The sequence below is a fragment of the Citrobacter sp. genome (genome assembly GCF_050252275.1).
In the GTDB taxonomy this organism is placed as follows: Bacteria; Pseudomonadota; Gammaproteobacteria; order Enterobacterales; family Enterobacteriaceae; genus Citrobacter_A; species Citrobacter_A amalonaticus.
Genome location: NZ_JBFWLF010000004.1, coordinates 1 through 40,371 on the forward strand (window position 1 = coordinate 1; position 40,371 = coordinate 40,371).

The 40,371-nt window shown below is 54.3% G+C and carries 36 protein-coding genes; 13 read left to right on the forward strand and 23 right to left on the reverse strand.

Annotated features, from left to right (window positions below; genetic code table 11):
• The 3 genes from AB7E14_RS00675 to cecR all read right to left on the reverse strand — a co-directional run.
• On the reverse strand, nucleotides 1–570 hold a 570-nt coding region (locus AB7E14_RS00675; RefSeq protein WP_428169283.1), incomplete at its 3' end, for an ABC transporter ATP-binding protein.
• Nucleotides 563–1,558 (reverse strand): secretion protein HlyD, encoded by a 996-nt coding sequence (hlyD, locus tag AB7E14_RS00680; protein ID WP_316962002.1) that lies wholly within the window; start codon nucleotides 1,556–1,558, stop codon nucleotides 563–565. The genes AB7E14_RS00675 and hlyD, both read right to left, overlap by 8 nt.
• Nucleotides 1,558–2,232, reverse strand: a complete 675-nt coding sequence (gene cecR, locus AB7E14_RS00685; RefSeq protein WP_054176175.1) for a transcriptional regulator CecR — start codon at nucleotides 2,230–2,232, stop codon at nucleotides 1,558–1,560. Before cecR ends, hlyD begins: the two co-directional genes overlap by 1 nt.
• Nucleotides 2,233–2,463: 231 nt before the next feature.
• Here cecR and rhlE point away from each other — a divergent pair, with 231 nt between their 5' ends.
• The gene (gene rhlE, locus AB7E14_RS00690) at nucleotides 2,464–3,825 is read left to right on the forward strand and encodes an ATP-dependent RNA helicase RhlE (protein WP_200050166.1); all 1,362 of its coding nucleotides are present in this window, start codon (nucleotides 2,464–2,466) and stop codon (nucleotides 3,823–3,825) included.
• Nucleotides 3,826–4,493: 668 nt separating this feature from the next.
• Here the strand turns inward: rhlE and AB7E14_RS00695 are convergent.
• Nucleotides 4,494–5,228 carry a GntR family transcriptional regulator gene (locus AB7E14_RS00695; RefSeq protein ID WP_044267982.1) on the reverse strand — a complete coding sequence of 245 codons (735 nt, stop codon included), beginning with the start codon at nucleotides 5,226–5,228 and terminating at the stop codon, nucleotides 4,494–4,496.
• Between the two features lie 202 nt (nucleotides 5,229–5,430).
• On the opposite strand from AB7E14_RS00695, the gene pcaB reads away from it, so the two are divergent.
• The 4 genes from pcaB (at nucleotide 5,431) to ybiB (ending at nucleotide 11,592) form a co-directional block, all read left to right on the forward strand.
• Nucleotides 5,431–6,783 (forward strand): 3-carboxy-cis,cis-muconate cycloisomerase, encoded by a 1,353-nt coding sequence (gene pcaB, locus AB7E14_RS00700; RefSeq protein ID WP_058587833.1) that lies wholly within the window; start codon nucleotides 5,431–5,433, stop codon nucleotides 6,781–6,783.
• Between the two features lie 33 nt (nucleotides 6,784–6,816).
• Nucleotides 6,817–8,238, forward strand: coding sequence for a DASS family sodium-coupled anion symporter (locus AB7E14_RS00705; RefSeq protein ID WP_316961870.1), 1,422 nt, complete (start codon nucleotides 6,817–6,819; stop codon nucleotides 8,236–8,238).
• A gap of 208 nt (nucleotides 8,239–8,446) precedes the next feature.
• Complete coding sequence (gene dinG / locus AB7E14_RS00710) at nucleotides 8,447–10,597, forward strand: ATP-dependent DNA helicase DinG (RefSeq protein ID WP_316961869.1); 2,151 nt, start codon at nucleotides 8,447–8,449, stop codon at nucleotides 10,595–10,597.
• Nucleotides 10,598–10,623: 26 nt separating this feature from the next.
• Nucleotides 10,624–11,592 (forward strand): DNA-binding protein YbiB, encoded by a 969-nt coding sequence (gene ybiB, locus AB7E14_RS00715; protein WP_058587834.1) that lies wholly within the window; start codon nucleotides 10,624–10,626, stop codon nucleotides 11,590–11,592.
• A gap of 108 nt (nucleotides 11,593–11,700) precedes the next feature.
• Here the strand turns inward: ybiB and ybiJ are convergent, their stop codons facing one another.
• The 3 genes from ybiJ to mcbA form a co-directional block, all read right to left on the reverse strand.
• Nucleotides 11,701–11,961, reverse strand: a complete 261-nt coding sequence (gene ybiJ / locus AB7E14_RS00720) for a DUF1471 family protein YbiJ (RefSeq protein WP_043001280.1) — start codon at nucleotides 11,959–11,961, stop codon at nucleotides 11,701–11,703.
• 284 nt (nucleotides 11,962–12,245) lie between these two features.
• Complete coding sequence (locus AB7E14_RS00725) at nucleotides 12,246–12,512, reverse strand: DksA/TraR family C4-type zinc finger protein (protein ID WP_316961868.1); 267 nt, start codon at nucleotides 12,510–12,512, stop codon at nucleotides 12,246–12,248.
• Nucleotides 12,513–12,633: 121 nt separating this feature from the next.
• Nucleotides 12,634–12,894, reverse strand: coding sequence for a DUF1471 family periplasmic protein McbA (gene mcbA / locus AB7E14_RS00730; RefSeq protein ID WP_043001278.1), 261 nt, complete (start codon nucleotides 12,892–12,894; stop codon nucleotides 12,634–12,636).
• A gap of 286 nt (nucleotides 12,895–13,180) precedes the next feature.
• On the opposite strand from mcbA, the gene rlmF reads away from it, so the two are divergent.
• The gene (rlmF, locus tag AB7E14_RS00735; protein WP_316961867.1) at nucleotides 13,181–14,107 is read left to right on the forward strand and encodes a 23S rRNA (adenine(1618)-N(6))-methyltransferase RlmF; all 927 of its coding nucleotides are present in this window, start codon (nucleotides 13,181–13,183) and stop codon (nucleotides 14,105–14,107) included.
• Here the strand turns inward: rlmF and ybiO are convergent.
• From ybiO to rhtA, 6 genes are all read right to left on the reverse strand, one after another.
• Nucleotides 14,104–16,344, reverse strand: coding sequence for a mechanosensitive channel protein (gene ybiO / locus AB7E14_RS00740; protein WP_043001276.1), 2,241 nt, complete (start codon nucleotides 16,342–16,344; stop codon nucleotides 14,104–14,106). The two genes, rlmF and ybiO, sit on opposite strands and share 4 nt — an antisense overlap.
• Before the next feature lie 117 nt (nucleotides 16,345–16,461).
• The gene (glnQ, locus tag AB7E14_RS00745; protein WP_043001275.1) at nucleotides 16,462–17,184 is read right to left on the reverse strand and encodes a glutamine ABC transporter ATP-binding protein GlnQ; all 723 of its coding nucleotides are present in this window, start codon (nucleotides 17,182–17,184) and stop codon (nucleotides 16,462–16,464) included.
• Nucleotides 17,181–17,840 carry a glutamine ABC transporter permease GlnP gene (glnP, locus tag AB7E14_RS00750; protein ID WP_043001274.1) on the reverse strand — a complete coding sequence of 220 codons (660 nt, stop codon included), beginning with the start codon at nucleotides 17,838–17,840 and terminating at the stop codon, nucleotides 17,181–17,183. The genes glnQ and glnP overlap by 4 nt, the downstream gene beginning before the upstream one ends.
• An 85-nt stretch (nucleotides 17,841–17,925) precedes the next feature.
• Nucleotides 17,926–18,672: a glutamine ABC transporter substrate-binding protein GlnH gene (gene glnH, locus AB7E14_RS00755; RefSeq protein ID WP_043001273.1), complete on the reverse strand. Its 747-nt coding sequence runs from the start codon at nucleotides 18,670–18,672 to the stop codon at nucleotides 17,926–17,928.
• Nucleotides 18,673–19,036: 364 nt separating this feature from the next.
• Complete coding sequence (gene dps, locus AB7E14_RS00760) at nucleotides 19,037–19,540, reverse strand: DNA starvation/stationary phase protection protein Dps (protein WP_042320427.1); 504 nt, start codon at nucleotides 19,538–19,540, stop codon at nucleotides 19,037–19,039.
• 309 nt (nucleotides 19,541–19,849) lie between these two features.
• Entirely contained in the window at nucleotides 19,850–20,737 is an 888-nt protein-coding gene (rhtA, locus tag AB7E14_RS00765) for a threonine/homoserine exporter RhtA (protein ID WP_043001272.1), read from the reverse strand.
• A 270-nt stretch (nucleotides 20,738–21,007) separates the two neighbouring features.
• Between rhtA and AB7E14_RS00770 the strand changes: the two genes are divergently transcribed.
• Together AB7E14_RS00770 and ompX are read left to right on the forward strand one after the other, a co-directional pair.
• Entirely contained in the window at nucleotides 21,008–21,052 is a 45-nt protein-coding gene (locus tag AB7E14_RS00770) for a hypothetical protein (RefSeq protein WP_125340082.1), read from the forward strand.
• A gap of 73 nt (nucleotides 21,053–21,125) precedes the next feature.
• The gene (gene ompX, locus AB7E14_RS00775; RefSeq protein ID WP_043001271.1) at nucleotides 21,126–21,641 is read left to right on the forward strand and encodes an outer membrane protein OmpX; all 516 of its coding nucleotides are present in this window, start codon (nucleotides 21,126–21,128) and stop codon (nucleotides 21,639–21,641) included.
• Between the two features lie 64 nt (nucleotides 21,642–21,705).
• Here the strand turns inward: ompX and AB7E14_RS00780 are convergent, their stop codons facing one another.
• A complete protein-coding gene (locus AB7E14_RS00780) occupies nucleotides 21,706–23,292 on the reverse strand; it encodes a phosphoethanolamine transferase (protein ID WP_316961865.1) in 1,587 nt (528 codons plus the stop codon).
• Nucleotides 23,293–23,568: 276 nt separating this feature from the next.
• Nucleotides 23,569–23,697 carry a manganase accumulation protein MntS gene (gene mntS / locus AB7E14_RS00785; protein ID WP_316961864.1) on the reverse strand — a complete coding sequence of 43 codons (129 nt, stop codon included), beginning with the start codon at nucleotides 23,695–23,697 and terminating at the stop codon, nucleotides 23,569–23,571.
• 185 nt (nucleotides 23,698–23,882) lie between these two features.
• On the opposite strand from mntS, the gene mntR reads away from it, so the two are divergent.
• Nucleotides 23,883–24,356 carry a manganese-binding transcriptional regulator MntR gene (gene mntR, locus AB7E14_RS00790; protein WP_043001268.1) on the forward strand — a complete coding sequence of 158 codons (474 nt, stop codon included), beginning with the start codon at nucleotides 23,883–23,885 and terminating at the stop codon, nucleotides 24,354–24,356.
• The gene (locus tag AB7E14_RS00795) at nucleotides 24,353–25,462 is read left to right on the forward strand and encodes an anion transporter (protein WP_428169284.1); all 1,110 of its coding nucleotides are present in this window, start codon (nucleotides 24,353–24,355) and stop codon (nucleotides 25,460–25,462) included. Before mntR ends, AB7E14_RS00795 begins: the two co-directional genes overlap by 4 nt.
• Before the next feature lie 65 nt (nucleotides 25,463–25,527).
• On the opposite strand, the gene ldtB is transcribed toward AB7E14_RS00795, so the two are convergent.
• A complete protein-coding gene (ldtB, locus tag AB7E14_RS00800; protein WP_046401463.1) occupies nucleotides 25,528–26,448 on the reverse strand; it encodes a L,D-transpeptidase in 921 nt (306 codons plus the stop codon).
• 217 nt (nucleotides 26,449–26,665) lie between these two features.
• Between ldtB and AB7E14_RS00805 the strand changes: the two genes are divergently transcribed.
• Entirely contained in the window at nucleotides 26,666–28,261 is a 1,596-nt protein-coding gene (locus AB7E14_RS00805; protein WP_044256415.1) for an ABC-F family ATPase, read from the forward strand.
• Nucleotides 28,262–28,442: 181 nt separating this feature from the next.
• On the opposite strand, the gene AB7E14_RS00810 is transcribed toward AB7E14_RS00805, so the two are convergent.
• A complete protein-coding gene (locus AB7E14_RS00810) occupies nucleotides 28,443–30,806 on the reverse strand; it encodes a glycoside hydrolase family 31 protein (protein WP_316961863.1) in 2,364 nt (787 codons plus the stop codon).
• Nucleotides 30,807–30,823: 17 nt separating this feature from the next.
• Nucleotides 30,824–32,125 carry an MFS transporter gene (locus tag AB7E14_RS00815; RefSeq protein ID WP_187251554.1) on the reverse strand — a complete coding sequence of 434 codons (1,302 nt, stop codon included), beginning with the start codon at nucleotides 32,123–32,125 and terminating at the stop codon, nucleotides 30,824–30,826.
• 285 nt (nucleotides 32,126–32,410) lie between these two features.
• On the opposite strand from AB7E14_RS00815, the gene AB7E14_RS00820 reads away from it, so the two are divergent.
• Nucleotides 32,411–33,484, forward strand: coding sequence for a LacI family DNA-binding transcriptional regulator (locus tag AB7E14_RS00820; RefSeq protein WP_044328497.1), 1,074 nt, complete (start codon nucleotides 32,411–32,413; stop codon nucleotides 33,482–33,484).
• Here the strand turns inward: AB7E14_RS00820 and AB7E14_RS00825 are convergent.
• The 4 genes from AB7E14_RS00825 to AB7E14_RS00840 all read right to left on the reverse strand — a co-directional run bounded on the left by AB7E14_RS00825 (nucleotide 33,481) and on the right by AB7E14_RS00840 (nucleotide 39,190).
• The gene (locus AB7E14_RS00825) at nucleotides 33,481–34,743 is read right to left on the reverse strand and encodes a DUF1479 domain-containing protein (RefSeq protein ID WP_187251555.1); all 1,263 of its coding nucleotides are present in this window, start codon (nucleotides 34,741–34,743) and stop codon (nucleotides 33,481–33,483) included. The genes AB7E14_RS00820 and AB7E14_RS00825 overlap by 4 nt on opposite strands.
• 148 nt (nucleotides 34,744–34,891) lie before the next feature.
• The gene (locus AB7E14_RS00830; RefSeq protein ID WP_316961862.1) at nucleotides 34,892–35,707 is read right to left on the reverse strand and encodes a Cof-type HAD-IIB family hydrolase; all 816 of its coding nucleotides are present in this window, start codon (nucleotides 35,705–35,707) and stop codon (nucleotides 34,892–34,894) included.
• 146 nt (nucleotides 35,708–35,853) lie between these two features.
• Nucleotides 35,854–38,286 (reverse strand): glycyl radical protein, encoded by a 2,433-nt coding sequence (locus AB7E14_RS00835; RefSeq protein WP_316961861.1) that lies wholly within the window; start codon nucleotides 38,284–38,286, stop codon nucleotides 35,854–35,856.
• Nucleotides 38,287–38,290: 4 nt separating this feature from the next.
• Nucleotides 38,291–39,190 (reverse strand): glycyl-radical enzyme activating protein, encoded by a 900-nt coding sequence (locus AB7E14_RS00840; RefSeq protein WP_316961860.1) that lies wholly within the window; start codon nucleotides 39,188–39,190, stop codon nucleotides 38,291–38,293.
• A gap of 131 nt (nucleotides 39,191–39,321) precedes the next feature.
• Here AB7E14_RS00840 and fsa point away from each other — a divergent pair, with 131 nt between their 5' ends.
• Nucleotides 39,322–39,984, forward strand: a complete 663-nt coding sequence (fsa, locus tag AB7E14_RS00845) for a fructose-6-phosphate aldolase (RefSeq protein WP_044328493.1) — start codon at nucleotides 39,322–39,324, stop codon at nucleotides 39,982–39,984.
• 88 nt (nucleotides 39,985–40,072) lie between these two features.
• Here fsa and AB7E14_RS00850 read toward each other — a convergent pair.
• The coding region (locus AB7E14_RS00850) for a ThiF family adenylyltransferase (protein WP_428169285.1) at nucleotides 40,073–40,371 on the reverse strand (299 nt) is incomplete at its 5' end.

The following is a 40,371-nucleotide window of genomic DNA, read 5'->3' on the forward strand; positions in this document are numbered from 1 at the left end:
CAGCATCCCGTCGCCCGCCAGTTCGTGCACCATCTGCCACAGTTCGCGACGTGAGATGGGGTCGACGCCGACGCCAGGTTCATCCAGCAGCAGCACTTTGGGTTCGCCGACCAGCGTACAGGCCAGCCCCAGCTTTTGTTTCATCCCGCCGGACAGTTTTCCCGCCAGACGTCCGGTAAACGGGCCGAGCGAGGTAAATTCCAGCAGGCGGGCAAAGGTTTTTTCCCGCACCTCGCCCGTCACGCTGCGTAAATCCGCGTACAGATTGAGGTTCTCCATCACGGTGAGATCCTCATACAGACCGAATTTCTGCGGCATGTAACCGAGCACAGCATGCAGTGCGCTGTCGTTTTTGATTGGATCAAAGCCAATCACCGTTGCGCTACCGCCATCCGGCTTCAGCAAGCCCGCCAGCATTCGCATCAGCGTGGTTTTCCCGGCGCCATCCGGCCCCACCAGACCGGTTACATACCCGGCGTGAATCGTACAGTCGAGTGGGGCGACCGCCGGCTTTTCCAGTCCGGCAAAACGCTTAGTCAGCCCGCTCAGCGTGATGACGGCGTCATTCATGTCCAGCCTCGTTGCCGAACTTCACCGTCACCGGCATGCCCTGGCGCAGCGCGTCGTCGGCATCGGTGACCATAATGCGCAGACGGTAAACCAGATCGGTACGCAGGTCCGGTGTCTCTACCGTTTTCGGAGTAAATTCTGCCGTCGGAGAGACAAAACCGATTTTACCGTGATAAGGCTTGTCGGGACGTCCATCGGTATACAACAGGATTTCGCGTCCCGACTGTGCCTGAGAAAGATGACGTTCGTCGACGTAGGCGCGCACCCAGACTGGTCGGGTGAGAGAGAGCGTCAGCACGGTGCCTCCTGCGCTGAGCATGCTGCCAGGCTCGACCGCACGAGTTAGCAGCGTGCCGTTCGAGGGGGCGACAAGCGTGGTGTCATGGAGATCGAGTTCCGCCTGTGCCAACTGCGCTTGTGCCTGTTCAAGGCTGGCTTTCGCCTGGGCGATATCCTGTTCGCGATTACCGGAACGGTACTGACTCAGTTTGTCCTGCGCGGATTTCAACGTGGCCAGCGCCTGGTCGCGGGAAGAACGGGCGTTTTCCAGATCGTTAGCCGAAATAGTGCGGCTTTTCCATAATCCCTGCTGACGGTTGTAGAAATTCTGCGCGTAATCATAGGCAGCCTGGGCCTGTTTCACCGCTGCCGCCGCCTGCGCAATCTCTTCCTGACGATAGCCCGCCAGCATCAAATCGTACTGGGCCTGGGCGACGGAAACGCCTGCTTTTGCCTGCATCAGGGCGTTCTCATAGGGAGCATGATCCAGTTCGCCCAGCACCTGTCCTGTTTTAATAGTATCCCCTTCATCCACCGCCAGCGACGCGAGTCGGCCTCCGACGCGAAAGCTGAGGTTAACGGTACGGATGTCCACGTTGCCGTAGAGCGTCAGTCCGTTATCCTGCCGGCTTTGATACCACCATGTGCCACCCGCAATCACGGCGAGCAGTGCCGCAATCACCAGCCCGATAACGACAGGTTTTTTCATCACTCCAGACTCCTTTGCGATAACCCTTGCAGAATAAGATCGATATGGCAGGTCACGGTCTGCGTAATCAGTGCAGTTTTTTCTTCATCAAACTGCGACCAGCCGGTACGTAACAAAATGGTTTCTTTACCAAGACGGAATGCCAGCACTTCGCCGAGCAGCGCGTGGGTATGCAGAATCATGCGCGTATCGCTGGCGTCGCAGCCGGTATACGCGGCGATAAGACGAGTGAGATGACTGTGCAGAGGCTCAATAACCTGCTCGTGCACCCGTTGATAAGCCGCGGTAGGGGAGAGCTGTTCACGCGAGATAAATTTGCTCAGATTGACGGTGTCCTCCTGGGTCAACAGCATGATCATGTTTTTGCAGGCACGCAGAATCAGCTCGCGCATGGCCGCACGGTCGGGATGAGGCTCGGCGAATAAGCGTTCGGCTTCTTCCGCGTGTGGCCGAAACTGCCCGCCAATAAAATCGGCAATCCACTGGGCGCAGGCGAGGTATAAATCCTCTTTTGAGCCAAAATAGTAGGTAATGGCGGCAATATTTTGTCCGGCCTGCGCGGCAATGTCGCGGGTGGTGGCATGCAGGCCATACTCGCCAAACTGTGCCAGTGCGGCGGCAATCAGCTGGCTTTTGGCCTGTTCACCTTTCGTGGTCATGGTGGGTGTATTCATCACGCGACCTAATTCTTAATCAATCGATTGATTAAGATTATGACTGAATATTCTCCTTGTCCAGTCTGGTCGTTTATTTTGTCTTTTCCAGTGACCGGGATAATTTATGCGGTGTGTCACAAAAACTGCTACACTCCGCCCCTTCATGACATTGTGGTTTTTGTCATTCCCAAATTGTATGCATCTCCCTGAAAACGACACCGGGAACGGTCGGGGCGGTTCGGAGTAGTTATGTCTTTTGATTCCCTGGGTTTAAATCCTGATATTCTGCGCGCCATTGCCGAGCAGGGTTACCGTGAACCTACCCCTATTCAGCAACAGGCGATCCCTGCCGTGCTGGAAGGTCGCGACCTGATGGCGAGTGCGCAGACCGGTACCGGTAAAACGGCGGGCTTTACGCTGCCGCTGTTACAGCACCTTATTACCAAACAGCCGCATGGCAAAGGGCGTCGTCCGGTGCGTGCGCTGATCCTGACGCCGACGCGTGAGCTGGCGGCGCAGATTGGTGAAAACGTCCGTGATTACAGCAAGTATCTGAACATTCGCTCGCTGGTGGTTTTTGGCGGCGTGAGTATTAACCCGCAGATGATGAAACTGCGCGGTGGCGTCGATGTGCTGGTGGCAACGCCGGGCCGCTTGCTGGACCTGGAACACCAGAACGCGGTGAAGCTGGACCAGATTGAGATTCTGGTGCTGGATGAAGCGGACCGTATGCTGGATATGGGCTTTATTCACGATATTCGCCGCGTGTTAGCGAAACTGCCGGCGAAGCGTCAGAACCTGCTGTTTTCCGCGACGTTCTCTGATGAGATCAAAGCGCTGGCCGAAAAGCTTTTGCATAACCCGCTGGAAATTGAAGTGGCGCGTCGCAACACGGCGTCTGAGCAGGTGACGCAGCACGTCCATTTTGTCGATAAGAAACGCAAGCGCGAACTGTTGTCGCAGATGATCGGTCAGGGCAACTGGCAGCAGGTACTGGTCTTTACCCGCACCAAACACGGCGCCAATCACCTGGCGGAACAGCTCAACAAAGATGGTATCCGCAGCGCAGCGATCCACGGTAACAAGAGCCAGGGGGCGCGTACCCGTGCGCTGGCGGATTTCAAATCAGGCGATATTCGCGTGCTGGTCGCGACTGACATTGCGGCGCGAGGTCTGGATATCGAAGAACTGCCGCACGTGGTGAACTACGAGCTGCCGAACGTTCCGGAAGATTATGTGCATCGTATCGGTCGTACCGGTCGTGCTGCGGCGACGGGGGAAGCGCTGTCGCTGGTTTGTGTTGATGAACACAAACTGCTGCGTGACATTGAAAAACTGCTGAAAAAAGAGATCCCACGTATTACCACGCCGGGCTATGAGCCGGATCCCTCGATCAAAGCTGAGCCGATCCAGAATGGTCGTCAGCAGCGTAGCGGTGGTGGCGGTCGGGGCCGTGGTCAGGGACAAGGGCAGGGCGCGGGTCGCGCTCAGCAGCCGCGTCGTCAGGACAGTGGCGCGTCGAAGGGCAAACCGCGTGGCGCAGAAGGCAAACCGGCGGGTGAAAAGCCACGTCCACCGCGTCGCCCGCGCAGAATTACACCCGTGCAGTAAGGGGGTCAGGAAGGCCTGATACTCTGAGAAATGTTACGTTCACTTTGTATTCAGTGATTCTCTGAAACCGCAGTACACGTGAACGTGCAAGGGAGGCTCACCGCCGCCTCCCTTGCAACCCTGGCTCCCGGCAAGGAAAATCGCCACTTCGTGGTTCATTCGTCTTATGCCGTCTGCCTGTCGGGTCGGGGTCGAGCCTGCATCCATGCAGGCCGTCCCCTCCGCCCGCTTCCCTGCGGGCGGCCCCGGTCAGCCGCCAACGCCTCATCGATTTTCACGCCGGACCAATGCCATCGCTTCAATTCTCTGCCTTTCAGCTAAATTCACTTCGCTGTAAAAAAAAGCAAACCGTGGAGATGGTCAGGTATGGATAGGTCCGGCTGAAAATTGCCGACGCGTTTCCGTAAGGCCGGGAGAACCCGCAGGGATGCGGGTTCAGGGCGCGCGAAGCAGGGATGCTGAGTCGTGCCCGGCCCGGTAGCCTGAAGGAATAAGCGGAGGGTATCGCGAAGCGACAATTTTCCAGCCGGGAGCCAGGATTGTTAAGGAGGCGGCGACGAGCCTCCTTAACCCGTTCACAGGTACTGGTGTACCAGATTGGCTGCGAACATGAGGTGAACGGTACTCGTCCCACAGGGGCATATGCTTCTCAAAGCGTATACGCCCCCTCACTCCCCCGCATTCTGCGATTTCAACACAATAGAACAGGTATACCTTCCCGCCGGGTGAATTGAAATCGTGGTCTCGAACACTTTCCCGTCACGATCCCGATAGCGCCGTACGATGCGCATCCCCGGAGAGTCGGGCTCGACATTCAGTATCTTGGCGATTTTCTTCGGTACGCCAACGGCGGTGATCGTCTGATGCACTTCGTGACTCTTAATTCCGTAGTGCGTTTCGATCAGATCGCTAATCAGCGAGTGCGGATCGTCGCGGATGAACGCGCGTAGCCTGGAATAATCGGTGCTGGCGTAACTGTCCGTCCAGCAAATAGGCGCATCCGGGTTTTGCGCATCCTCACGAATACTGGCGATATGTAGCCAGCGTGAACCGGGCGGGCAATCTATCAGTTGGGAAAGCTCAATATCCGCTACAATCTCATCGATCTTCTTAATCACCCGCAGGTTGTTTTTCGCCAACAGCAGCAGATCTTCCAGATGTGACAACGGATGGTTAACCCCGCTCGCCTGCGGTTCGCATACGCGCGTGCCAGCGCCTTTACGTCGCGAAATCAACCCCTGTTCCGTTAATTCCCTCAGCGCTTCGCGCATGGTGTGACGACTCACTTGCCAGGTTTCGCACAGTTCCATTTCTGTCGGAAACAGTGAACCGGGCGAGTAAGTTCCCGTCGAGATTTGATGAGCCAGTTCACGGGCTATCCGTTTGTACAGAGATTCTTTCATCGCAGTTTCGTCAAATAATTAATGATCACAGTCACAGAAATGACTACGGGCTATTCCCTGGATTCGTCATGATTATTATAAATGTCCGTACATTTAAAATGTACGGACATTTATATATGTTCGGACATTTTTGTTGGCACGGTTGCGTCGTAAACCGGGTCAGACGCTCATCTTATCATTATCAGATTGAACCGGGGGATTTATGGCTTCGAATGTAATGGATTCTGTTTTATTTAGAGATTCTTTTGGTACACCCGCAATGCGCGCCGTGTTTGATGACTACGAACTTATTCGCAAGTATGTCGAAGTGGAGGTGGCGCTCGCCAAAGCGCAGGCGCGTTGCGGAGTGATCCCGGAAGCGGCAGCCAAAGAGATCGCTGAGAAGTGCAATGCCGATACGCTGGATTTCGATTTGTTACGTCATGAGACGGAAATCGTCGGTTATCCGATCCTGCCGCTTGTGCACCAGATTTCAAAGCAAGCCGGAGAGTCTGGCGGCTATGTGCACTGGGGGGCGACGACGCAGGATATTATGGACACGGCGGTGGTACTGCAAATCCGTGATGCCTTTGAACTGATCGAGGCGGACATGAACCGGTTACGTGCAACGCTGGCTGACCTGGCGCTGCGCTATCGGGATACGCCGATGGCCGGTCGCACCCATTTACAGCAGGCGCTACCGGTGACGTTTGGTTATAAAGCTGCCATCTGGCTGGACATGTTTGAACGCCACGCTGAGCGGCTGCAACAGGCGCGTCCGCGCGTGCTGGTCGGCGAATTTGCCGGGGCCGCCGGAACGCTGGCATCGCTGGGTGATAAAGGATTGTCGGTACAAAAAGCATTGATGGAAGAGTTAGGTCTTAACGTCCCAACCTCCACGTGGCACGTAGCGCGCGACGGCTTCGCCGAGGCGGTGAACCTGCTGGCGGTTATCACTGGTTCGCTAGGGAAGATTGCTTATGACGTGATGCTGATGGCGTCGAATGAGTTTGGCGAGCTGTATGAACCGTTCGTAAAAGGGCGCGGTGCGAGCAGCACGATGCCGCAAAAACGCAACCCTATCTCAAGCGAACTGATGCTGGCCTGCGCGAAAGGCGTTCGTCAACAGGCCGGGCTGATGCTGGATGCGATGGTTCAGGATCTGGAACGCGCCACCGGACCGTGGCACGCGGAATGGATTGCGATCCCGGAAAGTTTCGTCCTGAGCGCAGGGGCGCTGCATCAGGCCAACTTTATGCTGGCAGGACTGGAGGTCGATGAAGCGGCAATGTTGCGCAATCTTGGGATGACCAACGGCCTGATTGTGGCAGAAGCGGTGATGATGGGGCTGGCTCCGTACATCGGCCGCCAGGATGCCCATGATGTCGTCTATGACGCCTGTCGTATCGTCAACGAGAAGGGCGGTCACTTGGCCGACGTACTGAACGCTATGCCGACAGTGGCACAACGACTGGATCCGCAACTGATTAACCAACTGACCGATCCGGCAAATTATCTGGGAATGGCGCCGGAAATGGTCGATCAGGTGCTGGCCAAATATCAGTCACGGAAATGAACATGATTGTGCTAACGCAATAAGGATAGCGCTATGTCTACGAATTTTGTCATGGGCAAGAAACTTCTCTCATTTCTGATCCCGCTGGTAATCGGTGCCGTCATTTGGTTTATTCCCGTTCCTGAAGGGTTAACCCCGGCGGCCTGGCATATGTTTGCGATTTTTGCCGCCACCATTGCGGCAATCCTGACCCAGCCGCTCCCTTCGGGGGCGGTTATGCTGATTGCGCTTTGCGTGGTGATCTTCAGTAAAACGTTGACTGAGGCGAAGGCACTGTCAGGCTTTGCCTCTGGCACGGTATGGTTGATTTTCTGCGCCTACGTGCTCTCGCTGGGGTTTGTGACCTCCGGACTGGGAAAACGTATTGCCTATAAAATGCTGTCGCTGTTTGGCGGAAGCAGTCTGGGAATTGCCTATTCGCTCGGTGTTTCTGACCTGATTATGGCCCCGGCGATGCCGTCGGTGACGGCGCGGTCTGGCGGGATTATTTTCCCGATCGCTCGCTCAATCAACGACGTACTCGGTTCGGCGCCTGGCGCGACTGGCAAGCGGATTGGCGATTTCTTGACGATGGTTTGCTTTCAGTTTACGCCGATCACCGGGGCGATATTTTTAACCGGTATGGCGGCGAACCCGCTGGTGGCAAGCCTGGCAAAATCCACGCTGGGTCTGGAGATCACCTGGGGCGGCTGGTTTATTTCTGCCGTCGTTCCAGCGATGGTCTGTTTTTGCCTGATGCCGCTGCTGGTCTACAAGCTGCTGGATCCAGAACTGAAGCATACACCGGAAGCCAAAGCGATGGGCAAACAGTCGCTGGGCGAACTGGGCGGTATGAGCAGTAATGAGAAAAAAGTGGCCGTAGGGTTTGTGCTGGCGCTGGTGGGCTGGGGAACCAGTCTGATTACCGGGATCTCGGCGACGTCGGTCGGGCTGGGGCTGGCCGCTTATTTGTTTGCGACCGGGGCCGTCAGTTGGAAAAGTCTCCTCAATGACCATGCGGCGTGGGACACGGTGATCTGGTTCAGCGTGATCATCAGCCTGGCGACGGGTCTGGCGGATCTGGGATTCATCAAATGGATGACGGTGAAGCTGGGGAGCGGGATTCAAGGATTCGGTGCGATGGAAGCATTCATTGTGCTCGGTGTCTTGTACATCTACGTCCATTACCTGTTTGCTACCGCCACGGGGCACGTTGCCGCGTTGTACGCACCATTTGCCGCCACGGCGATTGCCGCCGGCGCACCGCCGATGATGGTGGCTATCTGCTTCGGTATCTTCAGTAACCTGATGTGGGGGAACACCGAGTACGGCGGAGGACCCGGCCCTATCTACTTTGCGCAAGGTTATTTCGAGCGACCACGGTTTTACCGAATCAACCTGTGCGTGGTGACCTTTAACGTCATTATCATTTTCGCGGTTGGCATGCTGTGGTGGAAGCTGCTGGGTTACTATTAAGTCACAGCGCAGTTGCCTGGTGGCGCTGCGCTTATCAGGCCTGCGCGCATAGAATTGTCTATAGCCGTAGGCCGGATAAGGCGTAAGCTGCCATCCGACACGTCGAATCCAGGTTGCGAAGCGCCTTCCAGAAGCGGCAAAAAAGATACGTTCCAGGCCTGAAATGTGCCACAATAGTGGCTGTTTATACAGTGTTTCAGGTTTTCTCATGGCATTAACCGCTGCGCTTAAAGCGCAAATCGCCGTCTGGTATAAGGCGCTTCAGGAACAGATCCCCGACTTTATCCCCCGTGCGCCGCAGCGGCAGATGATTGCCGATGTCGCGAAAACGCTGACCGGAGAAGAAGGGCGTCATCTGGCGATAGAGGCGCCTACCGGAGTGGGGAAAACCCTGTCCTATCTCATTCCCGGCATTGCCATTGCGCGGGAAGAGCAAAAAACGCTGGTGGTTAGCACCGCCAACGTGGCGTTGCAGGATCAGATCTACAGTAAAGATCTGCCGTTACTGCGCAAAATTATTCCCGATCTTCGCTTTACCGCCGCGTTTGGACGCGGGCGCTATGTGTGTCCGCGAAATCTGACGGCGCTGGTCAGTACTGAACCCACGCAACAGGATCTGCTCGCCTTTCTTGACGATGAACTCACGCCGAACAACCAGGAAGAACAGAAGCGCTGCGCAAAGTTAAAAGGCGACCTCGACAGCTACAAGTGGGACGGCCTGCGCGATCATACGGATATCGCCATTGACGACGACCTCTGGCGACGACTGAGTACCGATAAAGCCAGTTGCCTAAACCGCAACTGCCACTACTACCGCGAGTGCCCGTTTTTTGTCGCCCGTCGCGAGATTCAGGAAGCGGAAGTGGTGGTGGCAAACCATGCGCTGGTGATGGCGGCGATGGAAAGCGAAGCGGTATTGCCGGACCCGAAAAACCTGCTGCTGGTTCTGGATGAAGGCCATCACCTGCCGGATGTCGCCCGCGACGCGCTGGAAATGAGCGCGGAAATTACCGCCTCCTGGTATCGCCTGCAACTGGATCTGTTCAGCAAACTGGTGGCGACCTGCATGGAACAGTTTCGCCCCAAAACCACGCCGCCGCTGGCGAATCCGGAGCGTCTGAACGCCCATTGCGAAGAGCTGTATGAACTTATCGCGTCACTTAATCACATTCTCAGCCTGTACATGCCTGCCGGGCAGGAAGCGGAACATCGCTTTGCGATGGGGGAACTGCCGGATGAAGTGATGGAGATTTGCCAGCGTCTGGCGAAGCTCACCGAAACGCTGCGCGGCCTGGCGGAGCTGTTTTTGAACGACCTCAGCGAGAAAACTGGCAGCCATGACGTTGTGCGTTTGCACCGGGTTATTTTGCAGATGAACCGGGCGCTGGGGATGTTTGAAGCGCAAAGCAAACTGTGGCGACTGGCCTCGCTGGCCCAGTCATCCGGCGCACCGGTGTCGAAATGGACGACGCGCGAGGTGCGCGACGGGCAACCCCACGTCTGGTTTCACTGCGTGGGGATCCGCGTGAGCGATCAACTCGAGCGATTACTCTGGCGCAGTGTGCCGCATATCATCGTCACCTCCGCCACGCTGCGTTCGCTTAATAGTTTTTCGCGTCTGCAGGAGATGAGCGGCCTGAAGGAAAAAGCCGGAGACCGCTTCGTCGCGCTCGATTCGCCGTTTAACCATGTCGAACAGGGTAAAATTATTATTCCGCAGATGCGCTATGAACCGTTGATCGACAACGAAGAACAGCATATTGCGGAGATGGCTGCTTATTTCCGCGAACAGCTGGAAAGTAAAAAACATTCCGGCATGCTGGTGCTGTTTGCCAGTGGGCGAGCGATGCAGCGCTTTCTGGAATACGTCACCGATCTGCGCTTGTTGCTGTTGGTCCAGGGTGACCAGCCGCGCTACCGGCTGGTGGAATTGCACCGTAAGCGGGTGGAAAACGGCGAGCGTAGCGTGCTGGTGGGGCTGCAATCCTTCGCCGAAGGACTGGACCTGAAAGGCGATCTACTTAGTCAGGTGCATATCCACAAAATTGCTTTTCCCCCCATCGACAGCCCGGTGGTGATCACCGAAGGCGAGTGGCTTAAAAGTCTCAATCGCTATCCGTTCGAAGTGCAGAGTTTGCCCGCCGCCTCGTTTAATCTAATCCAGCAGGTGGGACGCTTGATCCGTAGCCACGGGTGTTGGGGAGAAGTGGTAATTTATGATAAGCGTCTGTTGACCAAAAATTATGGCAAGCGTTTACTGGATGCATTACCTGTTTTTCCCATAGAACGACCCGCTGTGCCAGACGTTATCGTTAAGGCAAAAGAAAAAGCGAAACCCACGCGCCGTCGGCGTAAATAACGTGAGTGTGAGGTAAGGAGTTTTCGATGGAATACCGCAAAATAATTAAAGAGATCGGCCGGGGGAAAAACCACGCCCGCGATCTGGATCAGGATACCGCGCGAGGGCTTTATACCCACATGCTCAACGGCGACGTGCCGGAACTGGAAATGGGCGGCGTGCTGATTGCATTGCGTATCAAAGGGGAAGGTGAAGCCGAAATGCTGGGCTTTTATGAGGCGATGCAAAACCATTCCATTAAGCTTACCCCGCCGGTTGCGAAGCCGATGCCGATCGTTATCCCCAGCTATAACGGCGCGCGTAAACAGGCGAACCTGACGCCGCTGCTGGCGATTTTATTGCACAAGTTGGGTTTTCCGGTCGTCGTGCATGGGGTGAGCGAAGATCCGACCCGCGTGCTGACAGAGACCATTTTCGAACTGATGGGAATTGCGCCGACGCGTCATGCCGGACAGGCACAGGCGAAACTGGATGGACATCAGCCAGTCTTTATTCCGGTGAGTACGCTCTGCCCGCCGCTGGAAAAACAGCTGGCAATGCGCTGGCGACTGGGTGTGCGCAACAGCGCACATACGCTGGCGAAACTGGCGACACCGTTTGCCGAAGACGCCGCGCTGCGTCTTGCCAGCGTGTCGCATCCGGAATATGTGCCGCGCGTCGCGAAATTCTTTAGTGATATTGGCGGGCGTGGGTTGTTGATGCACGGAACCGAAGGTGAGGTTTACGCCAATCCGCAACGCTGCCCGCAGATTAGCCTGATTGATAGCACTGGCACCCGTGTGTTACAGAGCCGACAAAGTGAAATGCCAGACGAACCTGTACCGCTGCCTGCGGCAAAGGATCCTGAGACGACCGCGCGCTGGATTGAACGCTGCCTGGCGGGAAGTGAGCCGGTACCCGCATCGTTGAAAATCCAGATGGCCTGTTGCCTGGTGGCAACGGGTGAGGTGGCAACACTCAACGAAGGGCTGGCGCGAGTAAACGACAGTTTTTAGCGCGACAGATAAAAAAAAGCCCGTCCAGTGGCGGACGGGCAAACAAGGGTAATTCAGGTTCAATGAGGGTTGGAGCAGGGTGTCTGTTGGCAGCAGACGGGGTAAAACTTATTTGTAGATAACAGCAGTACCGCTCATTTTGTTGTTGTTGTTGGCGGATGTGATGCTGTAACCGCTTGCGCCGGCAGCAGCGGCTTTCTCAGCCAGTTTTGCTTCCAGGCCGTCCAGCGTGGTTGCGCCTTCTGCAGAAACCACACCGATTTTATTCATGCTTTGCGCCTGAGCAGCCGTAACAGGTTCGGCAGCGAAAACGCCAAAAGACAGGGTAGACAGGGCAACAGCGGCAACAGCATATTTGATAGTTTTCATTGTTAATCTCTCGCAGGTTATTTATTAAGAAGACGATGTTCCGTCGATGTGATGAGTATCACGCTTTTTTTCGAGAGAGAAAATCGAAGAGAATTGACAGCATTCATCAAAAAAATTGAATGACAAATAACTTATTGATTATTAATTAATTCACGAGATGAATTTACGGTTCTACGCAGTTCACTTTACAGTTGAAGGATAAACGGCACATTTTGCTACGCAAAGAGCAATTTAACGTGAGCGTAAGCGAAACGGCATGTTCTTGATATCTATGTAAGCTTAGGTCAACGTAGCTGGCTGTCTTTTGATCCTCTGCGATTATATACTGTATAGGATGAGTTCTGTGAATCTTTCTCCTGCTGGCAGTTAAGGCACAGTCTTACACCTGGCACTGCCTGTCGGCGGGCTTCAGGGATCGGATCGCCACATTCTTCACATTCATACAGGCTATCACCGCGCGGAATTTCGCCTCTTGCACGTGCAACAGCATCTTCAATTGTACTGTTGATTTGTTCGTTCACAGCGTCATCATTTGCCCAACCCGAAGCCATAGCACTATTCTCCTCACGCTTTTTACCGAGGTTATTATAGTCAAGATGGGGTCAAAAATTGCGCAGTCAAGGGAACATTGCCCGATAAGCGGCGTCGCTATCGGGCAGGTGGTGGGGAAGGTTACTTGTAAATGGTGGCTGTACCATACATCTGGTTCTTACCGCCTGCGGAATTAACCATAAAGCCTTTCGCGCCTTGTTCTTGCGCTTTTTCCGCCAGCTTATCCTCCAGATCACTCAGGTTGGTTGCGCCAGTGGCAGAAACGGTACCTGACGCACGTAGCTGACCGGTATCGGGACTGCTCAAAGGTTGTGCTGCAGACGCCGCGAATGCCACGCCTGCAAGCGTGGTGGCGACGAGTAATACGAGGCATTTTTTCATGATGCTCTCCTCAGTGAAACAACGTGTAGTGCCAGATAAGTTTAGGTCGTCAGTGCGGCAGAAATGGCGTAAAAAATTGATGATGATCTGCTTAAAATTTGAACGAAAAATATTGACATATGTTGACAAATCAATGGCATACATATCATTGATATTTGGGCGATTTGCGCCACTTCACCCCATTTCGCGCGCAGATGTGCTGCAGAGAAGCGCCCGTTTGTTATCAACCCGGTTTACCGCGTTGCGTTATGCGGGTATCTTACGCCGCTGTTAAAAGGAGAATGCTATGTCCCCCGAGAAACCGGGCTTACACCCGCGCAATCGTCACCACAGTCGCTACGATCTTGCCACGCTCTGCAAAGGCACGCCTGAGCTGGCGCAGTATCTCGTCCTGACCCCCGCAGGCGAACAAAGCGTTGATTTTGCCAATCCGCTGGCGGTAAAGGCCTTGAATAAGGCGCTGCTGGCGCATTTCTATGGGGTGGCAAATTGGGATATTCCTGAAGGGTTTCTGTGTCCGCCTGTTCCTGGGCGTGCCGATTACCTCCACCATCTGGCCGATCTGCTTGCAGAGACAACGGGAAGTGTGCCAACTCAGGCCACAATCTTGGATGTTGGCGTGGGCGCGAACTGTATTTATCCGCTGATCGGCGTGCATGAGTATGGCTGGCGTTTTACGGGCAGTGAGACGCATGAGCAGGCGTTAGCCAGCGCGCAGGCCATTATCAGCGCCAATCCAGGGCTGACGCGCGCCATTCGCCTGCGTCGTCAGAAAACCCCAGCGGCTATTTTTAACGGCATTATTCATAAAAATGAGCAATATGATGCGACGCTGTGCAACCCGCCGTTCCATGATTCCGCCGCCTCTGCTCGTGCAGGAAGCGAGCGCAAACGTCGCAACCTCGGACAGAGCAAAGATGATGCGCTGAACTTCGGCGGTCAGCAGCAGGAGTTGTGGTGCGAAGGGGGGGAAGTCGCATTCATCAAAACGATGATTACCGAAAGCCAGGCTTTTGGCCGTCAGGTCATGTGGTTTACCACGCTGGTGTCACGCGGCGAAAACCTGCCGCCGCTCTATCGTGCGCTGACTGACGTGGGAGCGGTCAGGGTGGTGAAAAAAGAGATGGCCCAGGGGCAAAAGCAGAGCCGCTTTATTGCCTGGACCTTTATGGACGACGACCAGCGCCGTCGTTTTAGCGCGCGTAAGCGCTAGAGCGTCGGCTCGCCGGGTGGCCGCGACGGCGGTGTGGCCGGTGTTGTGGCTGCCGCTGGCGCGGCGGGCAGAAACTGCCAGGTCTGCACCGGTGGACGAACGCCCGCCAGGTCGAAATGTTTTTTCACCTGGCTGTCCAGCGCGAAGCGAACCGTCCACTGCTTCAGCGGCAGCGTGGTAAACGATACCCGTAGCGTAAATGCCGTGTTGGTTAATCCGACAATCCCGGCAAACGACGGCTCACCAATAATCAGCCCACGAACGTCCTCGGTTTCCATTACCGCAGCGACCGCCTCTTTCAGCGCCTGATTGGCCTTATCAGCATCTTCATGACGATCCACATCGTAATTGGCAACCACCGAGCCAATGCCGCGGACAAAGTTGGCAAAGGTGGTGATCGATGACCACGGAATAATATGATACGCCCCGGTGTCCTGGCGTACGCCAACGGAGCGAATCGACATGCGTTCTACCGTACCGGTTAACGGCCCGATGGTCACCAGATCGCCCGTGTTCATGCCATTTTCAAACTGAATAAAGACCCCGGTAATAATATCTTTCACCAGCGTCTGCGCGCCAAAGGAAATTGCCAGCCCCAGCGCCCCGGCCCCGGCCAGCAGTGGGGCGATGTTAACGCCGATTTCCGAAAGTACGATCATGATGGTGATTGTGCTGATGATCACCGCCAGTGCGTTACGAAACAGCGTTAACAGCGTGCGGGTACGCGCGCTGGGGAGAGGACGGCCATGAATATCGGAAGCCAGCCGGTTTTCGATCAGGCTGGCAAGCAGCGTCCAGCCTACTGCGGAGAAAAACAGAATCAGCACGATGCGGATCAGAATATCAACCGTCTTCTCACCGGCGCCGTTGTGCAGCCAGTTCCAGAAATCAAACAGTCCCCAGGCGTTCAGCAGCAGCATGATGGCGACACACACCGTCAGGATCCGCGCCACGTTCAATGCGGTAGAAAGCCAGCCGTTGAGCCGCTTTTGCAGTTCGGGATAATTGCGCTGCGTATGCGGGGAGAGGGTAATGGTTTTGGCGATCCAGCGGGTAAACATTCCGGAAACGAAGGCCGCAATGCCGATGATCACCAGACTGCGCACTGTCGCCCCCATCATAAACTTCAGGCTGTTGCCGGGGTCGAACAGGGAGAAGAAAAACAGGACGATGAAATAGGCGCTTGCCAGCCAATGCCAGACCAGCGCAAAGGCGCGAATAAACAGACTGAAAAAGGCCAGCGATCGTTCCGCAAGATTCAGCAGGTGCTGGGTAATCTCTTTCTTGTTACGAAAAATCAGGTACAGCGCCCACAGCGTAATACACAGCATGATGACCACGTTGGCCATCGCACCGACCTGTACGTTCACCTGATTGGAAATAATCGGAACAGCGACGATCAGGCCATAGCCAATCAGACTGCTCAGCGAACTCAGCCGCCGGTTCCAGTAACGGGCGCTGGCATCCTGAATGGTAAAGGGCCGCAGTTCCGCCACGTTCGGACAGAAGATCAGTCGCAGAATGGCTTTGAAAAATTCGATCAGGGCAAAGGCGTTCAGAAACAGTCCTTGTTGAAACGCGATGGTGCGACTGCCCGCGTTCAGTCTGTCGCTCAACAACTGACCGACAAACAGGGTAAGCGCCAGCAGAAGCAGATCAATAATAAAGGCGCCAACGATCATTGCCGGTAGCTGGAGCCAGTTGCTGCGCTCGCGGTTCTTCTTCCGCGCCCAGTTTCCCATTTTACGGTACAACGGCAACATACACAGACGAATCAACCAGTAGAAGCCGAACACCGCAGCGGCCAACATCAGAAAGTGACTGAGGGCATTACTGAAGGTCTGGCTGTTAAAGGGCTTGTGTGGCGCATCGGTGATGTTGCGATAGAGTTGGGCAAAGCGGCCAGACAGGGCTTCGCCGTAATGGCGGCTGAGATCGGTAACGTTCTCCAGTACCGTTTTTTCTTCCACAACCACAGGCGGGGTGATTTTGGGCACCGGTTCCGGCGGTGGCGTGGCGGCAACGGTACGCAACTGGTCAATCAATTCTTTGCGCGATGTCTCATTTTCCAGTACGTCGGCCAGCGCTCCGTAGGCCGCTTTCTTTTGCTCGACATCAGGTTCGGGCGCAGGTGTTGTTTGCGCGTCAGCATCAGCGCCGGTTGTGACGCCGGGAATGGTTACCGCCTGGGCTGGTGCGCCCAGCAGGCAAAAGAGGATGAACAGGATCCACCGCATGACTCCTCCAGTGAGAAAACAGAACAAAGAGATAAGTATAGTGGCTGGAGGCGAGGCGATTCGAAATGGGAAGAGTCGTAGAGAAACCTCCCTTCCAGATGGAAGGGAGGCAGGCCGTCAGGAAACGTGCTGCAAGAACTCCTGCAATCGCTGGCTTGGCGGGTTTTCAATCAGGGTTTGCGGATTACCGTCCTCGGCAATACGGCCCTTATCGATGAAGATCAGGCGTGAGGCGACTTTTTCGGCAAAGCCGATTTCGTGCGTAACGATGACCATCGTCATCCCTTCTTCCGCCAGATCCTGCATCACTTTCAGTACTTCGTGGCGCAGTTCCGGATCGAGCGCAGAGGTCGGTTCATCAAACAGCATCATCTTCGGCTTCACCGCCAGGGCGCGGGCAATCGCCACACGCTGCTGCTGACCGCCGGAAAGCTCAGACGGGTAGTGGTGAGCGCGCTCGGCCAGACCCACTTTCGCCAACAGCTCTTTTGCCTGCTTCTCGGCAGCGTCTTTCTTCGTCCCACGAACGCGCAACGGGCCAAACATGACGTTTTCCAGCGCGGTCAGATGAGGGAAAAGATAGAACTGCTGGAACACCATCCCGGCTTCCTGACGGATCAGACGCTCGTCGACCTTCGGGTCGTTGACCTTTAGCCCATCAACGATCAGATCGCCGGAGGTAATCTCTTCGAGTTTATTTATGCAGCGCAACAACGTGGATTTACCGGAACCCGATGGCCCGATAATCACCACCACTTCGCCCTGCTTAATGCTCAGATCAATGTTATGCAGCACCTGGGTCGGGCCAAAATGCTTTGAGACGTTTTTAAATTCAATCACAGGATTTTCATCCTTCTTTCCAGACTACGAAGCACGATGTTCAGGACTTGCGTGATGATGAGGTAAATAACACCCACCGCAGTCCAGATTTCCAGGGCACGGAAATTGCCGGCAATAATTTCCTGACCGCTGCGGGTCAGTTCCGCCGCGCCGATGACGATAAACAGCGATGTATCTTTGATACTGATGATGAGCTGGTTACCGAGCGAAGGCAGCATACGACGCAGCGCAAGTGGCATGATCACATGACGGATGGTTTCCCGACGGGAAAGACCCAGCGCCAGACCCGCTTCGCTAAATCCTTTATGGATCGACAGGACCGAACCACGAGTGATTTCCGCGATATAGGCACCGGAGTTAATCATGATCGTGATAACGGCGGCGCTGAAGGTGTCGATGCGCAAGTCCGGGAAAGCCATCGGCAGGGCGAAATAGATGTACATCACCTGGACGACGATCGGCGTGCCGCGGATGACTTCAATGAAGACGAGAGAGACGTGATTGGCGATCCAGCCGCCATAAGTTCGGGCTAAACCCGCCAGCAAGCCGATGATGATCCCGCCAGCCAGACCGAGGATGGAGATCCACAGGGTCATTTTGGCGCCCTGAAGCAGGATCGGAATGGCGGGCCAGATGGCGCTCCAGTCAAACTGCATATGTTGTTCCTGTTACCGTGGTGAAAAAAATCAAATGCCCGGTACGCTTAGCGCCCCCGGGCAACATCTGAAGGCAAAGCCATTATTATTTAGGTTCAGTACCGAACCATTTTTTGTAGATTTCGTTATAAGTACCGTTGTCACGCAGCGTTTTCAGCGCGCCATTCACTTTCTCGCGCAGTTCGTCGCTGCCTTTCGGGAATGCGATACCGTACTGCTGCGCTTCCAGTGATTCACCCACCGCTTTGAACTGGCCGTTACCTGCGGTTTTGATGAAATACAGGATGTTCGGCGTATCGTGCAGAACCGCGTCTGCGCGGTTGGTACCCAGTTCCATGTAGGCGTTATCGATGTTCGGGAACTGACGCAAATCTTTCGTTTTGATGTTGGCTTTGGCGTAATCAACGGAGCCAGTACCGCTCTTCACCGCGACCACTTTACCGTCCAGATCTTTTACGCTTTTTACGTCGTTGTTGTTGGTTTTCACCATCACTAACAGACCGCTTTTGTAGTAACCGTCAGAGAAATCGATCGCTTTTTTGCGCTCGTCAGTAATGGTGATGCCCGCCAGCGCCAGGTCAACGTTTTTGGTTTGCAGCGCCGGGATAATGCCGCTGAAATCCATCGGTTTCAGTTCATAATCCAGCTTCAGTTCTTTTGCTACGGCGGCCCACAGGTCCACATCAAAGCCAACGTATTTGTCACCCTGTTTGAATTCAAACGGCACGAACGCGGTGTCAGTTGCGACAACCAGTTTCTTATCCGCGGCATGAGAGGACACCGCAAAAGCCAGAGCAAGTGCTGCCAGTGAAACTTTTAATACAGACTTCATAGCATTTCCTTTTTTATCCACGGGGCGATCCCCTGCGAGAACGATAAATGTAATGAAAAAATCGTGCCAGTTTTGCAACCCCTTGTTTTAACAAGAGGGGACTGCACGCTTGTGCACAGGTCTCGGAGCAAAACTCGCTTTTTGCACCATTCTGGGGCACTGATTTAGTGCAGCCTGGAGGGGGCGTGAACGGTCTGCCTATTTAGCGCAAAGATCGTTGATAAAACAATCTTTCGTTAACGATTGTGTGAGGTGTTTATTTCTAATTTTTTACTTTACGTCGGAGTGGTGTCGATGTGGTGCACCTTTAAAGTGCAAAACCCCCGCCGTGGCGAGGGTAGTAGAGGGAATACTTATGAGGCGATTATTCGATGTTGGATTCGATGAACCACAGGAATTTGTCGAGATCGCGGGATGCGGCGGTAAAGATATCGGCGGTATCTTCGTCTTTCGCTTCGCTGATGGCTTTACGCACATCGTTAGCGACAACAGCATAACGGTCTGCCAGTTCTTTCAGATGATCCTGAACGGTATGGATGTCCAGCGGATAGCTTTTCAACGGCGTTTTGCTATTAATAACCTGCGTAGTCCCCAACGCCACACCGCCCAGCTGTACGGCACGCTCTGCCATGGTATCGAGATGGTCGGTCAATGCCGTACGGAAGCCATCCAGCATCTCATGGACGGCAATAAAATTAGCGCCACGCATATTCCAGTGGGCCTGCTTGGTGATCAGTGACAGGTCGATAAACTGGATCACCTGACGATTCAGCAACTCAACCGTTGCTTTCTTATCGCTGTCAGAGACATCGTTGCGGGTATAAAGCAGATTGGACGCTTTTGTTTTTACCAATTTAGCGGTACTCATAATTTCATATCCTCTTGATGTTATGTCCCAGTAATTTACGAGATTCAGTATAGCACCGGTTATGATTCCTGCTTTTCTGGCTCTGCCTATCGCTTTAATAGTATTTAACACCATCGGTATTTAATTGCATTACTATTCATGTAGTTGCGCAAGGGTTAGACCGGCGGTAACAATATTCTGATGCCGACATGAGAAGGCGGATAAATAGTCGGTACGGGGCAGATAGACGGTGGGGAAATATCAGGAAAATACAGGGAAAACAGCGGGAAGATATTCTGCATGGTTATGCAACCATGCAGAAATGTAAAATTAATTTACATCAACCTCTTTTATTTTGCTTTCCCGTCGAATGGTCAACGTCGAGCCCATCGAGGCGGCAATGATCGCGCCAAGCGCCAGCAACTGGACAAACGTGAGCGTTTCGCCCAGAAACAGGATACCTGCCAGTGCGGCCAGTGCGGGTTCCATACTCATCAGCGTACCAAAGGTGCGCGTAGGCAGACGGGTTAAGGCAATCATCTCCAGCGAGTAGGGGAGCGCTGTCGACAGTACCGCAACCGCCAGACCCAGCGGAATGACAGACCAGTGCCAGAGCGCTTCCCCGGCCTGCACAGCCCCAAGTGGGACGAAAACCAGAGCCGCAATCAGCGAACCTATCGCGACGGTGGCCGGGCCGTGCTCAGCGCCGGCGCGTTGTCCGCTGAGAATATAGATAGCCCAGCAGGCACCTGCGCCCAGTGCCATGGTGGCGCCGAACAGGTCGACATGCGAAACGTCCTGACCCAGCGGCAGCAGGAACCAGAGTCCGAGAACCGCCAGTACCACCCAGATAAAATCAACGGGGCGTCGCGAAGAGAACAGGGCGACCGCCAGCGGCCCGGTAAACTCCAGCGCGACAGCGATCCCCAGCGGGACCGTCTGAATTGACAGATAGAAGAGGTAGTTCATTCCCCCCAGCGACAGACCGTAAAAAAGCAGCGGCAGACGCTGCTCTTTGGCAAACCGCAGACGCCATGGCTTGAAGAAGACAATAAGAATCAGCGTGCCTAACGCCAGACGGAGGGCGGTGACACCGGGCGCGCCAACCAGCGGAAACAATGATTTTGCCAGTGATGCGCCGCTCTGGATTGAGGCCATGGCAATAAGCAGTACTAAAACAGGCAGCCAAACTGGCGTTTTACGTGACGACCCTGGCATCCGTTCTCCCGACATAACTGTAGATACACGCCATCCAGCAACTTGCCTGATTTGTGTATAGAAAAGTAAAAGAGGCAGTGTAATGGAAATAACCATCTACGGTTGAGTCTTCGTTGAAAAAAAATTTCTGGAAAGCCGTAAAATGGCGGCAAATTGATGGATTAATGCGCTGGCAGATTAGGAATAATCTGGATGAATGTCCTTTATTATGCGCGTAATAATGGGGCAAATATCTGGAAAAGTGATGTTAATTGAAAGAGATAGCGGTTGATGGAAACGTTCTGTTACATGAAATTGCCCGTTAGACATCACTAATCGCAAAGAGTTTCTCATCAATTTTTGATATATTTAACACTTAGGATTTATTTGAAGCACATTTGAGGTGGTTATGAAAAAAATTGCATGTCTTTCAGCACTGGCCGCTGTTCTGGCTATCTCCGCAGGTTCCGCTGTCGCTGCAACGTCTACCGTTACCGGTGGTTATGCTCAGAGCGATGCTCAGGGCGCGGCGAACAAAATGAACGGTTTCAACCTGAAGTATCGCTATGAGCAGGACAACAACCCGCTGGGCGTAATCGGTTCCTTCACTTACACCGAAAAAGATCGTACTAACGGTGCAGGCGATTACAACAAAACTCAGTACTACGGCATCACTGCTGGTCCGGCTTACCGTCTGAACGACTGGGCAAGCATCTACGGTGTTGTGGGTGTGGGCTACGGTAAATTCCAGGACACCAACTACCCGACGCATAAAGATGACACCAGCGATTATGGTTTCTCTTATGGCGCAGGTGTGCAGTTCAACCCGATCGAAAATGTTGCTCTGGACTTCTCTTACGAGCAGAGCCGTATTCGTAGCGTTGACGTTGGCACCTGGATCGCAGGCGTCGGTTACCGCTTCTAATCACGTCCGTGATATAAAAAATCCGCCTCAAGGGGCGGATTTTTTTTAGCTGTGTTTCAAGATGTTAGCGAGATTTGGTGCTAAAGATATCGGTTCCCAGGTGGTTATAATCCACCTTCTGCAATTTGAAATTGGTGATATACACCGGCCCGGCTTTCTGTTCAGAGATAAACCGGTACTTCATCTTAATCTCTTTTGCGCTGATCCCTGTCCACTGTGAGAAAAAGCCAAGGAAGTCGTTGGCGGAGCGCCGCGCTTTGATGACTTTATGCGCTTTGTCATCGCTGGAGAGCACCATAAACGGGACCTGAAAGTTTTGCTGGAACTGGTCGTCATGCGCCAGGTACTGTACTTCCTTCCCGCGCTCTTTAAAGGCGAGACCGTGATCGGAGAAATACGCCAGCGAGAAACTGTCGCCGCTGTTGCGGAGCTGATCGTACAGTTTTCGCAGCAGGTCGTCGGTCTGAGTCATGGTATAGAGATAGCAGGAGGTTTCTTTCGACTGGACGAACGTGTCGTACTTGCCTTTTGTCCGATCGCAGGCCTGTGGATGAGACCCCATCAGATGCAGGACAATCAGCTGCGGCTGGGTGCGTTCCGTTTCCAGCACCTGTGCGGTCATTTTTAACAGCGCCTCGTCCTGGGTGTTTTTGTCCGCCTCGAAGTCACCGTTTTTAAGAAAATGCACTTCATCAGCCCGCTTTGCGATACTGGCGATAGCGGTATCGTATTCGCCGATTTGTCCCTGATTCGAGAACCACCACGTCTGGAAACCGGCGCGGTTTGCCAGCGTGACAAAGTTGTCCTGATACTGCGGCTTATCATCAACGACCCGGTTGAGGGTCAGCCCGAGCGATTTTTGCGTTGACCCGCTGGCCGCGACGTAATCGGCAAACAGGTAGCCGTTAACGCTGCTGGCAAACGGAGTGTTATCCCAGTGACCGCCAAACGCCCCCAGCGCATCACGACGAGCGCTTTCACCGATCACCACCACATAGGTGTGATATTTCGGCTTCACAGCGGTGACAGTCCAGGTGTCTTTCATGCTGGCTAACTTCGCCATGCGCTCCTGCTCGTCAATGACTTCATTGTTATTGACGATGATGTCTTTGGCGAAACGGAACACCGGATAGCCGGTATCCTTTAATTTAAACACGCCGCCCCAGGCCAGGTTCTGTACGGGGGTGACAAAAAAAGCCACGACGCTGAACAGCAGGCACAGGCTGTCATATTTATTCCAGCGTTTCTTCTCTTCGTCAGGTTTGCGACGCACGGCGATCACGCCAAGGGCAAAGATAAACACCCCCATCAGGTAATTATACCAGGGGAAAATCGTCAGGATTTCCGTGGACTCTTCCATATTGGTCGAGTGTAGTGCCAGCAGCGTATTAAAGTTTGGCGATCCGTAGGCCTGGCCGAAAGGAAAGTAACAGGCGGCGACCAGCGAACACACGCCGATCAGCACCTTCTGCGCTTTCGGCGCGCTCCGCCAGAGCAACTGCAATATGCAGGTGAAGGCAAGGGTATACAGCAGACTAAACGGATAGCCCAGCGCCAGGTTGATCAGCAGCGACTGCAAAACATAAAAGCCAGTCCACGGGCTTAGGGCCCGGCTGCGAGCAAGAAGTGATTCTTTGACGGTTAAATTCATATGCCACTATCGTAAAACGCCATGTGCTTACCCTGGCGCCAAGGGTCATTACCTGCTGAGAGTGCGTGAAGAGGGAAAGAGGTCCGCATCTGCGAGCCGCAAGTTAGGCAGGGCTGCAAGAAGATAGAGCGTGTGAATGTGAAGGTCAACGGGCAGACAGAAATTGTTTTGCGAAGGGGTTAGCAAATCCGACAAAAAGAAGGGCTATTTTGACATAGGCAGAAGTGTAACGGCCGTAGATGACAGCCAGATGACGCGGCGTACCGCGACGCCGCGTTATTTATCCGAGGGCTTATCCTGCTCAGGTTTGCTGTTGATTATATCGCACAGCATTGAGAGCAGCATTAACCGGACTTTAAAGGGAGAATGACTGAACACGCGCATACACCTCTTGAACTCGTTCATATTGACCTCCTGACGTTCTGGTCCCTCGATCCGTGAGAGATGACTGCATTACATACAGATATAGCACAGGCTATATTATATAGCTATTGCTAAAACGTTAATTTTTTGTGCCAGGGCAACTCTGGTTTACAATGGACGCTCTCCAATTAGATGCTGTTAACGCGTCACAGGAATGAGGAAGCAGAATGAGTCGTCGCGCAGGTATGCCAACAACAAAAAAAGTGACGCAGTTAGTGAACGTTGAAGAACACGTTGAAGGGTTTCGTCAGGTGAGAGAGGCGCATCGCCGCGAACTGATCGACGACTACGTTGAGTTGATTTCTGACCTGATTATTGAGGTCGGGGAGGCGCGTCAGGTAGATATGGCGGCCCGGCTTGGGGTGTCCCAACCCACGGTGGCGAAGATGCTCAAACGCCTGGCCTCGGTGGGATTGATCGAAATGATCCCCTGGCGCGGCGTTTTCTTAACCCCGGAAGGGGAGAAGCTGGCGCAGGAAAGCCGTGAGCGCCATCAGATCGTGGAGAACTTCCTGCTGGTGCTGGGCGTGAGCGCTGAGATTGCTCGTCGCGATGCCGAGGGGATGGAGCATCATGTCAGTCAGGAGACGCTGGACGCATTTCGGCTGTTTACCGAACAACACGGAACTTCCGTTGAATGAACCTGCCTATATTGCGGGCGTTGAAACGCGACCGTTGTTTTCAGCTATTGATTGTCGTTGGCGTGGCGTTGAGTCTGTGGGTGCCGTTCACGCCACGGACGTGGCCTGGCGCTATTGACTGGCACACCATTATCATCCTGAGCGGCCTGATGTTGCTGACGAAAGGCGTTGAGCTTAGCGGCTATTTCGATGTGCTGGGACGTAAAATGACCCGCCGCTTTGCGACTGAACGCCGTCTGGCGATGTTCATGGTGCTGGCAGCGGCGCTGCTTTCCACTTTTCTGACCAACGACGTCGCGCTTTTTATCGTTGTGCCGCTGACCATTACGCTGAAGAAACTGTGTGCGATACCGGTCAACCGGCTGATTATTTTTGAAGCGCTGGCCGTGAATGCTGGCTCGCTGTTAACGCCCATCGGCAACCCACAAAACATTTTGCTGTGGGGGCGTTCTGGTCTCTCATTTTTTGCCTTTATCAGCCAGATGGCGCCGCTTGCCGTTGCGATGATGGTGACGCTGCTGGTCGTGTGCTGGTTCTGCTTCCCTAATAAGCCGCTGTCGTACCACACCGGCACGCATGCGCCGCAATGGCAGCCGCGACTGGTATGGGGGTGTCTGGGGCTGTACATCGTCTTTCTGACGGCGCTGGAGTTCAAACAAGAGCTGGTAGGGCTGGCGATTGTCGCGCTGGGGTTTCTGTTACTGGCGCGGCGTGTGGTGTTGAGTATTGACTGGACGCTGTTGCTGGTGTTTATGGCGATGTTTATTGATGTTCATCTACTGACGCAACTGCCGGCGTTGCAGGGAACGTTAAGTCACGTCGGCTCGCTGTCTGAACCCGGCCTGTGGCTGACGGCAATTGGCCTGTCGCAGTTTATCAGCAATGTTCCCGGCACCATCTTACTGCTGAATTACGTGCCTCCGACCGTGCTGCTGGCATGGGCGGTCAACATCGGTGGATTTGGTTTGTTGCCGGGATCGCTGGCGAATTTGATTGCGCTACGGATGGCAAACGACCGACGCATCTGGTGGCGCTTTCATCTCTATTCACTGCCGATGCTGGTGTGGGCGGCGTTGGTGGGGTATGGGCTGTTACTGCTGAGATAATCCCAAATAAAATCAACAAAAAAGGGCGGAAAAATTATCCGCCCTTTTTATTGTCCAGATTCGTATCAGTTCAGACGAACCGGCATCCCTGAACGGTTCTGAATCGCTTGTTCCACAATACTCTGGTCAACATCGGCCTGATTGGTGATGTTCTGAATGCTCTTCGACAGGGTAATCGGTACGATTTCGCCGCCTTCAAACTGCGCTTCAGTGGTCGACAGTGGGTTGTGAACTTCGATGTAACGGCTGCCATCTGGCTCAGTGGTCGCTTTTACCGGCTCATCAATAAACTGTACGCGCGTGCCGACAGGCACATTCTGGAACAGGAATTTGATGTCTTCGTTACGCAGACGCACGCAGCCGTGGCTCACGCGCAGGCCGATACCGAAGTTGGCGTTAGTACCGTGAATGGCGTACAGACGCCCAATGTACAGCGCGTACAGACCCATCGGGTTATCCGGACCTGCCGGAACAACGGCAGGCAGCGGTTCACCTGCGGCACGATATTCAGCGTGCATTTTCGCGGTTGGCGTCCAGGTCGGACCGGCTTTCTTACGTTCTACTTTGGTGGTCCAGTTGATAGGCGTGTCTTTACCTAACTGACCGATACCGATAGGCAGGACGATCACCGTATTGGTGCCCTTCGGGTAGTAGTACAGACGCATTTCCGCGCTGTTAATCACGATGCCTTCGTGCACGGTGTCCGGCAGAATCAACTGCTGCGGAATATTCAACACGGTGCCGCCTTTTGGCAGGAAGGTATCCACGCCCGGGTTGGCTTCCAGCATGTTGGAAAGTCCCATCTGGTATTCAGCAGCAAAATATTCCAGCGGCTGCGTGTTACCTTCCGGGATGGTGATAACCTGATTCTGACCAATGACGCGACTACCATCCGTTGGCAGGGGATAAGTGACAGCGGATGCGGTATTGCAAAAGCCGACGACCGCGAGTGCTGCCGCGAAAAACGTTGTTAATTTCATATTCATGTTATGCGAGATTCATTGCCTGGCAGGCTGTTGGGTTGAGAATTCTGTAGTGTTGGGAGCGCATTATATGTGCATTCCTGTTAACAGGGAATTCAGATGTGTACGAAATCACATTTTTTTCCTGTTACCCCAGTGTAGTCGTTTGCGACGAGGCGCGATCTTATTTCAGACTTGTGGCATAATACGCGGTTTGTCACATATTCTTTAGGATACGTCCGTGTTAGTTTCCAGCAACGTCACCATGCAGTTCGGCAGTAAGCCGCTGTTCGAAAACATTTCCGTCAAATTTGGCGGCGGCAACCGTTACGGCCTGATTGGCGCCAACGGTAGCGGTAAATCCACCTTTATGAAAATTCTCGGCGGCGACCTTGAGCCGACGCTGGGTAACGTTTCTCTCGATCCGAACGAGCGTATCGGTAAGCTGCGCCAGGATCAGTTTGCTTTTGAAGAGTTCACGGTGCTCGATACGGTGATCATGGGCCACGGTGAACTGTGGGAAGTGAAGCAGGAGCGCGATCGTATCTACGCCTTGCCGGAGATGAGCGAAGAGGATGGCTACAAGGTGGCCGATCTGGAAGTGAAATACGGCGAAATGGACGGTTACTCGGCTGAAGCGCGCGCCGGTGAACTGCTGCTTGGCGTTGGTATTCCGGTAGAGCAACACTACGGTCCGATGAGCGAAGTCGCTCCCGGCTGGAAGCTGCGTGTACTGCTGGCCCAGGCGCTGTTTTCCAATCCGGATATTCTGCTGCTCGACGAACCGACCAACAACCTGGACATCGATACCATTCGCTGGCTGGAGCAGGTGCTGAACGAACGTGACAGCACCATGATCATCATTTCGCACGACCGTCACTTCCTGAACATGGTGTGCACGCACATGGCGGATCTCGACTACGGCGAACTGCGAATTTATCCGGGGAACTACGACGAATATATGACCGCCGCGACGCAGGCGCGCGAACGTCTGCTGGCGGATAACGCCAAGAAAAAAGCGCAGATTGCCGACCTGCAATCCTTCGTCAGCCGTTTTAGCGCCAACGCCTCTAAATCTCGTCAGGCGACGTCTCGTGCCCGTCAGATTGATAAAATCAAACTCGATGAAGTGAAGGCATCCAGCCGTCAGAACCCGTTTATCCGCTTCGAGCAGGACAAGAAACTGTTCCGTAACGCGCTGGAAGTGGAAGCGATCAGCAAAGGTTTTGATAACGGTCCGCTGTTTAAAGGCGTGAACCTGCTGCTGGAAGTCGGTGAAAAGCTGGCGGTACTGGGGACCAACGGCGTGGGTAAATCGACGCTGCTGAAAACGCTGGTGGGCGATCTGGACGCCGACAGCGGTACCGTGAAATGGTCGGAGAACGCGCGCATTGGTTATTACGCGCAGGATCACGAATATGAATTCGAAAACGATCTGACGGTCTTCGACTGGATGAGTCAGTGGAAGCAGGAAGGCGATGACGAACAGGCGGTGCGCAGCATCCTCGGTCGTCTGCTGTTCAGCCAGGACGATATCAAAAAGCCAGCTAAGGTGTTGTCGGGTGGTGAAAAGGGTCGCATGCTGTTCGGTAAATTGATGATGCAGAAACCAAACATTCTGGTCATGGATGAACCGACTAACCACCTCGATATGGAATCCATCGAATCGCTGAACATGGCGCTGGAGATGTATCAGGGTACCCTGATCTTCGTTTCTCACGACCGTGAATTTGTAAGCTCGCTGGCGACCCGCGTGCTGGAAATCACCCCAGAGCGCGTGGTGGACTTCAGCGGCAACTACGAAGACTACCTGCGCAGTAAAGGGATCGACAACTAATTTCCCGTCGTCTTTCACGCTGCAGATGCGTTGGCTTCACCTGTTCACCCCGGTCACTTACTTATGTAAGCTCCCGGGGATTCACAGGTTTGCCGCCTTCCTGCAGCGCGAAATACTTAGGGAAAGGAGGCGTGCTCCTGTTCCCTCTCCCCGTGGGAGAGGGCTAGGGTATCAGCCCGCACTACAACACCCACTCACTCCCTTCAACGCCATTTACCAACAGCGAGCGTCTTTCGCCTGTCGGTAACGATACCTTCAGGGCTTTCCACGCCGGACGATAATCCCCGCGGGCGTTCACCTTCAGGTTAATGGTTGCGCCGTCGCATTGCATTTCCCACTCCACCCACAGCGCATTGCCGTTCTGGTAGCCCCAGCTTTCGCCATCGTCTTCAAACAGCATTCCGGTGGTCGTGCCGACGCCCTTCACCGGGAACAGCTTCAGCTCGCGGGTGTTGTCTTTTTCAGCGGACACATGGGTAATGCGCTCGCTAAACGGCAGACCCGCCCCGGCGCGTACCAGCAGCGGCAGTTTTTCCAGCGGCGCATCACGGGTGATCCACTGACCGCCAGAGAACCACTCGTGAGTGTAAAAATCGTACCAGCCGGTTTCGTTATCCGGCAGCCAGACGCGGCGCTCGCGCTGACCCGCTTCTACCACGCTTGCCACCAGCAGGTCGCGGCCTAGCAGGAAGTCATCGCATTCTTCAAAGGTCTGCGCGTCATGCTCATGGTCGAGGAACGTCGGACGTAGTATCGGTTCGTCATCGGCATGCGCCTGCCAGAGCAGGGTGTAGAGATAGGGCAGCAGCCGATAACGCAGCGCTATCGCGCTGCGAATGGCTGGCGTCACGCCCGGATACATCCATGGCTCGTTCACCGTATGGTCGTCATTCCACGAGTGAATGGTAAAGCGTGGATGCATCACCCCATTCTGTACCCATCTTACGAACAGTTCGGCGTCGGGTTTATCGCCAGAGAATCCGCCGACATCATGGCCGACGTTGAACAGCCCGGAAAGACTCATGCCCAGCCCCATGCGGGTGTTATAACGCAGCGTGTCCCAACTGGTGCGGTTATCGCCGCTCCAGGTCTGAACGTAACGTTGCATACCGGCGCAACCCGAGCGGGAAATCAGATACGGTCGCTTATCCGGGGCAAAACGCTGTTGCGCTTCCAGCGAGGCGCGCATCATCAGTAACGGCATCACCGGGCGAATGTGTTTGATGGCAATTTCCTTGCCAAAGCCGTAACAGCGCGCTTCGCCGTCCCACACTTCGAACTCGTTGTTATCGTTCCAGGTGGAGTCGATGCCCATCTCCAGCAGTTGCGTCGTCACACCGTTCTGCCACCACTGAATGGTCTGCGGGTTGGTAAAGTCGAGGTGCGATCCTTCGTCATCCCAGAAACTGGAACGTTCCGGTGAATCGGTTTCTGAATCACGAATAAACAGGCCGCTTTCCGCGACGTCGTTATAGCGAGGATGATCCTGCAACAGACAGGGCTTGATGTTGGCAGCAAGCTTCAGCCCGGCATCGTGGAATGCCTGACTCATCACTTTAGGTTGCGGCACTTTGTCGTAGTTCCAGTTAAAGACATAGCGCTTACCGTTAATTGAGGTATATCCCGACGAGAGCTGGAACGAGTCGCACGGAATCGCGTGTTCTTCACACAGTCGGATAAAGTTCATGAGTTGGTTTTGCGCGTCCGGCGCGTCGGTATAGTGCATCGTGGAACCGCTGTAGCCCAGACTCCACTTCGGCCCAAACAGCGTTTTCCCGGTCAGGCGCACAAAGGCTTTGGTGACGTCCAGTACCCGTTTGCCGGTAAACAGGTAGTAATCAATATCGCCAGCTTCCGCCTGCCAGCGGCGATAAGCGGTGTGATAATTATCGATCTCGTTCCCCAAATCCAGCCAGCAACTGCTCAGGTTGTCGTAAAACAGGCCGTAGCTCACGTCGTCGCGGCGGGTGAGAGTGAACGGGATGTGTTTGTACAGCGGGTCGGTGCTCACGGCGTTGTAACCCATCGCATCCAGATTACGCATTTCATAGCGCTTACCGTTACGCTGCAGATCGCCGGCTTTTTCACCCAGACCGTAAAAACGTTCATCTTTACGCCGGCTCAGGTAATGCGCCACGCCGTCACCGTGGGCGTTCAAAAGGTAGGCGCTGGTGGCGCGATCGTTCACCAGCGGCTGCCAGGCGCCGGCATCGTTACGGTATTCCCACTCCAGCCACAGCGGTTGGTGGACCGTCACGCGCAGTTGTTCAGTTGCCACGGTGAGCGTTTCATCCTGCTGCGTCAGGGTCCAGGCCGGGCAGGAGAAACCGCTTATATCGTCACGACGGCGACCTTCCCACGGTACGTCTTTTTCAGGCGCGATGCTCCAGGTTCGGTCCAGCGCCAGTTCACCTTTGCGTTTGATCAGCACACGGAAGAGATTTTCTTCGAGTACGTAAAGACACAGACGGTGCTGTTTATCCACCACCAGTTCAAGGTGAGTGGCCGATTGTTTATCAAGGGTCCAGTTTTTCAGGGTTTTCATATGCAATACATCCACGATCAGGCGCGCTTGGCGCGACGTTCAGCAATAAATGCCACCAGGAAAACAGCGCCAATCAGGTCAAAGAAACCCATGGCAATGAAGAGGGGGTTAAAGCCGATTTTGTCAGCCGTAACACCAATCAAAAGGGAGAACAGGAAGCTGGCGATCCACGCCGCCGAACCGCGCATACCGTTAACGGTGGCCATCTGACCTTTATCAAACGACTCGACAACGAGCGCACTCAGCATGCAGGAGATGATCTGATGTCCGAAGCCGCCAATAGAGATCAGGATAATGGTGATATACGGGTCGCGGGTAATGGCCACAATGGCCAGAGAGATCATCAGGAACGCGCCCGTCACGGAACTGGCTACGACCGAGTTAACGCGGGAGCAGCCGAACCAGCGGGTATACAGACGCGTCAGGTAGCCACTCGCTACGCTGCCGAGATCGGCGGCCAGGAACGGTAGCCAGGCAAACATCGCGATCTGCTTCAGATCCATACCGTGTTCTTTGGCGAGATACAGCGGCACCCAGAAGCTCAGTACGGCCCAGGCCGGCTCCGCCATAAAAGCCGGGATGGCGATACCATAGAATCGTTTGTTTTTTGAGACGGTTTTTAACGCTGTCAGGAAAGGCAGCTTGACGGCTGGTGGTTCGTTATCCTGCTTAATAAAGTCCAGTTCATCTTTACTCAGATTCGGATGCTGTTCCGGGTTGTGATAGAACGCCCACCACAGGACGACCCATACCAGCGCCAGCACACCGGTAAACATAAACGCACCCTGCCAGCCAAACGAGGCGTGCGCGAAGTAGATGATAGGCGGCGCGAGCATCGCGCCAATCGAGAAACCCACGCCAGCCCAGCCGGCAGCGACGGGACGCTCTGATTTCGGAAACCATTCGCCGATTGTTTTCGCGTTGGCTGGGGTTGCGGCCGCTTCTGAGGCACCCATAAAAAAGCGCAGGATCGCAAGATGCAACCAGCTTCCGGCACCGGCATGAAAAATACACATGAGCGCCCAGATACCAGCGCAAACCATGAAGCCAATTTTCAAACCAATCACGTCGATCAGCCATCCGCATAACGGCTGGAAAATGGTGTAGGCAATCTGAAATGCGCCGACAATCCACGAATATTGCTCGGTAGTGATGCCCAGGTTCTCTTTCAGTTCCGGTGCCAGAATGCCTAATGAATTTCGGGTGATGTAGTTAACGGTGACGCCGAGTAAAAAAAGTACCAGCACATACCAGCGCAGATTTTTTATGACGCGACGGGGCTTGCTTGTCGCAACCGTATTGTTGATGTCCTGACTCATTTTCTGTCTCCACAAGACGGACGGTAGGGGGATGAATGTTTAAAATGTCATACGGTTATCGCTTTAGTTTTTATTGCGTTAAGCGATGAAGTTGCTATACAACTAGTATGGAAGCTGTATGACAAATTCACCTTAAGGGAGAAAATGGGCGACCAATAGCAGAATTTGTGCAAGCTTTCTCATCAATGCACGCAGTCATCTGTCAATATTCATTTGAAGCCAGTCAGAGCTTCAATTTCAGGTCGTGAAAATTTTTTCATGAGGCAAGTGGAGCAAGATCACAAAATGGATAAAAGGTTAAAAATCAGGGAAATTGCCGCCCGAACGCAGCTCTCGATCAGCACCGTTTCGCGTGTGCTGGCGGGTAAGTCCAACACCAGCGACAACGCCCGGCGTCTCGTGCTGGAATGCGCACGTGAACTGGGTGTGATGGAGGGGATGGCGGCAGGACGTCTGCTACTCAATAGCCTGATGATCTTTGCGCCACAGCGGGCATTTGATGAGCGGTCCGACATCTTTTATTACCGTGTGATCCAGAGTGTGAATAAAGGACTGGCTTCGCACGAAGTCCGGTTGCGCTACTGCGCTCTTGAGGAACATGACAGTGATGCGCAATTGTTTCTGGCGCGAATGAACGAACCGGATACGCATGCCGCTATTTTGCTGGGGATCGACGATCCGCATATTCATGATTTAGCCGTTGATGTCGGAAAACCGTGCCTGTTGATTAACTGTCGCGATCGGCTCATGCGTCTTCCCGTGGTGGCACCCGATCATCGGGCGATTGGTGAACGAGCGGCGGGCTATCTGTTTGAAATGGGGCATCGTGAGGTGATGAACGTTCTCTGCCTGCGCCGATACACAATGGAGCTGCGCTTAGCAGGGATCCGCGATGCGTGGCGGTCACATAATATGAGGTTCACTGACGACCGCGATCTGCTGGTCGCTACAAATTTTAGCGCCAGGGAGACAGAACAACTGGTCAGTGAATGGATCCGCGAGAGAAAAGGGCAAGATTTACCCACCGCCTTTTTAGTCGGGGGAGATTTTATGGCGGCAGGGGTCATCAGCGCGCTGCAAAAACGGGGATTACGTGTCCCTCAGGATATCTCGGTGATGAGTATCGATGGTTTTAATCTGGCGTCGATTCAGGATGTCCCCTTAACAGCAGTTCATGTTCCCCGGGATGAGTTGGGGACAGAAGCGGTGTATATGCTCCAGCAACGTCTGGTGCGCCCGGAGGCGCCAGTCAGTTCGTTGTTACTCAATGGTACGCTTGCGGTACGGGAGTCGGTCCGGCGGATACGTCAGGGGAAACGACGCACCGCCGTTGAACAGGAAGGTCTGTATGACCGTTAACTCATCCCCAGCGCACGTTTGCCGTGAAGGTTCAAATCCGCCAGCGTGAAGCGGCCTTCCCAGTCTGTTTCGTAATCCTCTCGCGGGAAATCGCCCGGTGACGCGCCTTTCTCCAGCGCGGCCTTCACGCTGTGCGCATAGGCCAGATTTTTCTCGCACAGCGGGGCGGCGGGAATATACATCACATTGCCCCAGCCCTGCTGATTGTCGACCGGCGCCACGGAGTGAATCACATCGCAATGCCACCAGACGGAATCGCCTGCTTCCAGTGGCGGAATACTGGTAAGCGCCTCAATCAACAAAGGATGCCATTGTTCGGATATCGGCAGTACCCGCCCTGGCGCCACGCCACACAGTTCATCTTCCGGAACATCATCGAGCAAAGGACGTAAAAGCACATAGGCCATGGCTTCCGGAATGGGGACGACATGCAGTAAACCCTGACCGGGCAACATATCCGACAGTGCGGTCCAGCCCTGGAAGGTGCGAAATACTGAACATTTGGTGGTGTTGTCCACCGTATACTCTTCCACTTCCGTACGATGGGCGGCCTGCCACGGATCGTATTCCGCCAGCTTGCCGTTAAACACATTCGCGAAGACGCGCTGATAGGCCGGCAGCAGCCAGCGTTCCAGCGCGCCGGAATCGGTGTGCGCGCCCAGCCCTTTTGACGTGGTTCCCGGTGGACGGCGACGGATCCTGTCTGGGTAGATCACGCTGACATCCGGGTTAAACCACTGCTTGCCCTCGCTTTCAAAGGTCCACAGACGGTTGAGGAACGACTGCACGTTAGCCATCTCTTCACTCTGTCTGGCCTGCATTTGCGCCTGCGACCAGTAGATCGGATAAATCTCCGGACGCGAAGCGGTGAGGGTGCCAAAGAAGTTATCGCCGGGGCCTTTGTACACCTCGTCAAAATGGTTTCTGTCCAGATAGTCCAGCATCGACTGATCCCAGGCCAGCGCCTGCTCACGTGGGAAGTGACCTTTGATGACCGCACAGCCGCGACGTTTGATCTGTTCGCGCTGCTGCGCCGTGACGGTGCCAGCGTTGATATCGGCATACGATAGCTCAGGCCACACCGGGGCGCCCTGTGCGTTAAGTGCGTTGATTTCCGCCACGCGGGTGGCAATGGTATCGCTAATCTGGCTGAAGATCTGTTGGACGTCGCCGAGCTGCGCCCGCAGTTCCTGCTTCATCTGACGGATCGCCGCTTTATGGTCGACCGGTAATGTGTCGCTTGTGAAGGAAAAAGCCATAACCACCTCGCATAACTTTCATTCGAAACTTATTTATCTTACAGGTGATAATATAAGTTATAAAAAAGTTAATGCAAGTTTAAAATGTTGAGGGGGCAAACAGGGGGGAAGAAAATAAAACCGGAACAGGGTGTTCCGGTTATTGCCGTCACACGTTGAAAGGGGCAGTGTTATCCAGCACGGCCTGAATCACGTTCAGCGCGCCGTCATGGTTATTGTCATCCGTCTGAAAGCGGGCGATTGCTTTGATACTGTCGGTGGCATTCGCCATCGCGAAAGCGTAGTGCGCCATTTTCAGCATTTCTGCATCATTGCCGCTGTCGCCAATCGCCACGACTTCTTTTGGTGAAAGGTTCCACCGTTTCAGCAATCGGCTGATACCATTCGCTTTGTGCAGCCCCGGAATGATCAGATCGATAAAGCCGAAACCGCTGGTCACGGGTTTCATAATGCCGTCCAGCGCCGTGTGCAGGTGGTCGATAACCAACGGGATCTGCTGGTCTGGCAGATTCAGCGAGAACTTAAACAGCACGTCGTCGATGTCATGGTAGTCCTTCACCGGCTTCAGGCGGTGGTAGTGCTTCGACATCAGTGCGACAAAGGGTTCCGGCGCGTTTTCACTGACGTACGCGCTTTGCAGACCGCAGGCCACAAAGTTGAGCTGTTTATCTTTCAGCAATTCGCCCATCACAACCTGAGATTCGTGACGCGTGAGTTCGCCGTGAAAAAGCTGTTTGCCATGCTCAAACACCAGCGCGCCGTTTTCGGCAACGAAAGAGATCTCGTCTTTGAGTTCGGGGAAGAAAGAGATGAGCTGGTAATACTGATTGCCGCTGGCGACGACGAATTCAATGTTGCGTTTTTTTAGCTCATGGTACTGCGCCATAAATCGTGTGTGATCGTACTTTTTGGCGTCATTGAGAAAAGTTCCGTCCATATCGGTGACGATAACTTTAACGGTCATATAAAGCTCCTGGCTCAAAACTGCGACCAGAAACATTTTAATAACAATGTGACCTAAAGCACAAATTTATTTCGAATGAAAGCGGTGAAGAGGGACGAATAGGCCGGATAAGACGCTTTGTGTCGCCATCCGGCCTACGGGGAGAATTACAGCATATGTTCGGTACGGGCGATGATATCGTCCTGCGCGTCCGGTGAAAGCGCAGTGAAGAACGCGGAATAACCGGCGACACGGACCACCAGATCACGGTACTGATCAGGATGTTTTTTCGCCTCCAGCAAGGTTTCGCGCGACACGATGTTGTACTGAATGTGCCAACCTTTGTGCTCTTCAAAGAAGGTGCGCAGCAGGATCATCAGTTTCTGCTTGTCGGATTCATTTTCCAGCGTTGCCGGGTTCAGCTTCTGGTTTAACAGTACGCCGCCCAGAATCGAACCGGTAGGCAGTTTACCGACCGAGCCAATCACCGCCGTTGGACCAAGATGGTCAGTACCGGACGCCGGGCTTGCCCCTTCGGCCAGCGGAGTATGGGCTTTACGCCCATCTGGTGTGGCCATGGTCGCTGCGCCGAACGGCACGTTTGCCGAGATAGACGAGGTGCCCGCGTAATAATTGCCGCCGACCGGACCACGTCCGTAGCGTGGGTTATGGTACTGCTTCAGTTCATCAATATAGGTCTGGTAAGCGCGAGCCAGCAGAGTGTCGACCGTGTCATCATCGTTGCCATACTTCGGCGCGCCGTTGATTAAACGCTGACGCAATTGTTCGTGGGTCAGGCCGTCAAAATCATCCGCCAGCGCGGCCGCAAGCTGTTGCTGACCGATGGCCCCCTGTTCAAAGACCAGTTTTTTCACCGCAGCTAGGCTGTTGCCGAGGTTGGCGATACCCACCTGCAAGCCGGATACCCAGTCATACTTCGCCCCACCTTGTTTAATGCTCTTCGCCCGTTCGATGCAGTCATCCACCAGTGCCGAGCAGAGAATATCGTGCACGTTCTCTTCAAGCATGGTGTCGACCACATACTCAATCTCAATCGATTTACGCGTGTAGTAGCGGATTTGCGCATCCCATGCGGCCATCACCTCATCGAAATTGTTGAAGTTACCGGCGGAAAGCGCTTTTTCCTGCGGCAGGAAGACTTTCCCGCTGGTGGCGTCACGACCGCCTTCCAGCGCAGCGAGCATCACGCGGGCAAAGTTGATAAAGCTCATGCCGGTGCAGCGGTAGCCCCACTTGCCGCCGACCGCGGTTTCGATACAACCGATCGCTGCGTAATCGTAGGCGTCCTGCGGCTCAATTCCGAGTTTGATAAATTCCGGGATGACAATTTCATCGTTGTTAAATGCTGGCATCCCAAAGCCACAGCGGATCACCTGCACGCAGGCGTCGAGGAAGTCATTGCTCATCCCGGCGTGATAACGCACGCTGAGGTTAGGCTGAGTGGAGCGCAGACGACCGCACGATTCAAGGATCGCGTAAGAGAGCGGATTGACCGCATCCATCGGTTGACCGTTAACCAGGCTTTGTCCGCCAATGGTGACGTTCTGATAGAGGGGGCTGCCTGCAGAGGCTTTAGAGTGCGATCCGGAACGGATTTTGTTCACTTCGAGCAGCTTAAGCCAGCAGCTGTGCAGCAGTTCAATGGCGTGTTCGCGGTCCAGCGACTGGTTCAGCTCCACGTCACGGCGGTAGTACGGATAAAGATACTGGTCCATACGCCCGAACGACACCGAGTGACCATTGGACTCAATTTGCAGAATCAACTGGATGAAGTAGCACAGTTGCAGCGCCTGCCAGAAAGTTTGCGGCGGCTGGTGGGCGATCAGATCGCAGTTTTCTGCTATCGCCAGGAGTTCGTTACGACGGCTGATACGCGTCTCTTCACTCGCCATTTTACGTGCCAGTTCGGCGAAGCGGGCGATGTGGTCACTGACGGCAACCAGCACAATATCAATGGCTTTCAGAAACTGCTCGCCATGCAGATCCTCGAGAACAGTCAGGTTAATACGAGAACGGCGCTCTGCGACTTTTTCCCGCAGGCCGTCAATGCCTTTTTCCAGCAGCAGCGGGAAGTTCACCGCCAGGTGTGCGTCACCGGAGGTCATGTTGCCTTCAGCTTTGATAATACCGGTTTCCAGCAACCCTTTTTGCTCATCGGTAAACATGCCGTAGCAGCGGTCCTGAACGGTCTGGCCGCGCCACCACGGGCACACGGCATGCAGTACGCGCTTGTTCTCTTCACTGACCGCAAAACCAGCCCCTGGTCTGTCCGCCAGGTCGTCGATTTCTTTTTCAATCCATGACACGGTGTATTCCGGGAAGATCGGCGCGGCGCGGACTTCGCTTGCCTGGTTACCGATGATCAGCTCGTCGTGTTTGATCCAGATGGTTCGTTGTGCCAGATGATGTGCCAGCGCCAGCGCGCGGCGTACCGGAATCGGCTTGTCCAGATGCTGCTGGTACACTTCAGTGTAATGCTGCGCGCGTTCGGTACAGACCGGTGGTTTGACGATATGCACCAGTGCGGTTTTGTGCGCTTTGATGCGGTCGCTGAGCGTATCCAGTTTCAGTTGGGTCATGGGTTTATCCTCGTAAAGTCGCGGTCAAACCTTTCATGCAGGCGTACTGCTGCGCAAAGGCGAGCAGATCGGGTGCATCCAGCGGCTTATCCGGCGCGTGGTAGGGTTGGTTGAGCAAGTGGTATTTATTGATGCCCAGCGTGTGGTAGGGCAAAAAGTGGATCTCGCTGACGTGCAGTTCGTCGGCGGCAAAATCGGTAATCGCTTTAATGGCCTCTTCATCCGCGTTAAACCCCTTAACCAGCGGAACGCGGATGATGATTTTTTTCCCGGCAGCGGCGAGCTTTTTCAGGTTTTCCAGCACGCGTGATGCGCTGCCATCCGTCCATTGCTTAAACGGCGCGTCGGCAACGTGTTTCAAATCTGCAAGGAACAGATCGATCCAGGGCAATGAAGGTTCAATGTATTTCCACGGCACATGCAGACAGGTTTCAACTGCGGTATGAATGCCCGCTTCGTGACTGGCTTTAAACAGCGACGCGGCCAGTTCTGGTTGCATAAACGGTTCGCCGCCCGAAAGCGTAATACCGCCGCCGCTGCGGTCATAAAAAGGTTTATCGCGCAGAACGGTGGTCATTATTTCATCCACGCTTTTGACTTCACCGCAGACGGTCAATGCCTGAGTGGGGCAACAATCGGTCAGGCGGGTAAGATGCGCGTCAGTGAGTTTTTCGCGATGGATAAGGAGGCCATTCAGCGCGCGTTCGATGACGCCCGGCGCCGCCTTTACGCAAAGCTCGCAGCCTTCGAGGCACAAACGTGCATCAAACAGCAGATCCTGCGTGCGCGCCCGGCTTTCCGGATTCTGACACCAGCGACAGCCCAGAGAGCATCCTTTAAGGAACACCACGGTGCGGATACCGGGGCCATCGTGTGTAGAATAGCGCTGAATATTGAAAATCATAAACGGCCTCATTTGTTTCGTATAAAGATTAAATAACTTTCGAATGAAAGTTATGTTGACGTGCGTCAACTAACAGAAAGGTTTTGCCGTGGTATCTTTCATTTATGCTAACGAGTCGTTGAGGAATGATTATGGAACTCTATCTGGATACGTCCGATGTTGACGCGGTGAAAACGCTGGCGCGAGTTTTCCCGCTGGCGGGCGTGACCACCAACCCCAGTATTGTGGCGGCGGGGAAAAAACCGTTGGATGTCTTATTGCCACAATTGCATGAAGCGATGGGAGGACAGGGGCGTCTGTTCGCTCAGGTGATGGCGACAACGGCACAAGGGATGGTGAGTGATGCGCGCAAACTGCGTGGGATCATTGCTGATATCGTGGTGAAAGTGCCGGTCACGGCGGAAGGTCTGGCGGCGATCAAACTGCTGAAAGAGGAAGGCATTCCGACGCTGGGAACGGCGGTGTACGGGGCGGCGCAGGGGCTGCTGTCGGCGCTGGCGGGGGCGGAGTATGTTGCGCCTTACGTGAACCGCGTAGACGCGCAGGGCGGCGATGGCATTCAGACCGTCAACGATTTGCAGAATTTACTGACGATGCATGCGCCGCATGCCAAAGTGCTGGCCGCCAGTTTCAAAACACCGCGTCAGGCGCTGGATTGTCTGCTGGCGGGTTGTGAATCCATCACCTTACCGCTGGACGTTGCCCAGCAGCTGATTCGCTCTCCGGCTGTTGATGCGGCGGTGGCGAAGTTTGAACACGACTGGCAGAGTGCCTTTGGGCGCACGTCGCTGTAAATTGTAGGTCGGATAAGGCAACGTCGTCATCCGGCAATTCGCGCCATCATTGCCAGATGGCGCTACGCCTTATCAGGCCGGAATCTACTCAGGATGATGCTTCCCCACACACCTCGCAGCCCGGATTACGCATCAGCTTCATTTCGCGGAACTGGCAGGTCATGGCGTCGTACATGACGATTTTCCCTGACGCGGGCTGACCATACTGCGCCAGCAGCTTTATCGCCTCCATTGCCTGTAGCGACCCTATCACCCCAATCAGCGGCGCCATCACTCCGGCTTCCACGCAGGTCAATGCATTTTCACCAAACAGACGGCTCAGACAGCGGTAGCAGGGCTCACCGTCTTTGTAGGTAAAGACGGTGATCTGGCCTTCCATGCGGATCG

Bases quoted from the DNA above. Each gene is read 5' to 3' on its own strand.
- AB7E14_RS00840 (WP_316961860.1), bottom strand. From the start codon at position 39,190: ATGATTTTCAATATTCAGCGCTATTCTACACACGATGGCCCCGGTATC.
- AB7E14_RS00835 (WP_316961861.1), bottom strand. From the start codon at position 38,286: ATGACCCAACTGAAACTGGATACGCTCAGCGACCGCATCAAAGCGCAC.
- mcbA (WP_043001278.1), bottom strand. From the start codon at position 12,894: ATGAAAAAATGCCTCGTATTACTCGTCGCCACCACGCTTGCAGGCGTG.
- AB7E14_RS00725 (WP_316961868.1), bottom strand. From the start codon at position 12,512: ATGGCTTCGGGTTGGGCAAATGATGACGCTGTGAACGAACAAATCAAC.
- AB7E14_RS00825 (WP_187251555.1), bottom strand. From the start codon at position 34,743: ATGGCTTTTTCCTTCACAAGCGACACATTACCGGTCGACCATAAAGCG.
- dps (WP_042320427.1), bottom strand. From the start codon at position 19,540: ATGAGTACCGCTAAATTGGTAAAAACAAAAGCGTCCAATCTGCTTTAT.
- ldtB (WP_046401463.1), bottom strand. From the start codon at position 26,448: ATGAATATGAAATTAACAACGTTTTTCGCGGCAGCACTCGCGGTCGTC.
- AB7E14_RS00815 (WP_187251554.1), bottom strand. From the start codon at position 32,125: ATGAGTCAGGACATCAACAATACGGTTGCGACAAGCAAGCCCCGTCGC.
- cecR (WP_054176175.1), bottom strand. From the start codon at position 2,232: ATGAATACACCCACCATGACCACGAAAGGTGAACAGGCCAAAAGCCAG.
- rhtA (WP_043001272.1), bottom strand. From the start codon at position 20,737: ATGCCAGGGTCGTCACGTAAAACGCCAGTTTGGCTGCCTGTTTTAGTA.
- AB7E14_RS00820 (WP_044328497.1), top strand. From the start codon at position 32,411: ATGGATAAAAGGTTAAAAATCAGGGAAATTGCCGCCCGAACGCAGCTC.
- glnH (WP_043001273.1), bottom strand. From the start codon at position 18,672: ATGAAGTCTGTATTAAAAGTTTCACTGGCAGCACTTGCTCTGGCTTTT.
- hlyD (WP_316962002.1), bottom strand. From the start codon at position 1,558: ATGAAAAAACCTGTCGTTATCGGGCTGGTGATTGCGGCACTGCTCGCC.
- mntS (WP_316961864.1), bottom strand. From the start codon at position 23,697: ATGAACGAGTTCAAGAGGTGTATGCGCGTGTTCAGTCATTCTCCCTTT.
- dinG (WP_316961869.1), top strand. From the start codon at position 8,447: ATGGCATTAACCGCTGCGCTTAAAGCGCAAATCGCCGTCTGGTATAAG.
- ompX (WP_043001271.1), top strand. From the start codon at position 21,126: ATGAAAAAAATTGCATGTCTTTCAGCACTGGCCGCTGTTCTGGCTATC.
- AB7E14_RS00780 (WP_316961865.1), bottom strand. From the start codon at position 23,292: ATGAATTTAACCGTCAAAGAATCACTTCTTGCTCGCAGCCGGGCCCTA.
- AB7E14_RS00830 (WP_316961862.1), bottom strand. From the start codon at position 35,707: ATGACCGTTAAAGTTATCGTCACCGATATGGACGGAACTTTTCTCAAT.
- AB7E14_RS00695 (WP_044267982.1), bottom strand. From the start codon at position 5,228: ATGAAAGAATCTCTGTACAAACGGATAGCCCGTGAACTGGCTCATCAA.
- glnP (WP_043001274.1), bottom strand. From the start codon at position 17,840: ATGCAGTTTGACTGGAGCGCCATCTGGCCCGCCATTCCGATCCTGCTT.
- AB7E14_RS00810 (WP_316961863.1), bottom strand. From the start codon at position 30,806: ATGAAAACCCTGAAAAACTGGACCCTTGATAAACAATCGGCCACTCAC.
- ybiO (WP_043001276.1), bottom strand. From the start codon at position 16,344: ATGCGGTGGATCCTGTTCATCCTCTTTTGCCTGCTGGGCGCACCAGCC.
- AB7E14_RS00705 (WP_316961870.1), top strand. From the start codon at position 6,817: ATGTCTACGAATTTTGTCATGGGCAAGAAACTTCTCTCATTTCTGATC.
- AB7E14_RS00795 (WP_428169284.1), top strand. From the start codon at position 24,353: ATGAACCTGCCTATATTGCGGGCGTTGAAACGCGACCGTTGTTTTCAG.
- fsa (WP_044328493.1), top strand. From the start codon at position 39,322: ATGGAACTCTATCTGGATACGTCCGATGTTGACGCGGTGAAAACGCTG.
- mntR (WP_043001268.1), top strand. From the start codon at position 23,883: ATGAGTCGTCGCGCAGGTATGCCAACAACAAAAAAAGTGACGCAGTTA.
- ybiB (WP_058587834.1), top strand. From the start codon at position 10,624: ATGGAATACCGCAAAATAATTAAAGAGATCGGCCGGGGGAAAAACCAC.
- rhlE (WP_200050166.1), top strand. From the start codon at position 2,464: ATGTCTTTTGATTCCCTGGGTTTAAATCCTGATATTCTGCGCGCCATT.
- pcaB (WP_058587833.1), top strand. From the start codon at position 5,431: ATGGCTTCGAATGTAATGGATTCTGTTTTATTTAGAGATTCTTTTGGT.
- ybiJ (WP_043001280.1), bottom strand. From the start codon at position 11,961: ATGAAAACTATCAAATATGCTGTTGCCGCTGTTGCCCTGTCTACCCTG.
- rlmF (WP_316961867.1), top strand. From the start codon at position 13,181: ATGTCCCCCGAGAAACCGGGCTTACACCCGCGCAATCGTCACCACAGT.